Here is a 57,671-nt window from a genome sequence, read left to right as displayed (position 1 = left end):
AGCTCTCCTCATCGGGACGCCCGGTGCGGATCAGCTCCAGATAGTAGCGATCGGGAAAATGTTGCTGCCAGAAAGAGAGACACTGCGCCACCAGCGCCTGGTTGCCGCGCAACAGGCTGCGGCCCACATCGCCGCGGCGTCCACCAGAGAGCAGAATCAGCCCTTCCTGATGCTCAGCCAGCCAGTCGCGATCGATGGTCGGCCCGTTAACGCCGTAGCCACGCTGGTAAGCGCGTGAAATCAGCAGCGTCAGATTCTGGTAACCGGTATTGTTCATCGCCAGCACGGTAAGCTGACTAAGCTCATCGCCCATCAGCTCGCTGGCTACCAGGAAATCAGCGCCGATAATCGGCTTGATGCCCGCGCCATGCGCCGTGCCGTAAAACTTCACCAGCCCACACAGGTTGGTAAAGTCCGTGATCGCCATCGCTGGCATGCCAAGCGACGCCGCTTTTTTCACCAGCGGGCCGGTCTTTGCCAGTCCATCGATCATTGAATAATCGCTGTGGATACGCAGATGAATAAAACGTGGTTCGGCCATCTTTCTTTCCGGTTAACTGCAAAAAGCGCTAACGCGTCTTTTCAGCAGTGAGGTGCTTAACTTCAGCGTCCAGGAGCGCATTGCGCACCGGAGCAAAACTACGTCGATGGTGCGGCGTGGCACCATACTCTGTCAACATCGCCAGATGCTGCGCGGTAGGATAGCCTTTATGCTGGGCAAAACCATACTGCGGAAAAACCGCGTCCAGCTCGGCCATTTCACGATCGCGTGATACCTTCGCCAGAATCGATGCGGCGCTGATTTCAGCCACCAGGCTATCGCCCTTTACCACCGCCATCGCGGGCATCGGCAGGGCCGGACAGCGGTTACCGTCGATCAGCACATAATCGGGCACCAGCGGCAGACCTGCAACCGCACGCTGCATCGCCAGCATGGTGGCATGCAGGATATTAAGCTGGTCGATCTCTTCCGGCTCGGCTCGCCCCAGGCTCCAGGCGAGCGCTTTTTCCTTAATTTCATCAAACAGCGCCAGTCGCCGCTTCTCGCTGAGTTTTTTAGAGTCCGCCAGGCCTACAATGGGACGAGCAGGATCGAGGATCACCGCCGCGGTGACGACAGCGCCTACCAGCGGGCCACGCCCGACTTCATCAACACCTGCGATCAGCCGCGCGTCGGGATAGATAAATTCAGCCATTCGCCAGCTCCAGTACGGCCTGCGCCGCTTGTTCATCGGCATTCCAGCGGATCTGCTGGTGCAACTCGGTAAAGGTTGCCAGCAGGCTATCGCGCGTTTCGCCTGCGCCCAGCAATGGGGCAAGCGCGGCGGCCAGCCGTTCCGGCTGACACTCATCCTGCAACAGTTCCGGCACCAGCTCACGTCCGGCTAACAGATTGGGCAGCGAAACGTAGTCCGTTTTCACCAGCCGCTTCGCCAGCCAGAAGGTTACCGGCTTCATGCGATAGCCCACTACCATCGGGCATTTTGCCAGCATACACTCCAGCGCCGCGGTACCGGAGGCGAGCAGCGCCGCATCGCTGGCAACCATGGCTTCGCGCCCGTGACCATCCAGCAGATGCATCGGCAGATCGGGCGCAACCGCCGCCTTAATGTGTTCAAACTGCTCGCGCCGCTGTGCATTAACCAGCGGCACGACAATTTCCAGCTGCGGCCATTTATTCCGCAGCAGCATTGCCGTTTTCAGGAAGTCGGCGCTGAGCATCTCAACTTCCGCACGGCGCGATCCCGGCAGCAGCGCCAGGCAGAGCGCATCTTCAGCAATGCCAAGCGTGCGCCGTGCCGCCGCCTTATCAGGCTGCAACGGCATCGCATCCGCCATGGTGTGCCCGATAAAACGACAGGGAACATCATAGCGATCGTAAAAAGCTTTTTCGAACGGCAGGAAGGCCAGCACCAGATCGGTAGCGCGTCCAATTTTAAACACCCGCTTCTGCCGCCATGCCCAGACCGAAGGGCTGACATAGTGAATAGTACGAATGCCGCGCTGCTTCAGGCTTCCTTCAAGAGTAATATTGAAATCAGGCGCGTCGATGCCGACAAAAACGTCAGGCTTTAAGGCACTGAAACGGCGGGTCAGATCGCGACGGATTTTTAACAGGCGCGAGAGGCGTCCCAGCACCTCAACAATGCCCATTACCGCCAGCTCTTCCATGTCGTACCAGCTCTCGCAGCCTTCCGCCTGCATACGCGGCCCCGCCACGCCGACAAAGCGGGCGTCAGGGTGCTTTGCTTTCAGCGCACGAATTAAACCGGCACCTAGAATATCGCCGGAGGTTTCTCCGGCGACAAGGGCAATCGTTAGGGGACGAACAGCCATGGGTTAACGAATCAAACCTCGGGTTGAGCGAGCAAAGAAATCATAAAAAGGCTTCACTTCAGCATGCTCTTGCGCCAGCGCTTCAATCTCCGGCTTCACCTCATCCAGCGTTTTACCGCTGCGGTAAAGCAGTTTATAAGCGTTACGGATAGCGTGCAGCCCTTCCTTGCTAAAGCCACGACGTTTCAACCCTTCGATGTTGATGCCGAAAGGCGTGGCATGGTTGCCCTGCGCAATCACGTACGGCGGAACGTCCTGCGCTACGCCGGAACAGCCGCCAACCATGACGTGAGCGCCGATAACACAGAACTGATGCACCGCCGTCATGCCGCCAATAATAGCGAAATCATCCACCGTAACGTGCCCGCCAAGCGTGGCGTTGTTAGCGAAAATGCAGCGGTTGCCGATAATGCAGTCGTGAGCAATATGCGCATTTACCATCAGCAAATTATCATTGCCGATACGGGTAACACCGCCGCCCTGCACTGTACCACGGTGAATGGTAACGCTTTCACGAATGCTGTTACGATCGCCAATTTCAACGCGTGTTGGCTCGCCCGCATATTTCAGGTCCTGGTTAACCTCACCAATAGAGGCAAACTGGGTAATAATATTCTCTTTACCAATGCGGGTATGACCGTTCACCACCACATGGGATTTAAGAACGGTACCCTCACCGATTTCGACATTCGCCCCGATGTAACAAAAAGGACCGATATGCACACGAGCGCCGATAACGGCACCCTCTTCGATAATCGAACTTGGATGAACTACGGCGGTTGCATCAATCACGTATTACGCCTCCCGGCTACGGGCACACATCATGGTCGCTTCACAGACAATCTTGCCGTCTACGGTTGCAACGCCTTTAAAGCGCGTCAGGCCACGACGGGTTTTCTCAAAGGTCACTTCCATTACCATTTGATCGCCTGGCACCACCGGACGCTTAAAGCGCGCTTCATCGATACCGGCGAAGTAGTAAAGTTCGCCCGGTTCCAGCTTGCCAACGCTTTTAAACGCCAGAATGCCGGTTGCCTGCGCCATCGCTTCCAGAATCAACACGCCGGGGAAAATCGGTTTACCAGGGAAATGCCCCTGGAAAAACGGTTCGTTGACGGAGACATTTTTCACCGCACGCAGATACTTGTGCTCTTCGAACTCCAGGACACGATCGACCAGTAAAAACGGATAACGGTGCGGTAGTAGTTCTAAAATCTCTTCAATATTCAGAGTATGAGTTTCAGTAGTCAAAATACTCTTCCTGTCCTAAAAAATTCTGATGGCAACAATAACACGGCCTGCACCGATCCGGACGATCATCGGCAGGCCGCAAATGAGTGTATGTAACGTCTGGCTTCCTTGCTTTGCAGGTTTTATTTATGCAGGCTGCACAGACGCGTGATGTAACGCTTAGTCATCTTTACCGACTTTACGCTCGATGGCTTTTAAGCGTTTGCTTATCTCATCGATATTCATCACCAGCGCTGCGGTTTTACGCCAGGTTTTATTAGGCTGCAGCGGAATGCCTGAAGAGTATACCCCAGGTTCTGTGATGGGGCGCATCACCATTCCCATGCCGGTAACGGTCACTTTGTCACAAATTTCCATGTGACCATTGATCACGCTGGCCCCGCCGATCATACAGTAACGTCCGATTTTCAGGCTGCCGGCCATAATAACACCGCCAGCAACGGCAGTATTGTCGCCAATCACCACGTTATGTGCAATCTGGCACTGATTATCAATGATAACACCATTACCGATCTGAGTGTTATCCAACGCGCCGCGATCGATGGTGGTGCAGGCGCCAATTTCAACGCGATCGCCAATAACTACCGTGCCAAGCTGGGGGATTTTTACCCAGTTGCCGCGATCGTTCGCATAACCGAAACCATCAGCACCGATTACCGTTCCTGACTGGATCAGGCACTGCTGACCGATACGGATTTCATGATAGATCGTCACGTTAGCCCACAGGCGAGTACCTGCACCGATGTGGGTGTTCTTACCCACAAAGCAGCCCGCGCCGATAATCACGTTATCGCCAAGCACAACGCCCGATTCGATAACTGCATTAGCGCCGACAGAGACATTATGACCGAGAGTAGCGCTGGCATCGATAACCGCGCTGGGCGCGATATCCTGTGCTGGCTGCGGCGTGGTATCCAGCAGCTGCGCCATACGTGCATAAGTCAGATAGGGATTTTTAACCACCAGCGCGGCGCTATGGCACCACGGCAGATCCGTTTCTGTCAGAACCACGGCGGAAGCCTGACATTCGGCGAGCTGCTCACGATAGCGGCTGTTGGCAAGAAAAGTGATTTGACCGTTTTGTGCGGAGTGCATAGAAGCAATGCCGGAGATGGCGAGGTCGCCATCTCCGTGCAATTCTGCATCCAACTGCTGGGCTAAATCAGCCAGTCGAATTGAAGACATTGATTATTTAACCTGTTTCAGTACGTCAGCCGTGATGTCTTTCGCATTAGAAGCGTAAGCTACCGCGTTAGCGTCGATAACGACGTCATAACCGTTGCTGTCAGCAACTTTTTTCACAGCATCCTGAATACGGCTCAGCAGTTTGTTACGTTCTTCCATCTGGCGACGGCGGTTATCCTGCTCAAAAGCCTGGGCTTTTGTTGAGAAGGTTTCACGCTGCGACATGATGTCTTTTTCCAGACGGCTGCGTTCGCTGGCCTTCATGGTAGAGCCATCGCGCTGCAGGCGCTGCATTTTTGCCTGAAGATCGCGCTCCTGGCTCTGCAGTTCGGTAGCGCGGCCTTTGAATTCATTTTCCAGCTGTTTCGCAACATTGGCACGCTGCGGTAACTGTTGGAAAATGCTGGACACGTTTACCACAGCAATTTTATCAGCAGCCTGAGCGCCTGCGGAAACCGCTAAAGCGAGACCCAGACCTGCGGCACACAACAACTTTTTCACTATTAACTCCTTACCATCAACGTTTGTGTCAAAGACACACTTTTGCCTGAAACATCGGGCCGCTGACGAACCGGCAGCCCGATGCACAGTGCGATACTTAACCGTTATGCTTCCCTGAAGCGTGCATTACCAGGTTTTACCAATGTTAAACTGGAACTGCTCCGCTTTATCTCCATCATATTTCTTAAACGGCTGGGCATAAGAGAAGACCAGCGGGCCCAGCGGCGACATCCACTGCAGCGCAATACCGGCAGACATACGAATATTACCCGGATCGCTGTAGTCTGGAATACCGGCCAGACGACTCGCAGTGGTGTTTTCCCAGTTGGTATCCCAAACCGTACCTGCATCGACGAACAGCGAGGTACGCACTGAGTTCGCGTATTTTTCGCTGATAAACGGCGTCGGCGTGATCAGCTCAAGACTGGCCACGGCCATGGCGTTACCGCCCACCGCATCATCCGACCGACAAAGCGTATTGCTGCCGGAGCAGGTAGAAGAATTATCGTTGATGTAGGCTGCTTTCGGACCAATGTTATTGGAACGGAAACCGCGCACGGTGCTGGAACCACCGGCGTAGAAGTTTTCATAGAACGGCAGCTCTTTGCTACCAATACCGTCGCCATAGCCGACGCGACCGCGTCCCAGCAGAACCCAGGTATGGTCATCATCGATCGGCATGTACTGCTGTGTATCCAGCGTAACTTTATAGAAGTTGTTATCCGAGCCCGGAATGGTCACTTTACCGTTCAGGTTGGTACGGTTACCGGAGGTGGGGAAGAAGCCACGGTCCAGGTTGTTATACGTCCAGCCATAGTTGAAGGTAAAGTCATCGGCGGAATATTCGGCGTCTCCCGTCAGCGATGGGGTCTGCCCTACCGAGCGCAGATAGCGCCACATAGCGACCTGCGGCTGCATGTTAGAGAGATCGTTATGTACGTAGCCGAGACCAACGCGCAGCGTATTGTTCTCGTTAACCGGGAAGCCCAGCGTGCCATCCAGACCATAGCTTTTGTTGGTATAGTCAGATAGATCGGCATCGTCTGCTTTAAAGTCGTTATAGAAAATACGCCCGCCCAGACTGACGCCATCTACCGTAAAGTAGGGATCGGTCAGGGAGAATTCCGCATAGGTCTGATAATCGTTTTTGGTGCCGCTGATGCCAACGGTATTACCGGTACCCAGCCAGTTATCCTGGGTCACACCCACCTGGAAGCTGACGCCGCTTTCGGTGCCGTAGCCGATACCAAAGTTAAAGGTACCGGTATTACGTTCTTTCACCTTATAGACCACGTCAACCTGGTCAGGCGTGCCCGGTACGCGCTGCGTATCCACATCAACGGTTTCGAAATAACCGGTACGATTCAGACGCTCTTTACCCTGTTCAACCAGGTTGCTGCCCAGCCACGCGCCTTCCATCTGACGCATTTCACGACGCAGTACTGAATCTTTTGAGGTATCGTTGCCTTCAAAGCGGACTTTACGTACGTAGTAACGGTTACCGGAATCAACATTGATATGCAGCTTAACGGTTTTATCCGCGTCGTTGATTTCCGGCTGCGTCACCACGCGCGGGTAGGCGTAACCATAACGGCCCAACAGCTGTTTAATGCCGTCTTCCATTTTGGTGACTTTGGTGCCGTTGTACAGCTCGCCCGGCTCAACCTTCGCAATGCTTTCGATTTCCGCCGAGTGCCCCGCCATACTGCCGTTCACCACTACGCCAGAAAGCTTATATTGATCGCCTTCGTTGATGTTGATGGTGATGTAGATACCTTTTTTATCCGGCGTCAGGCTGACCTGAGTGGAATCGATATTGAAACGGGCATAGCCACGATCGAGGTAGAAGCTGCGCAGCGTTTCCAGATCGCCCGCCAGTTTCTGTTTCTGATATTTACGATCGCCTACCAGGTTCCACCACGGCACTTCATCACGCAGCTGGAACCGGGAGATCAGTTCATCTGAGCTGTAGGTTTTATTACCGACTACGTTGATCTGCTGGATTTTCGCCGAAACGCCTTCAATAAAGACCAGTTTGAGATCGACGCGGTTGCGCGGCAGCGGCGTCACCACGGCTTTTACGCTGGCGCTATATTTACCGACGCTGTAGTAGAAGTCTTCCAGCCCTTTCTCGATACTGGAGATGGTAGTGCGATCCAGCGCCTCGCCGACGCGTACGCCGGAAGCTTCAAGATTCTGTTTGAGCATGTCATCTTTCACCGCCTTGTTACCGGAGAAAGTGATGCTGGCTATGGTGGGACGTTCCTTGACCTGAACGATCAGCGTGGTGCCGTCGCGCAGAACCTGAACATCTTCGAAGTTCCCGGTAGCAAACAGGGCGCGAATGGTATTACTGATATCTTCATCATCTACCGTATCACCAACACGCACCGGCATGCTGAGCAGAGCCGCACCAACAGCGACTCGCTGCAGTCCTTCGAAATGAATGTCCTTCACCACGAACCCGTCTGCACCGTAAACGGTGGCGCTGCTGAACAGCAGCGACGCTATGAGCAACTTTTTCATCGCCATCGTTGTTATGCGTTCTTCCTAACACGTCCCAGCCTGGACCACTTTCCGATCATCACAGGCGAGAGAAATCATTGAATAGTGCAAGCCCCATTAACAACACCAGCAAAATTGAGCCAATGCGATAACTGAAGTCCTGAACTCGCTCGGACACCGGTTTCCCTTTGATTTTTTCAATCGCGAGGAAAAGCAAATGCCCACCATCTAATACCGGTAACGGGAAAAGATTGATAATACCGAGGTTCACGCTGATGAGCGCAAGAAACATCAGGTAATAAATCATCCCATACTCTGCTGACATCCCTGCGCCCTGCGCGATAGAAATCGGCCCGCTCAGATTATTCAGCTTAACATCTCCAGAGATCAATTTGCCAAGCATGTCGACTGTTAGCCTCATCAGCTGCCAGGTCTTTGCCCCGGCTTCGCCAATGGCGGCAAACGGCCCATACTGACGCATCGTCCTGTACTCATCCGGCAACGGCACGACCTTTGGCACGACGCCAGCAAACCCTGAAGCCTGGCCTTTGCCTTTCGCAGCAGGCGTTAGCGTAAGATTAAGGATCTCTCCCTGACGCTCAACGTCCAGCGCGATGGCCTGATCCGGACGTTCGCGCACCAGGTTAACAAAATCTCGCCATTCAGCCAGCGGCTGACCATCGACTTTAACGATCCTGTCGCCTGCTTGCAAACCTGCCGCGCTGGCAGGTGAGTCAGCCAACACTTCTGCCAGTACGGTTTCAATCTCCGGGCCGCGCGGAGCAATACCCAGTGCAACAACCGGGTCCTGCTTATCTGGCTCAAACTGCCAGTTGCGTAAATCGACCCGTTTTTCAACCTGCTGCGCCGAGCCGAACGGTGACATCGTTAGCGTAACGTCGGTGTCACCGATTTTACTCACCAGCGCCATACGCACAGATTCCCAGTCAGGCGTTTCGATGCCATCAACCGCTTTAAGTTCCATGCCGGGCGAAATTTGCGCTTCCGCCGCGACTGAACCGCTTATGATTTGCCCAACCACCGGACGCACGCCCGGTACGCCGTGGATAAATACCAGCCAGTAAGCGAAAACAGCAAAGAGAAAGTTGGCAATGGGGCCAGCGGCAATAACCGCCGCACGTTGCAGTACGGTTTTATTATTGAAGGCGAAATGACGCAGTTCCGGCGCAACGCTTTCCACGCGTTCATCCAGCATTTTGACATAACCGCCCAGCGGGATCAGCGCAATGGCATATTCCGTACCGAGACGATCGCGGTAGCGCCATAGCGCTTTACCGAAGCCAACGGAAAATCGCTCAACTTTAATTCCGCATCGACGCGCCACCCAAAAGTGACCAAACTCGTGCACGGTGATCAATACGCCCAGCGCAATGACGAAAGCGGCAAGACTCCAGATAAAGCTTAGCATAGCGTCTTGTCCTTACAGCGTCCTGAATACCAACAGCAACAGACAGGCAAAGACCGGTACCGCTGCGGTCAGGCTATCGATACGGTCGAGAATCCCGCCATGTCCGGGAATCAGATGCCCGCTGTCCTTTATGCCGGCTTCACGTTTAAACATACTTTCGGTGAGATCGCCCAGCACTGAAGCCAGCGCGGCGATAAGAGAACAGATCAACAGCGTGCCGGGCGCAACGTTCAACGGCGCCCACAGACCGAACAACCAGGCGATAATCGCCGAGGTCAGCAGCCCACCGAAAAAGCCTTCCCAGGTTTTCCCCGGTGAGACTTTGGGGGCCAGCTTATGCTTACCAAACAGGCGTCCAAACATATAGGCACCGGAATCAGCGCCCCATACAAGGAACATCACGTAAAGCAGCCACCAGGCACCGGCGAAATGGTCGATGTCATAATGATACTGACGCAGCGCTATCATGCCGAAGAAAAACGGCACGATAGTCAGCACGCCGAAGATAAGCCGCAGCGCACGCGAGCCACGCCAGAATCCGGCAGAAGCAGGATAAAACAGCACCAGCAACAATGCGGCAATCCACCAGCCAAGCGCGGCCCAGAGCGAGCCGACAATTTGCGGTAGCTGAACGGCATGTTGATAAGGGGGAAGCGTAAACAGCATCAGGGCAAGCAGCAGGCCGCAAAGGACGGCCAGCCAGATGCGTTGAAGGCGAGAGGTAAATCCGGCGAGCTGACCCCATTCCCAGGCGGCCAGCATACACACCACCAGCGTGGCAATAGCAAATCCTGACGGCGGTAACCAGAAAAGCGCAGCGATCACCAATGGAATCAGGATGAACGCTGTAATCAGACGCGATTTCAGCAAAGGTTACCCCCAGGGCGCTCAGGCGCCGCCAGGTGCTGCGCCGCCAAACCGACGCTCACGGTGTGAGAAAGCATTCATTGCACCTTCAAAAACTTGTTCATCAAAATCAGGCCAGAGAACATCGGTGAAGTAAAATTCCGCATAGGCAATCTGCCACAGCAGGAAGTTACTGATACGATGCTCTCCCCCGGTCCTTATAACCAGATCCACCGGTGCCAGGTCGTGCATGCAGAGAAATCTGGACAGCGTAGTTTCTTCGATTTGGTCAGGACGGAGCAAACCTTCCTGCACCTGCTCGGCTATCTGTTTTACGCCGTGAATAATATCCCAACGGCCGCCATAATTCGCGGCTATGTTGAGGGTTAATCCATTATTTTGTTGAGTCAGTTCCTCAGCGCGACGAATGCGCTCCTGTAAGCGTGAATTAAAACGGCTGATATCGCCAATAATTCTTAACCGAACGTTGTGTTTATGCAGGCTTTTCACTTCGCTATCGAGCGCCCAGACAAACAGCTCCATCAGGGCCACCACCTCCTGCGCCGGACGAGACCAGTTTTCGCTACTGAAGGCATAAAGCGTGAGGGCTTCCAGTTTGTTGCTGACGGCAAAGCTTACGGCGCGACGCACCGATTTCACTCCCGCTTTATGACCGGAGACACGAAGTTTACCCTGATTTTTTGCCCAGCGGCCGTTGCCATCCATGATGATGGCCACATGACGCGGGCGTGTCCGCTGCTGGTCATCGGTTGTTATTTGAGTTTCGGACGACATAACGCGTATTCATTTCCTTTAATCATAAATACAACGGCTTCTGAATACATTCCCGTGCGGCTGTAAAAAAGCCGTGACAACCACGGCTCTGTTCACCGCTCTGACTGTGTGTAAATGCGAAACGGGAGCCAGGGACTATACCAGCTTAGCCCCTCGCTCACAAATAGCGCCCATGCAAATAGCGATTTAACCAATCGCGACAAAGCGCGGCAACAACCCCTGCGCAGCCCGACGCGCCTGTGCATCGATCGCCAACACCGCCTCCACGCTTTGCGGCTCGGCAAGCTGTAGCGATGACAAAACGGCGGTATTGAGCGCAGCGATATCGGTAAAGCGAATCTGCGCGTTAAGGAACGCCGCGACCGCAATTTCATTCGCTGCATTCAGTGCGGTTGTCGCTGCCTGTCCCTGTTCACACGCTTCTATCGCCAGTTTCAGACAGGGATAGCGATTGAAATCAGGTTCGGCGAAGGTCAACGCCTTCATACGGGTAAAATCGAGCGGCGTTACGCCCGTTTCTACACGCTGCGGCCAGGCCATGGTATGCGCGATTGGCGTGCGCATATCTGGCGAGCCCAGCTGCGCCAGTACGCTGCCGTCGCGGTAACGCACCATCGAATGAATCACCGACTGCGGATGCAAAATCACTTCCATCTGCGCATCGGTTGCATTAAACAGCCAGCGGGCTTCAATGTATTCCAGGCCTTTATTCATCATGGTGGCGGAATCAACGGAAATTTTACGTCCCATTGACCAGTTCGGATGCGCGCAGGCCTGCTCAGGCGTGACGGTTGTCAGCGCTGAAAGCGGCGTGTCACGAAACGGTCCACCAGATCCCGTAAGGATAATCGACTCAATGCCGTTTTCCTGGAGGTTAGCGTATCCTAACTGTTGCTGGATGGAAGCGGGTAAACTCTGAAAAATCGCATTATGCTCGCTGTCAACCGGCAGCAGACGTGCGCCGCTGGCGCTGACCGCCTCCATAAATAAACGGCCGCACGTGACAAGGGATTCTTTGTTCGCCAGCAATACCGTTTTACCGGCACGGATCGCAGCCAGCGTAGGCAGCAGGCCCGCCGCACCGACAATCGCGGCCATAACCTGATCGACCTCATCCAGCGCCGCCAACTGGCAGGCAGCCTCTTCACCAAACATGACTTCAGTGCGCACGCCCAGCTCGCGCAGACGCTGACGCAACAGACTGGCCGCAGCCTCATCCGCCATCGCGGCGTAGTCGGGACGGAAGCGCAGGCACTGCTCGGTCATCAGATCGACATGATATCCGGCGACCAGCGCCTTAACGGAAAACTGCTGTGGATTGGCTGCTACCACCGCCAGCGTATTAGTGCCAATCGATCCGGTAGAGCCCAGAATGGTTAGTTGCTTCATGAGGCCGCTCTGTGTAGAAATTCGGTCACGGCGCGAAAAAAAGATGCGCCAGTGCGCCGATAATGAAGAGACAAAGCAAAACGCCGTCAAACAGCGTAGGCTGAATGGCGTTACACTGTGGACGGCGTTTTACGAACGTGCGACGGATTTAGAAATCCATCAGCTCCGTTTCTTTTTCGGCCAGCGCGGTATCGATTTTCTTGATATACGCATCGGTCATTTTTTGAATTTCATCCTGCGCGCGGCGTTCTTCATCTTCGCCGATCGCTTTATCTTTCAGCTGCGCTTTAACTTTGTCGTTTGCATCACGACGCACGTTACGTACGGATACACGACCCTGTTCAGCTTCGCCACGCACGACCTTAATCAGATCTTTACGGCGTTCTTCCGTCAGCGGCGGCAGCGGTACGCGAATATCGGTGCCGGCGGAGCTCGGGTTCAGACCGAGATCGGATGCCATGATCGCTTTCTCAACGGCCTGACTCAGCGAGCGGTCAAATACGTTGATTTTCAGCGTGCGTGAGTCTTCGACGGTAACGTTGGCCAGCTGGCGCAGCGGTGTCGGCGTACCGTAATATTCTACTACGATCCCGTCGAGAAGCGCTGGTGATGCGCGGCCAGTGCGTACTTTGCCGATGTTATTTTTGAACGCCTCAACGCATTTTTCCATGCGCGTGTCGGCATCTTTCTTGATGTCGTTAATCACGTTGTAACCCTTGGATTCAGTTTAACCTGACACGACGGCGTGCCAGGAAACGGTAAAATTCGTCGGTAATCCTGAACGGTACGCGGCGCGCTATCACGCCACGCTAACAGAATATACCCTATTTTACGCCGTGACGGATATTAATGCGTAATCAGGGTGCCTTCTTTTTCACCCATCACCACACGACGCAGTGCGCCCGGCTTATTCATATTAAAGACGCGGATCGGCAACTGGTGGTCGCGCGCCAGGGTAAAGGCCGCTAAATCCATCACTTTCAGCTCACGTTCCAGCACTTCCTGATAGGAGAGCTGATCGTACAGCGTGGCATCCGGATTTTTTACCGGATCGGCGGAATAAACGCCGTCAACTTTGGTCGCTTTCAGCACCACGTCAGCTTCAATTTCGATACCGCGCAGGCAGGCAGCGGAGTCGGTAGTGAAGAAAGGATTGCCGGTGCCTGCGGAAAAAATCACCACGCGGTTGTTACGCAGCAGGCTGATCGCCTCCGCCCAGCTGTAGTTATCACACACGCCGTTCAGCGGAATCGCCGACATCAGACGTGCGTTCACATAGGCACGGTGCAGCGCATCACGCATTGCCAGCCCGTTCATTACGGTGGCCAGCATTCCCATATGATCGCCGACAACGCGGTTCATCCCCGCCTGCGCCAGGCCTGCGCCACGGAACAGGTTACCCCCACCAATCACGACGCCAACCTGAATACCCAACTCCACCAGCTCTTTAATTTCCTGAGCCATGCGATCGAGTACGCTCGCGTCGATGCCGAAACCTTCGGCGCCCTGCAACGCTTCGCCACTCAGTTTTAGCAGGATACGTTGATAAACAGGTTTTGCATTGGTAGCCATGGTCATTTTTTCCTGGAAGCTATCATGAAAATGAGGAGTTAAATCCGATCTATCATCCGCTTAGCCGGTTAATAATGCTATTGGGATGAGACTGAAAAATGCTGAAGATCTCAGACAAAAAAGAACCGCCGGTTGGCGGTTCTTTCGGGACCATTAAGACTGTTTGGACATTGCTGCGACTTCGGCAGCGAAGTCGTTTTCTACTTTCTCAATGCCCTCACCCACTTCGAAGCGGATGAAGTTGATTACGTCAGCGCCTTTCTCTTTCAGCAGCTGACCAACAGTTTTGCTCGGGTCCATAACGAAATGCTGACCGGTCAGGGAAACTTCGCCGGTGAACTTGTTCATGCGGCCCTGAACCATTTTCTCTGCGATTTCGCGCGGTTTGCCAGACTGCATTGCGATGTCCAGCTGGATCTGATGCTCACGCGCAACAACGTCAGCCGGTACATCTTCCGGTTTAACGTATTCCGGTTTGCTGGCCGCGATGTGCATCGCGATGTGTTTAACCAGCTCTTCGTCAGCGCCGGTAGCAGAAACCAGAACGCCGATACGTGCGCCGTGCAGGTAAGAACCTACAACATCACCTTCGAGAATAGCAACGCGACGGATATTGATGTTTTCACCAATTTTCGCTACCAGCGCGGTGCGCTGATCTTCGAATTTCGCTTTCAGCGCTTCGATATCAGCGATACGCTCAGCGGTAGCCGCAGCGATAACTTCTTTACCGAATGCCAGGAAGCCAGCATCTTTAGCAACGAAGTCAGTTTCGCAGTTCAGTTCAACGATTACGCCGGTGTTGCCTGCGATTTCAGTCAGGATTACGCCTTCAGCTGCAACGCGACCTGATTTCTTCGCCGCTTTTGCCTGACCAGACTTACGCATGTTGTCAATCGCCAGCTCGATGTCGCCATTCGCTTCAACCAGCGCTTTTTTACATTCCATCATGCCCGCGCCAGTACGTTCACGCAGTTCTTTTACCAGAGCAGCGGTAATATCAGCCATTCTCTCTTCCTCAGTTGTCTGGGTTCATCCACGCCCGTTCATGGAGCGACCGCTGGCATTGCCGTATCGGCCCGCTCCTGTTTACAGGAGTGCTTCGCAGCCAGGCCAGGCGCCGCCCGGACGGGCTGCGGTTAAAAAAATAAAGGGGCCTAAAGCGGCCCCTTACAGATCATATCTGAATGATAAGGGCTCTGTAGCAGAGCAAACCTTATTAAGCCTCTAAAGAAGCTTCTTCTGCCTGCTCAGCCAGATCCTGAGAACGGCCTTCGCGAATGGTAGTCGCAACAGCGGTCAGGTACAGGCTAACAGCACGGATCGCATCGTCGTTACCAGGGATAACGAAATCAACGCCATCCGGATCGGAGTTAGTATCAACGATAGCAAATACCGGGATACCCAGGTTGTTTGCTTCTTTGATTGCGATATGTTCGTGGTCAGCATCGATCACAAACAGTGCGTCCGGCAGACCGCCCATGTCTTTGATACCGCCCAGGCTGTTTTCCAGCTTGGCCAGTTCACGGGCGCGCATCAGCGCTTCTTTTTTGGTCAGCTTGTCGAACGTACCGTCCTGAGACTGAGTTTCCAGATCTTTCAGACGTTTAATGGACTGACGAACAGTTTTCCAGTTAGTCAGCATACCACCCAGCCAGCGGTGGTTGACGAAGAACTGGTCGCAGCTCAGCGCAGATTCTTTGATGGCTTCGCTGGCAGCGCGTTTAGTACCGACAAACAGGATTTTGCCTTTACGGGAAGCGATTTTGTTCAGTTCCGCCAGGGCGTCGTTGAACATCGGTACCGTTTTCTCAAGGTTGATGATGTGAACTTTGTTACGCGCGCCGAAGATGAACGGCTTCATTTTCGGGTTCCAGTAACGGGTCTGGTGACCGAAGTGAACACCAGCCTTGAGCATGTCGCGCATGGAAACAGTTGCCATGATTACCTCTGTAATTAAATTGGGGTTGGGCCTCCACATATCCCATGCAACCGACCCCGAAAGGCACCCCGGCGCATGTGCCGATATGTGTGTGTTGTTTACACATAATGAGATTTATACTCATCATAATGTCAGGCTGTATAGTGAACGGCCTCTGGTGCTCGTTGCTGTCGCTTACCGGAGTAAGTTATCGCAGACGCGCTGAATGCCGCTTTCATACGAACCGAATTATGTAGAGCATGGCGTTTCCAGCGCGAGCTTTTTGCCTTAACTGGAATCGTCGGCGCGCTTTATACCATAAAGCATGTTTTGACGCCAATATTTGTTAGCAGCGGAAGGCAGCGGATAACGATGCCACAGCCGCTTTTTTCCGGCAGCAGGTTCTGTCGTTATCGGTCGGTTAACGGTCAGTGGCAGCACGCTGGCTGACCTGATAACATGGCGCCACTTGCTTAATTATTGTCGAAAATGACGGCAACTGCGGATTAAATTAATGTCAATTTCAATTAAAACCCCAGAAGAGATCGAAAAAATGCGCGTTGCGGGCCGTCTTGCCGCTGACGTGCTGGAAATGATCGAGCCTCACGTAAAACCGGGCGTCTCTACCGGCGAACTCGATCGCATCTGCAACGACTACATCGTTAACACTCAGCAGGCCGTCTCCGCCTGTCTCGGCTATCACGGTTTTCCGAAATCCGTCTGTATCTCGATTAACGATGTGGTGTGTCACGGCATTCCCAGCGAGGACAAGCTGCTGAAGGATGGCGATATCGTCAATATCGACGTCACGGTTATCAAAGATGAGTATCACGGCGATACCTCGAAAATGTTTATCGTCGGCAAACCGACCATTCAGGGCGAGCGTCTGTGCCGTGTGACTCAGGAGAGCCTCTATCTGGCGCTGCGGATGGTGAAGCCTGGCATTCGTCTGCGTTCGCTGGGCCGTGAAATCCAGAAATATGTTGAGGCACAGGATTTTTCCGTGGTGCGTGAATATTGCGGACACGGCATCGGCAAAGGCTTCCATGAAGAGCCACAGGTGCTGCATTATGACGCCGATGATGGCGGCGTAGTGTTACAGGCCGGTATGACCTTTACCGTTGAGCCGATGGTTAACGCCGGTGATTATCGTATCCGCACCATGAAAGATGGCTGGACGGTAAAAACCAAAGATCGCAGCTTGTCCGCGCAGTATGAGCATACTATTGTGGTGACGGAAAACGGCTGTGAAATCCTTACCCTGCGTAAAGACGATACCATTCCGGCAGTACTGGTGAACGAATAACTTCGTCGCCCGCGAAGAATGGATAAAAGCCAGCTGCCCGCTGGCTTTTTTTATGGTGAAAGCGGAGCAAACTCTCAATGAGCAATAGCGTGAACGATGAAATAAAATATGCCCTGACCGATTCTGCTGCGGACTGGGACGATACCCAGCTCACGCGCGAATCGTTAAAACAGCATCTCGATCGTTTTCAGCACGCGCTGGCCGCCGCCTTTGACGCCGGTGAGGATGTGGAAGTGCTGATTGATGCCCGCACGCTGTTTATTGATAGCTTACTACGCCGCCTCTGGCGCTTTTACGGCTTCGACGCCATGACTGACGTCGCGCTGGTAGCGGTAGGCGGCTACGGGCGCGGCGAACTGCACCCGCTTTCCGATATTGATCTGCTGATCCTCAGCCGTGCGCCGCTAAGCGAACAGGCGGCATCGCAGGCCAGCGAACTGCTGACGCTACTGTGGGATCTCAAACTTGAAGTTGGTCACAGCGTGCGCACGCTGGAAGAGTGCCTGCTGGAAGGGCTCTCCGATCTGACGATCGCCACCAATCTGATTGAATCGCGCATGTTAATCGGTGACGTGGCGCTGTTTCTGGAACTGCAAAAGCATATCTTCAGCGATGGCTTCTGGCCCTCTGCACGCTTTTTCGCCGCCAAAATCGACGAACAGCAGCAGCGGCATCAGCGCTATCACGGCACCAGCTACAACCTTGAGCCAGACATCAAAAGCAGCCCCGGCGGACTGCGCGATATCCACACGCTACGGTGGGTAGCTCGTCGTCACTTTGGTGCTACCTCGCTGGATGAGATGGTTGGCTTCGGCTTCCTGACTGAAGCGGAGCGCAACGAGCTGAATGAGTGTCAGGCCTTTCTCTGGCGCATCCGTTTCGCGCTGCATCTTACCCTCCCCCGCTACGATAACCGCCTGCTGTTCGATCGCCAGCTGACTGTGGCACAGCGTCTTAACTATCAGGGTGAAGGCAACGAGCCGGTAGAACGCATGATGAAGGATTTTTTCCGCGTCACGCGGCGCATCGGTGAGCTGAATCAGATGCTGCTACAGCTGTTTGACGATGCGATTCTGGCGCTGGACGCCACTGACAGGCCGGTACCGCTCGATGATGATTTCCAGCTACGCGGCAGCCTGATCGATCTGCGCGATGACGCGCTTTTTATCCGGCAGCCGGAAGCTATTATGCGCATGTTCTGGGTGATGGTGCGCAATGAGAACATTAAAGGCATTTACTCTTCGACCCTGCGCCAGCTGCGCTATGCGCGCCGCAACCTGCAACAGTCGCTCTGCTATCTGCCGGAAGCGCGCCGTCACTTTCTGGCTATTCTCAGGCACCCCGGCGCGGTAAGCCGGGCGCTGGTGCCGATGCATCGCCACAGCGTGCTGTCAGCCTACCTGCCGCAGTGGAGCAAAGTGGTCGGTCAGATGCAGTTTGACCTTTTTCATGCCTATACGGTAGATGAACATACCGTGCGCGTGTTGCAGAAGCTGGAAAGCTTTGCCAGCGAAGCAACGCGCCCGCGCCATCCATTGTGCGTCGAACTGTGGCCGCGCCTGCCGCAACCGGAACTGCTGCTGCTGGCGGCACTGTTTCACGATATCGCCAAAGGGCGCAACGGCGATCATTCGATTCTTGGCGCGCAGGATGCGCTGGCGTTTGCTGAACTCCACGGTCTGAACTCTCGCGAAACACAGCTGGTTGCCTGGCTGGTGCGTCATCATCTGCTGATGTCGGTTACCGCCCAGCGCCGCGATATTCAGGATCCGGCGGTTATCCAGCAGTTCGCCGAGGTGATGCAGAATGAGAGCCGTCTGCGCTATCTGGTCAGCCTGACCGTCGCGGATATTTGCGCCACCAATGAAACGCTGTGGAACAGCTGGAAACAGAGCCTGTTGCGCGAGCTGTTCTTCGCCACCGAAAAACAGCTGCGGCGCGGCATGGAAAATTCGCCTGACCTGCGCGAGCGGGTGCGCCATCATCGTCTGCAGGCGCTGGCGCTGCTGCGCATGGACAATATCAATGAGGAGGCGCTGCATCAGATCTGGAGCCGCTGTCGCGCCGACTATTTCCTGCGCCATACGCCAAACCAGCTCGCCTGGCACGCCCGCCATCTGATGAATCACGATCTCAGCCAGCCGCTGGTACTGGTCAGCCCGCAGGCGACGCGCGGCGGCACCGAAATCTTTATCTGGAGCCCTGATCGTCCCTATCTGTTCGCAGCGGTGGCGGGCGAGCTGGATCGGCGTAACCTCAGCGTGCATGACGCGCAGATCTTCACCAGCCGCGACGGCATGGCGCTGGATACCTTTATCGTGCTGGAGCCGGACGGCAGCCCGCTGGCACCCGATCGCCATCAGATGATTATTCATGCGCTGGAGCAGGCGATTGCCCAAACCAGCTGGACGCCCCCGCGTACTCGCCGCCAGTCGGCCAAACTGAAACACTTTAACGTCGATACCGAAGTGCGTTTTCTGCCATCGTTTAACGATCGTCGTACCTGGCTGGAGCTGGTGGCGCTCGATCGCCCCGGCCTGCTGGCCCAGGTCGGGGAAGTGTTTGCCGATTTAGGCATTTCACTGCACGGCGCGCGCATCAGCACCATCGGCGAGCGGGTAGAGGATCTTTTTATTCTGGCTGACGATGAGCGCCGGGCGCTGAGCGCAAATTTGCGCCATAAGCTGCAACAACGGTTGACACAGGCCCTTAATCCAAACGATAAAGTGTGATCCAGATTGATTTTTTACTACCGTTGTTCATCAGCCATCGGGCCAGCGGCCGCGCCGCGCACGTTCCTGACCGACGATGAATGAAATAACCAGGATGGAAATGCAAATGCAACAGTTACAGAGTGTTATTGAGAGCGCGTTTGAGCGCCGTGCCGACATCACCCCCACCAGCGTGGACGCCGCTACCCGCGATGCGGTTAACCAGACTATCGCCCTACTCGACAGCGGTGCCCTGCGCGTTGCCGAGAAGGTCGACGGACAGTGGATCACCCATCAGTGGCTGAAAAAGGCGGTACTGCTCTCTTTCCGCATCAATGACAATCAGGTAATTGAAGGCGCTGAAAGCCGCTATTACGATAAAGTCCCGATGAAATTCGCCGCCTATGACGAAGCACGCTTCAAAAAAGAAGGCTTCCGCGTGGTGCCGCCCGCGGCAGTGCGTCAGGGTGCCTTTATCGCCCGCAATACCGTGCTTATGCCTTCCTATGTCAATATCGGCGCTTACGTTGATGAAGGCACGATGGTGGATACCTGGGCGACCGTTGGCTCCTGCGCACAGATCGGCAAAAACGTTCACCTTTCCGGCGGCGTTGGTATCGGCGGCGTGCTGGAACCGCTACAGGCCAACCCCACCATCATTGAAGATAACTGCTTTATCGGCGCACGCTCTGAAATTGTGGAAGGCGTTATTGTCGAAGAAGGCTCGGTGATTTCGATGGGCGTTTACATCGGTCAAAGTACCAAAATCTACGATCGTGAAACCGGTGAAGTGCACTACGGTCGCGTACCGGCGGGCTCGGTGGTGGTATCCGGCAACCTGCCGTCAAAAGATGGTTCTTACAGCCTCTACTGCGCCGTCATCGTGAAAAAGGTCGACGCGAAAACACGCGGCAAAGTTGGCATCAATGAGCTGCTGCGCACCATTGACGAGTAATGCCCACTCTTTAGCCCTGCTCTCGCAGCGGGGCTGATACATAACTTACGCTCGCCATTTTTCACCCCGACACCATATTTAACGCTTTCGCTTCGCGCTTGCTTCTCGCCGCCGCCAGCGGCAAATTAGAGGTGCGTTTATTTTTTATGCGGGCGATAATCCATCGCAGCACTTTCTGCGGCGCAATGTGCCGAAGTTCGTCGTTTATGTCTACAGTGTTCACAGGCCCATTTTCCTGCTGAAGCAGAGTGCCGCCCCACCGGGTCAGCGTAAAATGTAGAGCCATCGCGACGCCCCTATTTCACGTTCACAGGAAGCATTGCTATGTATGACAATTTAAAAAGCCTGGGCATTTCTAATCCGGAAGATATCGATCGCTACAGCCTGCGTCAGGAAGCGAACAATGACATTCTGAAAATTTACTTTCGCAAAGACAAAGGGGAATTTTTCGCCAAAAGCGTGAAATTTAAATATCCGCGTCAGCGCAAAACGGTGGTCGCCGATGGCCTCGGTCAGGGTTATAAAGAGGTGCAGGAGATCAGCCCTAACCTGCGTTACGTTATTGATGAGCTGGATCAGATTTGCCAGCGCGATCAGATCGAGATCGATCTGAAACGTAAAATCCTTGACGATCTGCGCCATCTGGAAAGCGTGGTATCGAACAAAATTGCTGAGATCGAATCCGATCTGGATAAGCTGACCCGCAGCAGCCGCTAAAACATGAGCGCCGCGTCACCTCGCGGCGCTTCCTGCCTCAGGGCTGATCGTCCAGCTGCAACGCCACATACAATAATAATCGATCGTCAAAATGGCTGAGATTCAGTCCGGTCAGCTCAGAAATCCGGTTCAGGCGGTATTCCAGCGTATTACGATGAATAAACAGCGCCCGCGCCGTGGCGGAAGGCTGTACGTTATTGCTGAACCAGGCGATCAGGGTGCGCCGCAGCAGGCCGTTATTGTCCATCGCTTTCAGTTTCAGCAGGGGGCGCGCCAGCTCATTGGCCTGCCAGCCGCCGCGCAGGCTGTCGAGCAGCACCGGCAGCACCAGATCCTGATAAAAATAGCTCCGCTGATCCGGCATTCGCTGTTTGCCTACCATCATCGTGGTGCGTGCCGTGCGGTAAGAACGGGCGATGCTGCCCGCGCCGGTAAAATAGTTGCCCAGCGCGATGCGAATACGCAGATGCCCGCTCTCTTTCATCCGCCCTAACAGCAGTTCAACGCGGCGGCGATGTTCATCCTGATCGTAGCGCCCGTGCGCGTTCAGCGCCGGTTTCAGCACCACCATTTCCGTCAGCGACACAATAGCGATCAGGTTATCGCGCTCCGGCGTGATCAGCAGCGTTTGCAGCTGCTGTAGTTCTGCCATTGCGCTATCCACGCCGAGCTGACCGCTGTCTACTTCTACCACCGCCACCACGCGCGGCTGGTTAAGATCGATACCCAGACGTTGCGCCCACTCCATCAGCGCCGGAGAAAGCGTCTCGCTACGGATCAGGTTGAGCACCAGCTCCTCACGCAGACGGCTGTCCTGTGCCAGCATATGCAGCAGCCGCGCCTGCTCCAGCATCATCTCCGCCGTCATGCAGACCAGTTCACCATACTGCCGCAGCGAAAGCGGATCGCCGGTCAGCCCGATAACACCAACAATCTCTCCGGCAATACGCAGCGGCAAATTGACGCCGGGACGGACCCCGTGCAGATGTCGCGCTACCGCATCATCAATATCCACGATACGCGCCTGCGAAAGTGCCAGCAGCGCACCTTCGTGCAGTTCGCCAATGCGCTCCCGATCGCCGCTGCCGATAATCCGACCACGCGCATCCATAACGTTAACGTTGCTGTCGATAATCTTCATCGTACGCGCAACGATATCCTGAGCCAGACGGGCATCCAGGTGATAGTTAGCCATCATTCACTCCTGCAAAGCCGGGGAGCAACAGCATAGAGGGAGAGCCGTCACGAAACATTGTGCAAATGCACAAAACCCCGTTTCGGTTAGAAAAATTGCGGCGAATATCACAAACGCGCCGGACGGAATAGTGCAGCCCCAACGCTGCACATGGAAAGACGAGGGAATTTATCCAACAAAAAAACGGCCCGCTAAGCGGGCCGGAGTACGAAATAACGGACTATTGTGCGAAACGCATTACTGCATCAGCAGATAAATATTGCTGTCACCGCGTTTGATATTCAGCGCCAGCACTGACGGCTTGGTATCAAGGATTTTACGCAGTTCGCCAAGGTTAGTTACCGGCTGCTGGTTCACACCAAGAATCATATCGTCTTTTTTCAGACCGATACGTGCGGCGGCGCTGCCTGGTTTCACGCTATCGACGCGTACGCCTTTCTGACCGCTGACCACCGCATTGCTCAGATCGGCACCTTCAATGCCGGTATAAATGGTGGCGGAATCGACTTTATCCTGCGAGCTTTGTTGCAGCTCTACCGTTACCGTCATCGGCTTGCCTTCACGCAGCAGGCCCAGCACCAGCTTCGTGCCTACCGGCAGCGAACCGACTTCGGCACGCAGCGCGGCGAAGCTGGAGATCTGTTTCTTGTTCAGCGAGATAATAACGTCGCCCGCCTGAATACCTGCTTTCGCTGCGGAGGATTTTGGCATAACCTGGCTGACGAAGGCACCGCGCTGAGCGTCAACTTTCATCGCCTTCGCCAGCTCGGAGTTAAGTTCGGTGCCCATGATGCCCAGTTCGCCACGTTTCACCTGACCAAACTCCACCATCTGCGCGGTCAGGTTTTTTACCATATTGCTGGGGATAGCAAAGCCGATACCGATGTTGCCGCCGTCCGGTGCCAGAATTGCAGTATTAATACCGATCAGCTCGCCGTTAAGGTTAACCAGCGCACCACCGGAGTTACCACGGTTAATCGCCGCATCGGTCTGGATAAAGTTTTCATAGTTTTCCACATTCAGGCCGCTGCGGCCCAGCGCGGAGACGATACCGGAAGTCACCGTTTCGCCCAGCCCGTAAGGGTTACCGATCGCCACGGTGTAATCGCCAACGCGCAGCGTGTCGGAATCAGCAATCTTAATGGCGGTCAGGTTTTTAAACTCCTGTAGCTGGATCAGCGCGATATCGGAACGCGGATCCTTACCGATCACTTTCGCCTCATAGCGGCGTCCATCGCTGAGCTGTACCTGAATTTTGGTGGCGTTATCGACCACGTGGTTATTGGTTACCACATAGCCTTTTTCTGCATTAATCACTACGCCGGAACCCAGCGCACGGAATTTTTGCTGTGGCGCATTACCGCCGGGTACTGCGCCCTGACACATCGGCGAGCCCTGGAACGGCGAACCTTCCTGACAGAAAGGTGAGTTATCGCCAAAGAACTGCTGGAACTGCTGCGGCAGGCGCGGCGTGCGCACCGTGGTGCTGCCTTCAACGTTGATGCTGACCACCGAAGGCATGACCTTTTCCAGCATTGGTGCCAGGCTGGGCAGTTGTTGAGTGGAAGAAGAGGCCGTTTCTGCGGCCATCACATACGCAGGGCTCATTGCCATTCCCAGGCTTAAGGCCAGCGCGCTTAATACAAGAGCTGTTTTTTTCATTCGTCTGTACTCGTATTGAATCCAATGAAGCTAACCATAACGATGGTAGTGTTGATGAGATTAATTTTTTACCGCAAAGTTCATCAATAACTTCTGGGTAAAAGTAAAAAAATATTCGTCATCTTTACAAAACTCCTTTTATTACTTCACTATTCAACCGACATCAAACGCCGGTATTCGTCCCAGGCATAAAGATCGGTCATCCCACTAATGTAATCCTGAATCAAACGCGCGCGGTAATAACGCTCCCACAACAGACGTTGATATTTATGCTCAATCTTCACCGTACGCATATGTTGTTGATAAGCGCGTCGATGCTTGCCGGAAAGCTTGTGGAACAGCCGGGTCTCAATAGGATGTCCGGCAAGGAAATCCTCTGTCATTAATGTGGTAAAAGATTCATAATTCAACCCCAGAAGGGGCTGATAAATATCCAACAACCCTTTAATCACCCGATAACCCTGTAATTCCAGCTGTTCAACTTCGGAATGATTAAATACGTGGCGTCGTGCAACGGTCTTAAATAACGCCAGCAAACGCCCCTCTTCTCCCTCATCCTCCAGCAACGCATGATTAAAGTCGCCGTTAAATATCGCCTCCAGATTATTCACAAAGCGATTAACCGCATGGCTCACCAATACGTTTTGTACGCTGACCCGCAGCGACATAAAAAATTGATCGCTCCTGCCACGAATTTTCTTAGCGTTAGCCTCACGCCAGGCATAGCCCACGGTGCGGCTAAAGGCGTCACCGTTACGAACCGGCCCCCACTGCTGTTCCAGGTAGCCATACAGCGTATCGACGTTGAATATCGCTTTCTCTACCGCATCATCCAGATCGGCAATACAGTAGGAAATGTCATCAGCAGCTTCCATGATCCAGGTTAACGGAAAACGGTGATGCTCTGGCAGCTGTGTCGCGGCGCGCAGGTCGGCAATGTAATGCCGTTCAGAGAGATAAAATCCGGGCTTCTTCATCAGCGTGGCGAACGCAGACGGTTTCTCACCCTGCCACCAGGCGGGCGCGGTATATTTCAGGATACAGGCCACCTGACAATAGGTCAGGTTGAGCTGTAACAGCGTATGCACCAGGCGGATCGCCTGCGCGTTACCTTCAAAATGGCAAAGATCCTGACGAATCATGGCGTTGAGGCGATTGAAATCTGCGCGCTGTGCGGCGTCATTTACCCCGGCAATCAGCGGATCCACCAATTCGGCGGGTAAATTAGCGTCAAACCAGTCGTTAATCGCCGCCTCGCCGAAGTGACCAAACGGCGGATTGCCCACATCATGCAGCAGGCAGGCCATTTCCACCAGGCTTTCAAACGCGCCGCCCAGCTCCTGCAAACCGTACTGTTCCAGCCCACCGCGCGCCTTCAGCGTTTCGAGGATCTCTTTAGCGATGTAACGTCCGGTTTGCTGCACTTCCAGCGAGTGGGTCAGGCGCGATCGCACCGCAGCATTACGCTCCAGCGGAAAGACCTGCGTTTTCTGCTGGAGGCGGCGAATCGCGGCTGAGTTGATAATGCGCCCGCGATCGCTTTCAAAATGGCGGGTAATGGCATACTCGCCCTGCGGCGCTTCCCGGCTGTTCCACGGACGCTGAAAGCTGATGCGCTTTCGGAAATTAATCTTGTCCATCGATTCTCCCTTGTTGCGGCATGAAAACATCTCTCTGCGGGCATGTGATAGACTATGCAACACTTCAAACGCTGAATTCCACTTTAATTACTAGCGAGCAACTCTATGAAAGCAGGCATTATTGGCGCAATGGAGCAGGAAGTTACGCTGCTGCGCGATAAAATCGAAAACCGTCAAACCCTTTCCATCGCCGGATGTGAAATTTATACCGGCACCCTGAATGGCGTAGAAGTTGCGTTGCTGAAATCAGGCATCGGCAAGGTTTCTGCGGCAATGGGCACCGCGCTGCTGCTGGAACGCTGCCGTCCCGATGTGGTGATCAATACCGGTTCAGCGGGCGGGCTTGCGCCTTCGCTGAAGGTAGGCGATATCGTGGTATCAGATGAAGTGCGCTATCACGACGCTGATGTTACCGCCTTTGGCTATGAGCCAGGCCAGATGGCGGGCTGCCCCGCCGCTTTCCCGGCCGACGATAAGCTGATCGCCACAGCGGAAAGCTGCATCAAACAGCTGGACCTGCATGCGGTACGCGGGCTGGTAGTGAGTGGCGACGCCTTTATTAACGGTGCAGAGCCGCTGGCGCGTATTCGCTCCACTTTCCCGCAGGCGATTGCGGTTGAGATGGAAGCCACGGCGATCGGCCACGTCTGCCATCAGTTCGCCACGCCGTTCGTCGTGATCCGCGCTATCTCTGACGTGGCGGATCAGGAATCCCATCTTAGCTTTGAAGAATTCCTCAGCGTGGCGGCAAAACAATCTTCGCTGCTGGTAGAAACACTGCTGAGCCAGCTGGCGCGTGGCTAAAAAGTGGCTGGTACTGCTGGCGCTCTGGATCTGTTCCGGGCTGGCGCTGGCAGCGGGCGCGCCGCGAGTCGTTACGCTGGCACCCCACTTAACTGAACTGGCGTTTGCCGCTGGGATTACGCCCGTTGCGGTAAGCGCCTGGTCCGATTATCCGCCGGAAGCAAAGCAGATTGAGCAGGTCGCTAACTGGCAGGGGATTAAGGTAGAACGGATTCTGACGTTGAAGCCAGATCTGGTGTTGGCCTGGCGCGGCGGATCCCCGCAGCGTCAGATCGACCAACTACAGGCGCTGGGTATCAACATCCTGTGGCTCGATCCCGACTCCGTGGACGCCCTGCCTGATGCGCTGCGCCAGCTGGCCTCCTGGAGCCCGCATCCTACGCTGGCGCAACAGACCGCTGACCGGCTGGCGGCTCGTTTCAACGCCTTACGTGAACGTTATCGCCATGCAGCGCCTCGACGGGTATTTTTGCAGTTTGGCCTACAGCCGCTGTTTACCGCTTCGCGCAACACGCTACAAAACCAGCTGCTGACGCTGTGCGGCGGCGAGAATATTTTTGCTGACAGTACGGCCCCCTGGCCCCAGGTGAGCCGTGAGCAGGTACTGACGCGCCATCCCGATCTGATTATCGTACCGGGCGATGATGATGCCGCCGCGCGTGTTGCGCATTTCTGGCAACCGCAGCTTAAGGCATCAGTAGTCGCTATCCCGGAAGACTGGCTTAGCCGTGCGGGTCCACGCAACGTGCTGGCCGCAGAGAAACTTTGTCAGGCACTGCAATCACCAGCGATCTGAATAAAGTTTGCGCTTGTTTTACCGATAGTCCTTTTACCGAGCGACATATTATAAATCGCCGGGTTTATACCCTTTAACACCAGGAAAATTTATGAAAGCCATTTTCTTAGCCTGCGGGCTGTTAATGGCGGGAGGCGCACAGGCGGCGACCATTTCAGGCACGATAAATGTCCAGCTGACGATTACCAACCAGTGTCAGATAAACGGACAAACTATAACGCCGCAGGGTCAGCTGTCCGTTAACTGCGTGCCGCAGCCTTCCGCACAACCGAAAGTAACGTTAAGTACGCTGAAAAAGGAGGCGAATATCAAACAGGAAACGCGCCTGGTTACCGTTGAATGGTAACGGCGAAAGGAAAACGGCGTGCTTTACCCGACGGTAAAGCACGCCTGCCTGTCAGATGCTGAACGAAGAACCGCAGCCGCAGGTGCTTTTTGCATTAGGGTTAGTAACAATAAAACGCGAGCCTTCCAGCCCTTCGGTATAGTCCACCGCTCCGCCTACCAGATATTGCAGGCTCATCGGATCGACAACCAGCGAAACGCCAGATTTTTCAATGGTCATATCGCCATCGTTGATTTTATCGTCAAAGGTGAAACCGTACTGAAAGCCGCTGCAACCGCCACCGGTAATATAAACACGCAGTTTCAGATCGGGGTTTTCTTCATCAGCGATCAGGGCCTTAACCTTGCTGGCTGCCGCTTCGGTAAACTGCAGCGGCAAAGCTGCTACTTCATCACTCATTGAATTACTCCGCAATTAATCAGGCCGTAACCTGTCAGGCCAGAAATAGCCGTGCTTGTCAATATTATCTAATAGCCTGGTACAGCAATCAAGTATCCACTCTCGCACTCTGTGCCTTTTCCGCCTCCTGCTGCTTCGCCAGCGTACGTGCCAGCAGCGTAGAGTAGATAGGTTTGCCGCCGAGGAACTGCGCCACCAGCGTTGCGCCAAGGCAGGTAATGATCATCGGCAAAATCAGCTGATAGTTATCGGTCATCTCCAGCACCAGCACGATGCCAGTCAGCGGCGCGCGTACCGACGCGGCAAACAGCGCCCCCATACCGGCGATGGCAAAAGTGCCGGGATCGAGCGCCAGCGAGGGCAGCAACGCCGCGCTGGCCATGCCGAATGCGGTGCCCAGCAGCGTACCCAGCGCCAGCATCGGTGCGAAAATACCGCCCGGTGCACCGGAGCCGAAACAGAGCAGCGTGGTCGCCACCCTGGCGATAAAGATAAACAGCAGCACGCCGACGCTGTAGTGCCCTGCCGCTGCCGCCGGAATCAGATTGAAACCGCCGCCCGCCGCCTCCGGTTCGATGAGCGCAAGAATACCGCATAGTCCACCCAACAGCGCACCGATAATCAGCGCTTTTTTCATCACGCCGCCGTGCAGCCGCTGGAAAAAATCCTGCGTGCGGAAAAGCAGCTGGTTAAACAGCACGCCAACGGCACCAAACAGCATCCCCAGCAGCAGATAAAGCCATAGCGTATTCACCGGCGCGCCGGAAAGTTTACCGACGGCGATCACCGCCTGCTCGCCGTTAAAGCAGCGGAAAACGATGCTCGACATAATCACGCCGATAAATACGGCCTTAATCGAGATCAGGCTGTAGCGAAACTGTAAGCGCATCTCTTCGATAATAAACAGGATACCGGCCAGCGGTGCGTTAAACGCCGCAGAAAGCCCGGCAGCCGCCCCGGTCGCCAGCAGCGAATGGCGCGCTTCGGCGCTGCGCATACGGAACAGATCCAGCACCATGCGGCCCACGTTGCCGCCCAGCTGCACGGTCGGCCCTTCCCTGCCCAGCACCATGCCCGCGCCCAGCGTTCCCATACCACCGAGGAATTTTACCGGGATAACGCGCCACCAGCGCACCGGGCGCAGCTCCTCCAGCGCACCTTCGATTTCCGGGATACCGGAACCGCCCGCTTCCGGCGCAAAGCGGCGCACCAGCCAGTAGCCAAATACCGCCAGCACGGCGGAGAGAATAAACGCCAGCGGAAACGCCAGCCACAGGTGATCGCCGGTCGTGGCCACCACGCTCATTCGCCAGACCTGCACCGCGGTCACTGCTTTTTCAAAGGCGACGCCAACCAGCCCGGCCAGCGTACCGACCACGCCTGCGACCACCAGGATCGCCACTGGCGTCTTATCACGACGCAGCAGCATTCGCAGAAAATCAGTACGCCTCAGGGGCACCACATGCAGTTGTTCTGTGGAAGTCGGAGTTTGTTTCATAATACTCGTATCGGAAAAGAGAAGGTAAGCAAGCCCGGTATGATACGCCGCCCCGTGAGCCTGGGCAAAAGTTGCCGTTCTGAGCAACAATCTTAGCGCGTACCTTTCAATGTGCGTATAAGTTCCCGTAGAATGAGCGGGTTTTTACCTAATTCAGGAGCCGATTGATGAGTAAGTCCGAACACCTGTATCACCAGGCGCAGCGTTCTATCCCCGGCGGCGTCAATTCGCCGGTACGCGCCTTTAACGGCGTCGGCGGCGTCCCCTTGTTTATTGAGCGTGCCGACGGTGCCTGGATTTATGATGCCGATGGCAAAGCCTATATCGACTATGTCGGCTCCTGGGGGCCGATGGTGCTGGGCCATAACCATCCGGCTATTCGCAACGCGGTTATCGAGGCGGCGGAACGCGGCTTGAGCTTTGGCGCGCCAACCGAAATGGAAGTGAAAATGGCGGAGCTGGTTTGCGAACTGGTGCCGTCAATGGATATGGTGCGCATGGTTAACTCCGGCACCGAAGCCACCATGAGCGCGATCCGCCTGGCGCGTGGCTTTACCCATCGCGATAAAATCATTAAGTTCGAAGGCTGCTATCACGGCCACGCCGACAGCCTGCTGGTCAAGGCTGGCTCCGGCGCGCTGACGCTCGGTCAGCCCAATTCACCGGGCGTACCGGAAGATTTCGCCAAACATACTCTGACCTGCACCTATAACGATCTCACATCGGTACGCGCCGCTTTTGAGCAATATCCGCATGAAATTGCCTGCATCATCGTCGAACCGGTGGCGGGTAATATGAACTGTATCCCGCCGCTGCCGGAATTCCTGCCGGGTCTGCGCGCGCTGTGTGATGAGTTCGGCGCGCTGTTGATTATCGATGAGGTGATGACCGGTTTCCGCGTCGCGCTGGGCGGTGCCCAGGCGCACTACGGCGTCACGCCGGATCTGACCTGCCTCGGTAAAATTATCGGCGGCGGTATGCCGGTTGGCGCTTTCGGTGGACGTCGCGATGTCATGAGCGCACTGGCCCCGACCGGCCCGGTGTATCAGGCCGGTACGCTCTCCGGCAACCCGATTGCCATGGCAGCGGGCTACGCCTGCCTGAGCGAAATCGCCCAGCCCGGCACGCACGCCACGCTGACCGCGTTAACAACCCAGCTGGCGCAGGGGCTGCGCAAAGCGGCGCAGGCGGAAAATATCCCGCTGGTGGTTAACCATGTCGGCGGCATGTTCGGCCTGTTCTTTACCGATACCGCACAGGTGATCTGCTATGCAGACGTCACGCGCTGCGATACCGAACGCTTCAAACGTTTCTTCCACCTGATGCTGGAAGAAGGCGTCTATCTGGCACCGTCCGCTTTTGAAGCGGGCTTTATGTCGCTGGCACACAGCGGGGAAGATATTCAGCGCACCGTGGAAGCGGCACGACGCAGCTTTGCCCGTCTCGCCTAGCAAAAAGGGCGCCCTGCGGCGCCCTTTTTATATCGCTTTACGCAACAGCCAGACAAAATAAGGCGCACCGATAAAGGTTGCCAGCAGCCCTGCCGGGATCTGGTTCGGAAACGCCGCCATCCTGCCACACCAGTCGGCAATCAGCATCAGTCCCCCACCTAACAGCGCGGCAACGACCAGCTGCGGCAGCGCACGGCGAAAGCCGAGCATCCGCGCCATATGCGGTGCCATCAACCCAACAAAACTCAGTGGCCCGATGGTCAGCGTGGCGGCAGCGGTTAGCGCAGCGGCTAACAGCAGCAGACTCAAACGTACCGGCGTAAGGGCGATACCGATAGCGCGTGCCGTCGCACCGCCGAGCGGCAGAATGGTCAACCAGCGGCTGGCCAGCGGCGCAATACCTACCAGCACCACCGCCACCAGCGCGGTACGCAGCGCCTGCGGCGCATCGACATTGTAAGTTGAACCAGAAACCCAGCTCAGCAGCATCGCCATACGTGGGTCGCCGCTGGCTAATAACATCGCCAGCAGCGTGGTAAAGGCGGTGCCGATCGCGACTCCCGCCAGCAGCATGCGCTCCGGCGAGAAGCCGCCGCGTCCCGATACCAGCATAATCAGCAGCAGCGTTGCCGCCGCGCCGAGGCTACCGGCAGGCAGCAACCAGCCGAACGCATCACCCGGCACCAGAAACAGCATCAACACCACGCCGCAGGCGGCACCGGAGCTGATACCCAGCACTTCCGGGCTGGCCATCGCGTTACCGGTCAGACGCTGAATCAGCGTACCCGCTACGCCGAGCATCACGCCCGCCGCCAGCGCTGCCGTCATGCGCGGCGCACGCCACGGTTGCAGCTGCTGCCAGAGCTCGCCGCTGGCCCACTGCCAGCCCTGGGCATCGCGTCCCAGCGCCAGCGCCGTCACCGCCAGCAGCAACAGTATGCCTAATGCCGCCAGCGCCCAAAGCAGCACATGCTGGCGCTCCAGCGGTGTCCGCTCGGCCTGGTTTAACGGCGGCGGCACAGCGGCGGTGCGCAGACGCGGCAGCAGCCACAGCAGAATCGGCGCGCCGGTCAGCGCGGTTAATGTGCCGGTAGAAACTTCGCGCCAGTTATCGGCCAGCCAGATGACACACTGATCCGCCAGCCAGAGCAGCAGCGCGCCGATCAGCGGAGCCAGCAGCATACGGCTAAGCAGACGCCGTGCGCCCAGCAGCTTCGCCAGCAGCGGCGAGAACAGCGCAATAAAGGCCACAATGCCGACGGCGTTAACCAACATAGCGCTCAGCACAATTGCCAGTCCGAGCGCCGCCAGCCGCACCAGCGAAAGCGCCATACCGAGGTTGCGGGCAACGCCGTCATCCAGCCCCAGCAGCGTCAGTGGACGGCGCAGCAGCAGCGCCAGCAAAAAGCCAGCCAGCAGGCGCGGCAGTAGAAAGGTTACATTGCTCCAGTCCTGCTGACTCAGGGAGCCAGTGCTCCAGAGGAACAGGTTCTGTAACTGATCGTGTTTGAAAATAGCGAAGATCTGGTTAACTGCACCGCAGTAAAGACTCATCACCAGCCCGGCGAGAATCAATGTCACCGGCGACAGCCGTTTTCCCCAGGCAATACCGAATACCAGCAGGCCGATCAGCAGCGCGCCGATCAGCGCCGCCATGTGCTGCGTCAATTGCCCGCCCGGCAGCGCCCAGAGCGTAGCGACCGTAATGCCCAACTGGGCACCGCTCGCAACGCCAAGCGTGGTGGGTTCCGCCAGCGGGTTGCGCAGCACCTGCTGGAACAGCAAGCCCACCAGCCCCAGCCCGGCACCGGCCAGCAGCGCAATCGCCAGCCGCGGCAGCAAACTAAAGTGAAACACCATCTGATCGATATTATCGACGTCCGGCTGCCACAGCGCCTGTAACCACTGCTCCTGCGGCAGATGCCGGGACAGATTGAGACCGGTTAACGCCAGTGCACCAATAAACAGCGCAATCATCGGCGCGACTGAAAAGGTAAAACGTTCGCGCATCATGCCTCCAGCTCCCTGGCAAGGGTGCGACAAAATTCCATCGCCGAGAGCGTGGCGCCGTAAAACCAGATGGTAGGTACGCGTCTGAAACGCTGCTGCCTGACAAAAGGCAGCGACTGCCACAGTTCGGTTGCGCTGACCTGCGCCATCAGCGCGGCATCGCCATGATCGAAGCAGATTGCTTCAGCATCGCGTATGCTGGCCAGCCGTTCGATGCCGATCACCGCGCTGCCCCAAAAGTTGGTTTCGCCCTGCCAGGCGCTCTGAAGGCCCAGTTCCTGTAACGTTTCCAGAAACAGGCTGCCCTTGCCGAATACGATGACATGGCGGCTGTCGATCAGCGACATCAGCAGCAGCGGCTTCGCCCCCCAGGACGCCAGCCGGGTGCGCATCTCGCGGATAAAGCGATCAAACTCCATCAGGTGCGCCTGCGCCTGCGGCACTTTGCCGATGCGTTCCGCCAGCTGCATTAAAGAATGGCGCGCCGAGGTAAGCGGTTTGCCCTCTCCGCTGTTAAAAGCGAAGCCCTGACAGGGCGCAATACGAGCCAGCCTGGTCGGTGAAGGGCCGTAGCCACTGGAATAAAGGATTAACGAGGGACGCAGCTGCGTCAGCAGCTCCATGTTGGGTTCGGTACGCAAACCGACATCGATCACGCTGGCGGGCAGCTCCGGCTTGCCGACCCAGTCGCGATAGTTGAAAAGCTCTGCCGCCGCCATCGGCACCACGCCCAGCGCCATCATCAGCTCTATCGGCAGCCATTCCAGCGCGACAATGCGCTGCGTATCGATCGTTTCCGCCCGTAACCCCTGCTGCCAGAGCAGCGGAGAGAGCGCCATCGCGGTAAGTAATTGTCGACGTGTTATTGCTGGCATCACCACATCCTTGTATCAATAAACGAAGCTGACCGGCGCGCCGCCTTGCGGGTGCGGCAAAATGCCCATAGGAATGTTATAGATGCGCTCCAGCACCTCGCTGTGCATGATATCGCCCGGCGCTCCCTGCGCAATCATTTCACCGGCGCGCAGCGCCACCAGGCAATCGCAGTAGCGGGCCGCCATATTGATATCGTGTAAAACCGCGATGACCGTCAGACCACGCTCCCGACTAAGTTTCTGGATCAACGCCAGTACCTCAACCTGATGTGCAATATCCAGCGCCGAAGTTGGCTCATCCAGCAGCAGGCAGCGGCTGTTTTGTGCCACCAGCATCGCCAGCCAGGCGCGCTGCCGTTCGCCGCCGGAGAGGCTGTCTACCAGCCGAGCGGCAAAAGGCTTCAGCCCCACCAGCGCAATTGCTTCCTCTACCAGCGCGCGATCCTCTTCCCCATAGCGCCCCAGCGCCCCGTGCCACGGATAGCGTCCTACCGCTACCAGTTCACGTACCGTCATCCCTTCTGCCGCAGGCAGCTGCTGCGGGAGATAGGCCACCTCGCGCGCGAAAGCTTTACTGCTCCACTCCGCAACCGGCTTATCGTTCAGCAATACGCGCCCTTCACTGGCGGCCTGATGGCGTCCCAGTATTTTCAGCAGCGTTGATTTGCCGGAACCGTTATGACCTATCAGGCCAGTGACTTTACCGGCGGGGAAAGTTAATGAGAGAGGTTGCAGCAGCGTGCGCCCCGGCACGCGGAAACTGACGCAATCGAGAGAGAAGGTGGTGCCCTGTGGCGATGGATATGACATGGTTATCTTCAGCGGTAACGGGCGCGACAAAGGCCGCGCCCGGTTAAGTGGGTTAAAAACGGAACGTAGCGGTAGCGACAACCTGGCGATCGGCTCCCCAGTAACAGGCGTACTCGCGATAACAGCTGGCAACATATTCTCTGTCGAGCAGGTTATTTACGTTTACCCCAACGCTGGAGCCCGGCAGGCCAAAGCGGCCCAGATCGTATTTGACCGCAGCATCAACCGTGGTATAGCTCGCCACGTTAAAGTTCTGGTTGGCATTGTCGCCGGTACTGTAGAGGCCTTTGCTCTCGCCCACATAGCGTACGCCCGCGCCTACCGTCAGACCAGAAAGTGCCGTTTCGTTAAAGGTGTAATCGCCCCACAGCGACGCCATCTGGCGCGGTGCCTGCACCGGCGTGCGGCCTTTCAGCGTCGTATCGTGCGTATATTCGGCATCATTATAGGTATAAGACGCGGTCATGTTGATGTTAGCGTTAAGCGCCGCTTTCGCTTCCAGCTCGAAGCCGCGGGAACGAATTTCGCCACCCTGTACGCTCCATCCCACATTCTGCGCATCGGCCACCAGGTTTTTGGTTTTGTTAAGCTGGTACACCGCGGCGGTAACCACCAGCGGCCTCTCCTTCGGGACATATTTTACGCCCGCTTCATATTGCTTAGCGCGCGAGGCGTCAAACGGTTCGCCAGCAGCGGTGGTTCCGGTGGTTGGCAGGAAGGATTCGCTATAGCTGAAGTATGGCGCGATACCGTTATCAAACAGATAGTTCAAACCGCCGCGCCAGGTAAAGGCTCGATCGTTTTTTTCTACCGTCGTGTTACTAAAGCGGTTATTGGCAGAGGTTTTGGCAAAATCATAGCGTCCGCCCAACGTCAGCACCCAGCGATTCCACTCCATCTGATCCTGCGCGTAAAGGCCGGTCTGTTCCTGACGGTTCAGGTAGTTATAGGGAGCGTCGTAAGGGGTCCAGCTGTCGTTACCATACTGCGGGTGAACAGCATTAATGGGCGTGGCGAAGCCGAACTGCGCGTCAATATCGTTACGGGTGCGTTGATAATCGACGCCGGTCAGCAGCGTATGGCCCACGTCGCCGGTGCTGAATGTCGCCTGAGCCTGGGTATCAACGGCAAAGGTAGTCAGGTGCTCTTTAGAAAACGCCGCGCCGCGATTGATCTCATTCGTTGCCGGGTTGAAGCTGCTACCGTAGAGGCTGCGATAGTCGGTATGCAGATCGGCATAACGCAGATTCTGACGCATCGTCCAGGTATCGTTAAAAGCGTGTTCGAAGTTGTAGCCCACCATTTTGGTATTGCGCGAAATCTTGTTGCTGTTTTCGCCTTCGTCAAAATTGGTTGGCAGCTTATGTTCTTTACCGTTGGCATCCACAATCGGCACCACCGTACCCTGACGAGGCAACCAGCCGTAATAACCGGTTTCCGGCTCGTTCTGGAACAGCGTAATCAGGTCAAAGCGGGTGTTACTGTCCGGACGCCAGCTAAAGGAAGGCGCAATAGCGTAGCGCTTCTCTTTATTCATCTCCTGCTGCGCGTCCTGGCTGCGCGCCAGACCGGTAAGGCGATAGCTGTATACGCCGTCATCATCAAGCGCATCGGAAAAATCAAAACCGGTTGCGAACAGGTTATCGCTTCCCATTCTGAACTGTACTTCGCGCAGCGGCTCGGTAACGGGACGCTTGCTGACCATTGAGACTACGCCGCCCGGGTTACTTTTACCGTACAGCACGGATACCGGTCCGCGCAGAAGCTCGGCACGTTCCAGGAAATAAGGATCGATGGCAAACTCAGAGTAGTTATCGCCCTGTAGTTTTAGCCCATCAAGATACTGGTTGGTATTAGTTTCGCTGAAACCACGAATTGAGAGCGCGTCGATCACGTCAGAGCTGCCGCGGTTATTGGTCAGCACGCCTGGCGTGTAGTTGAATGCGCCCTTCACTGAAGTAACGCTGTGCATCTCCATCTCTTGCTGCGTCACTACCGATACCGACTGCGGGTTCTTCTCAATCGGGGTATCAGTCTTGGTGCCGGTCGCGCTGTGCTTCGCAGCGATAGTCGGGGCCGGCCCCCATGCGCTCTCCTGCGGCGCGCTGGCTGAAGCATCCACCACGATGGTTTCTTCCGCTGCAAATGCGGTGCCGCTACCCGCCAGGGTCAAGGCTACCAGCACTGCCAGCGGGCGTTTTAACATGCCCGCCGAAGCAGATGCTGCAAGAATATTTTTACGCGCGTTAGTCATCATCTTTTCTCTAGTAAAAGGGGAACTATTAAACGAAATGTAAACGAGAATTATTCTTATGCTTATTATTGTGGTGGATAATATGCGAAACAGCGGAGCAACTGCAAGCGGTAATGGCGGCCTGCGGCCTGTCTGGGCGGGCGTTAAAGCACATTAACGACGCTAAGCGCTGCATCAAAAAGGGTGCCGCTAAGCGGGCACCCGTTCAGAAAAGAAGTAAAGGAAGGTGAGGTGATAACGCCGCGTCAGGCTCCGGTTGCGGCGTTTTCATGAGTACGGAAAACCGCAACCGATTCACGCAGCGCCCTCGCCTGTTCCGCCATGGAAGCGGAGGCGGCGGCAGACTGATCTACCAGCGTCGCGTTCTGTTGCGTGGTAGTATCCATCTGGCTAACGGCAATATTGATTTGCGAGATGCCCGCGCTCTGCTCTTTGGATGAATCGGAAATCTCTTTAACCAACTGCGTCGTTTTCTCGATAGCCGTTACGCTCTGATGCACTTTCTCCCTGGCATCCTGCACCATGCTGATGCCCTGCATTGAATGACCAACGGATTTTTCAATCAGCTGCTTGATCTCTCTGGCTGCCGTGGCCGAACGCTGCGCCAGCGCGCGCACTTCGCCTGCAACTACCGCGAAGCCTTTACCATGTTCACCGGCGCGCGCCGCTTCAACGGCGGCATTCAGCGCCAGGATATTTGTCTGGAAAGAAATGCCGTCAATAACCCCGATAATTTCCTGAATTTGACCTGAGCTGCTATTGATTTGCTCCATCGACTGAAGTACCGATTCCATCGCTTCACCGCCGCACAGTGCCGCCTGAGTCGCCGCCTGGGCAATTTCCGCCGCATGGCGCGTGTTATCGGCATTTTGACTAATAATCGATGCCAGCTGTTCCATACTGGCAGCGGTTTCCGCCAGCGAGGCGGCCTGCTGTTCAGTTCGGGCGGAGAGATCCTGGTTGCCGTCGGCTATCTCTTCTGAAGATGAAGCGATGTTGTCCGCGTTCTCTTTGATGGAGAAAACCAGCGTTGACAATTTGGCGTTCATTTCCTTTAGCGAACGCAACAGCGAAGCGGTTTCATTATTACCTTCGGCCTCTATCCGGCTGGTTAAATCGCCTGCGGCAACGTTTTGCGCAACTTTCATCGCCTCATTAAGCGGTTTGGTAACCGTTTTAACAATATAAACGGCGAAAATAACCGTTATCAGCACCAGGGCCAGCAGAAAGCCTAATAATTTAATCTGCGTGAAACGTTTATCCTTCGCCTGATCGTTTAGCAGATTTAATAATGCGTCAGCGGCCTCATTACTCAGGGATTCAAACTTATCTACAATCTGCGTAAAGCGCGTCATGTATTCATCTAACGTCAGATTAGTTTCTTTGTGCTCGTTAAAAATATCATGCGCTATCTGCAACGTATCAAAGGCTTCCTGCCAGGTCGCTTTCATCGGCCCGCCAATTTGCTCCTTCAAAGCAGGGTTAAGCGCAAAGGCTTTTTTAAAATTTTTATAAAACAACGCCAGCGTGGACTGAGCCTGATCGATTTGGTAAGCAACGCGCATATAGTCCGTTTCTTTCTTACCATACCTGTCTGCAAGTATCTCTGCCCCTTCGCTGCGAACATGTGCCAGTTTATCGATCACGTCCGGTATCTGGGTAAAGGTGCTCAGAATCAGCTGGTAGCTCATCAGGTCGGCATCCAGCGATAGCTGATAAAAATCCAGCGAGTCCGCAATAGCGTCAAGCAGCTCGCTCAGCAGCTGCTCATGCTGAAGATTATTATCTGTAGCCGACAGACTTTTTTCATCAAGCGCACGCTGCAACGTTTCCCAGCGTTTAGTCAGCATCCGTACTTTGTCCAGCGGAAGTTCAGCGCCATCCTGCGCCAGCGATTTAATCAGCTGTGTATGCAGCTGTTCCGCCTCATTTTTCAGCGGCACGCGTGCGGTGGCTGCCGGATTGCCATTAGCGATAACCAGATAGCTTTCATGCCAGTGGCGTTGATAGACCCCCATTAGCTTGATGAATTGCTTTTCTACCGGAACGCCAGTGGCTTCCAGACGTTTCACCGTAATAGAGTGATTTCCCGTATTAATAAGCAAAGCGGTAGGCAGACTAAACAGTATCAGTGCGATAACACCCAGAATCACTAATTTAGCCGAGAAATTCATATTCCTTAATAAGCTTCCCACAGTAAACTCCATTTTTATTCATGAGGTAACGACAGAGAGAGAATCGGAAGGCTTAAGACATATCCCTAATTATTAACCGCCATTAAGCCGTCAATTTTGCCCGCTATTACGCACTCAACTTGCAATTACCTTATCAGGCAGTAATAACGAGCTTTCCTCTAAAATACTTCATTGCAAGTTAATTAAAAAATAACACACAGGAAATCACCAGGGCAAATAAAAGAAAGGGATTAACAGCCGAAACGACGAAATAACGTGACATGAGGGGAAAATATATTAGTAAATATACTAAATAACCAGAAAGGTATAATTAAAAAATAACGGGCGACTGTGCGCCCGTTATTTTTAATGCAGAATGGCGTAATCAGTTGCCGCCAAACATATCTTTAATCCAGCCCGCGACGCCATCACCGCTTTGTTGCTGTTGTGGCGGCTGTTGCGACTGCTGTTGCTGTTGCTGTTGCTGCTCCATCTGCTGCTGCATCTGTTGCTGCTGCCATTGCTGCATCTGCTGCTGACAGAGCGCATTAGCATCGGTAGTCCAGACTGGCAGCGTGCGCCAGCCACTGCTGCCGCTATCGCAAACAAAATTACCGGCAGAATCAACGGTCATAGAGGCGATATCCTCTGGCGGTGTCAGCACCAGCGGCATCGGTGCCTGATTATCCAGATAGCGACGGTAGAGCTGCATCGCCCCGGAAGAACCATACAGCTTGGTCGGCTGGTTGTTATCACGGCCTACCCAGGTAATCGTTACCTCTTTGCCATCCACCCCGGCAAACCAGGTATCGACCTGGTTATTGGTGGTGCCGGTTTTACCCGCCAGGTGTGCGGCAGGATATTTCGCGCCCAGAGATCGTGCAGTACCACGTGCGGCTACCTGCTGCATGGTGTAAAGCGTCAGATAAGCAGCCTGCGCAGGCACAACGCGTTCCGCCTGCGGGAAGCTCTGGTAAAGCACGCTGCCATCTTCCGCAATGACCGAACGCACTGCGGAAAGCGGTGCACGGTTACCGCCGCTGGCGATGGACTGAAACGCCTGCGCCACCTCAATCGGCGTCAGGTTCAGCGCGCCGAGTAGCATCGCCGGAACCGGATGCAGCTGATCTTTCGGCAGCCCCAGCTTCGTCCAGGTATTGACCACGTTATCCAGCCCCAGCGTCATACCAAGATTAACCGTCGGCACGTTCATTGAGTTGGTTAACGCATCAACCAGCATCACCTTGCCGCTAAATCGTCGATCGTCGTTCTGCGGTTTCCAGATCTGACCATTCGACATTTTCAGCGCGATAGGTTCATCGGCGATCCAGGTGTTAAGACGATAGGTGTCAGGCTGCGACAGCGCCGTCAGATAGGTGGCCGGTTTCGCCAGCGAGCCGATAGAGCGCCGCGCCTGCATCGCCCGGTTGTAGCCCGCAAATTGCGGATCGGCTCCGCCTACCATAGCGCGCACTTCACCGCTGAAGCGATCGACAATGACCATCGCAGTTTCCAGATCGTGCAAACCGCGCTGTTTCTTCAGTGCCGGAATGCCCTCTTCCACCGCTTTTTCCGCCGCATCCTGCGAAACCGGATCGAGCGTGGTAAAGATTTTCACACCGGAAAGATCTTTCACCTTATCGCCCAGTTTCGCCTGCAATTCGCCACGCACCATTTGCATAAACGCGGGCTGTGGCGTAATCACACCGCCTTTCGGCTGTACGCCAAGCGGACGGGCGCTGAGCATGTCATACAGCTCCTGATCGATCACTTTTTGCTGCTGTAACAGGCGCAGCACCAGGTTGCGTCGCTCCAGCGCCAGCTTCGGATTACGCCACGGGTTATACAGTGACGCCCCCTTCACCATGCCAACCAGCAGCGCCTGCTGATCGAGGCTCAGCTCATCTACCGGACGCCCAAAGTAATACAGGCTGGCCAGCGGGAAACCACGGATCTGATCGTTACCCGCCTGACCGAGATAAACCTCGTTCAGGTAGAGCTCCAGAATGCGATCTTTGCTGTAGCGCGCATCCATAATCAGCGCCATATAGGCTTCGTTGGCCTTACGCCACAGCGAACGCTTGTTGGTCAGGAACAGGTTTTTTACCAGCTGCTGCGTCAGGGTACTGCCGCCCTGTACCGCTCGCCCGGCGGTGATGTTCGCCAGGAAGGCACGTCCGATAGAGTAGAAGCTGATGCCATCATGCTCGTAGAAATGGCGATCCTCGGTAGCAATCAGCGTATCCACCAGCAGATCGGGGAACCCGGCGCGCGGCACAAACAGCCGCTGCTCGCCATTCGGCGACTGCAACATGGTAATCAATCGCGGATCGAGGCGGAAGAAGCCAAAATCACGACCGTTATCGAGGTTTTTAATCTGGTTAAGTTCACCGTTGCTGAAAGTAAGGCGTGCGCGAATCTGCCCCTCTTTACTGTCGGGGAAATCAAACGGACGACGGATCATCTCGATGCTGTTCGCCTGCACGGTAAACTCGCCCGGACGCGTCATCCGCGTGACCTGACGATACTGTGTGCCCTCCAGCAGCGCGATCACCTCTTTCTTGTTCAGTGGCATACCTGGTTCGAGGTTAACCATCCGTCCATAAACCGCCGCTGGCAGCTGCCAGACTTTGCCATCGATACGGCTACGAATTTCTGAATCGAGCCAGACGCCATAGGCTGCCATCACCACAGCCAGCACGATAAATAATTTAATCAGCCATCCCAGCCATTTTCTTTTTTTGCTGCGCGGCGGCCGCCTTTTTCCTTTACGTGGCACCGGTCTTTCCTCCAGATCGTCATCATTCTGTTCGTCGTTGTACTCTTCCCTGCGGCGCCCCTGGCCACCGGCTTTACGCGGTGGCACCGGCTGTTTTCCTTTGCGCCCGATAGGTTCGCGATCGTTCCCAGACATTGGTTTCGTTTCTCCAGATATGGCCGGTTACTCTGTTCTTACTGCATCGATTCGGAAAGCGGAACCCTCCGAAAGCGGGCCGATGTCTCTACTGCGGCGCGGCGTATTTTTTCGTGCGGCGCGTCGGCTGCGCGCTCGCCGGATCGTCGGGCCATACATGTTTAGGGTAGCGCCCTTTCATCTCTTTCTGTACCTGCGGATAGGCACCCTGCCAGAAGGCAGCCAGATCGCGGGTAATTTGCAGCGGGCGCTGCGCGGGTGATAACAGCTCCAGCACCAGCGGTACGCGCCCTTCAGCAATCGCTGGATTTTGCGCTTCACCAAACATTTCTTGCAGGCGCACCGCCAGCGCAGGCGGCTTTTCGCTGTCGTAGCGAATCGGCAGACGGCTGCCGGTGGGCACAGTGTAATGAGTTGGTAACGCACTATCCAGCCGCTGACGCTGTGACCATGTGAGCAAATGTAATAGCGCACCAACAAGGTTAATCTGGCGCAGCCCCTTGATATCACGCACGCCGTTCATCTCCGGCAGCAGCCAGCGCTCAAGCATGGCAAGCAGCGTCTCATCATCCATTTTCGGCCAGCTTTCTTCCGGTATCCACTGCGCCGCACAATCTAATCGCAGCCGTAGCTGCTGGGCCTCTGGCGTCCAGTTAAGTACCGACAGACCTTTTTCGCGGATCCAGCGCAGCATCGCCGGGTGCAGCACCTCCGCGTCCGGCTTCGCCAGCGGTACGGATTTCAGTGCCAGTACGCCGATTTTATCGCGCTGCCAGGCGCGCAGCGTGCCCTTGTCCTCATCCCATTCAATATCGGTTTCGCTACGCACCAGACCGGGACAGTCGCGTTGAAGCGCAGCAATATCAACCGGCAGCGCCAGCAGAATACGCGCCTCCGCCTGCGCATCGCTCTGCAGGAGCTGCGGTGCGATCAGCCACTCGTGACGGGTTAAAGCATCATCATGATCGAGCATCGCGCCCGGCCCGCCTGCCAGCTGATAGCGCCCGCTGTCACCGCGTCGACGCGCCAGACGATCGGGAAACGCCTGCGCCAGCAGCGCGGGTGCCAGCGTAATATCCAGCTCGCCGCCTGTGGCGTTCAACCTGCGCAGTAGCTGCCGCGCACGCTGTTGCCAGCCGTGATGGGAGATAAACAGATGATCGCTGAGATTACGGCTGCCCTGACGCGGTGGCTCTTCCAGCATCGCAACCAGGCGTGCCGCGGTAGCCTGCGCATCACGATGTTGCGCCGCGGTCAGCAATGCCGCCAGGCGTGGTTCGCTGCCCAGTTTCGCCATCGCTCGCCCCTGCGCCGTGAGCTGTCCTGATTCGTTAACCGCGCCGAGCTGCAACAGAAGCTTCTGCGCCGCCAGTAGCGCAGGCGCAGGCGGCTCGTCGATCCAGCGTAGCTGCCCGACGTCATGGCATCCCCACTGCAACAGATCGAGCCAGAGCGCGCTGAGATCGCTCTGTAAAATATCCGGCTCGCCCTGCGCGGCGGCGCGTTCCGCCTGCTCGCGGCTGATTAAATGCAGACAGATACCCGGCGATAAACGCCCGGCGCGTCCGGCACGCTGTGTCATGGAAGCCTGGCTGATACGCTGGGTTTGCAGACGCGTAATGCCGCTGCGCGCATCGAAACGCGCCGTGCGCTCCAGCGCGCTATCGACCACCAGCCGAATGCCGTCAATGGTTAAACTGGTTTCGGCAATATTGGTCGCCAGCACTACCTTACGCTTACCGGCGGGCGCGGGGAGAATTGCCCGCCGCTGCGCCGCCAGCGGCAGCCCGCCATACAGCGGGCAAAGTTCCGTATCCTTATCCACCCGCGACGTTAGCTGATGTTTAACCCGTTCGATTTCTCCCACGCCGGGCAGGAACAGCAACAGCGAGCCAGGCTCCGCACGCAGCAGCTGGGTAACCTCGCGCGCCACCGCCTCATCAAACGGTAGCTGAGGCGCGAGGCTGGCGTAGCGGCGCTCTACCGGAAAGCTGCGCCCTTCAGACACAATCAACGGCGCGTCAGGCAGACGGGCACGGAGGCGCGCGTTGTCCAGCGTCGCGGACATAATCAACAGGCGTAAATCGTCACGTAAGCCCTGCTGCACATCCAGCAGCAGCGCCAGCGCAAGGTCGGCCTGTAAGCTGCGTTCATGGAATTCATCGAGGATCACCAGCGACACGCCCTCCAGCATGGGATCCTGCTGCAACATGCGCGTCAGAATGCCTTCGGTCACCACCTCCAGCCGGGTATGCGGACCGGTACGGCTTTCAGCACGCATCCGGTAGCCGACGGTAGCGCCGGGCTCTTCACCGAGCTGTTCCGCCAGGCGCTGCGCCACGTTACGCGCCGCGAGACGACGCGGTTCCAGCATAATAATGCGCCCGTCAAAGCCGCCCTGTTGCAGCAGTTGTAGCGGCAGCCAGGTAGATTTCCCTGCGCCCGTCGGGGCCGCCAGCAGCACCTGCGGTGCCTGTTGTAGCGCGGCCAGCACCTCGGGCAGCACGGCGCTTACCGGTAACTCACTCAAACGAAACTCCGTCCAGCATTGGTCTTATGATGGTGCGCATTGTAGCATTCCTCTGTATTGTTTACCGGAGAGTGTTATGAGCGCACGTCGTCTCTTTTTTGGCATCGGATTACCTGAGCCTTTACAACAGCAGCTGGTGCGCTGGCGCGCGGAACAGTTCCCTGAAGAGGCGGGCCGCCCTGTTGCTGCCGCTAATCTGCATATTACGCTGGCTTTCCTTGGTGATGTCAGCGACGAGAAGGCGCAGGGGCTACAGCAACTGGCGGGACGCATCCAGCAACGCGCCTTTAACCTCGATCTGGATGATGCGGGACACTGGCCGCGCCCCGGCGTGGTGTGGCTCGGCTGTCGGCAGGCGCCGCGTGGCCTGCTACAGTTGGCGGAGATGCTGCGGGCGCAGGCCGCACGCAGCGGCTGCCATCAAAGCCCCCAGCCGTTTCATCCCCATATCACGCTGCTGCGCAACGCAACTCGCCCGATTGCCCTGCCGCCGCGCAACTTTCACTGGCAGTTCCGCGTCACCCATTTTTCCCTTTACCAGTCGCTTTTCAGTCAGGGACGCACCCGCTATCGTTGCCTGCAAAGCTGGCCGTTGTCGGAGATCCCATGATTTTTCAACCCGCGCTACGTCCAGCGCGTCTGATTCAGCGCTATAAACGTTTTCTTGCCGATGTGATCACACCCGAAGGCGAAAACTTAACGCTACACTGCGCTAACACTGGTGCGATGACCGGCTGCGCCACGCCCGGCGATACCGTCTGGTTTTCTACCTCGGCAAGCCAAACGCGGAAATATCCTCACAGCTGGGAACTGACCGAGACGCAGCAGGGTCATACGATCTGCGTTAATACTTTGCGAGCGAATCAACTGGTACGCGAGGCGCTGACAGAAGATCGTATTGCAGAATTATCTGGTTACAACCATTTACGTGCCGAGGTGAAATACGGCACGGAACATAGCCGTATCGATTTCCTGCTTCAGGCACATAACAAACCGGAGTGCTATATTGAAGTGAAATCCGTGACGCTGTTGCAGCAGGATAAGGGATATTTCCCGGATGCGGTGACCGTGCGAGGCCAAAAACACCTGCGTGAACTGGCCTCAATCGCCCAACAGGGCAAACGTGCGGTTATGTTATTTACTGTTCTGCACTCGGGGATTGAGGACGTTTCCCCCGCGCGTCACATTGATGCGTGCTATGCAGAACAACTGGCACAGGCGCAACAGAGCGGAGTGGAGATACTTTGCTACAGGGCTGAAGTATCTCCGACAGGCATGTGGCTGAATCAGCGGCTAAAAGTGGCGCTGTAATATTTAATGTGGCTTGCGTGCTATAAAAAGTCGCGCCGCGCTAAATACGCTGTTCCTCACAGGCTTGTCAAGGCGTGTTCAGGAATAATTGCCAACCTTAACCGCTTCTGTTATTTATAGCGGCCTGTTTTTTTCCCCACTGGGGATCGATAGTGCGTGTTATCCAGGAGAAACAACATGCAAGAAGGGCAAAACCGTAAAACATCGTCCCTGAGTATTCTCGCCATCGCTGGGGTGGAGCCGTACCAGGAGAAACCGGGCGAAGAGTATATGAACGAAGCCCAGCTGGCGCACTTCAGGAAGATACTTGAAGCGTGGCGCAATCAACTCAGGGATGAAGTCGATCGTACGGTATCACACATGCAGGACGAAGCTGCTAACTTTCCCGATCCGGTCGATCGCGCCGCTCAGGAAGAAGAGTTCAGCCTCGAACTGCGCAACCGCGACCGCGAACGTAAACTGATCAAAAAGATCGAAAAAACATTGAAAAAAGTGGAGGATGACGATTTCGGCTACTGTGAATCCTGTGGCGTTGAAATCGGTATTCGCCGTCTTGAAGCGCGTCCTACCGCCGATCTTTGTATCGACTGTAAAACGCTGGCAGAAATCCGCGAAAAACAGATGGCCGGTTAACGGCACGTGTATCATGCAGCGTGGGCGGGAGTGCTATCTCTTCCACGCTGCAGTTACGTAAATATCGTAATGTCTACTCCCTGTACAGGTCGCTTTGCTCCCTCTCCTTCCGGTGAACTACATTTTGGCTCGCTGATTGCCGCGCTTGGCAGCTATTTGCACGCCCGCGCTCAGGGCGGTCGCTGGCTGGTACGCATTGAGGATATCGATCCGCCGCGCGAAGTCCCTGGTGCCGCCTCAACCATTCTGCGCCAGCTGGAACATTACGGCCTGCACTGGGATGGCGAGGTGCTCTGGCAATCGCAGCGTCACGACGCTTACCGCGAGGCGCTGGAGTGGCTGCGTCAGCATCGTCAAAGCTATTACTGCACCTGCACGCGCAGCCGGATTCAGCAGATCGGCGGCATTTATGACGGTCACTGCCGCGATCGGCACCTCGGCCCGCAGCAGGCCGCGCTGCGCCTGCGTCAGCATCAGCCGGTTTATCAGTTTCACGATCTGCTGCGCGGCGAGGTGCGGGTTGATGCTGCGCTGGCGGAAGAAGATTTCATTATTCATCGCCGCGATGGACTGTTCGCCTATAACCTGGCGGTAGTCGTGGACGATCATTTCCAGGGCGTCACGGAGATCGTGCGCGGTGCCGATTTAATTGCACCAACGGTACGGCAAATCGCCCTGTGGCGACAGCTTGGCTGGCAGGAACCTGCTTATCTGCATCTGCCGCTGGCGCTTAACCATGACGGCAATAAGCTGTCAAAACAGAATCATGCCCCGACGTTGCCCTCCGGCGATCCGCGTCCGGTGCTGGTTAATGCGCTGCGTTTCCTGGGGCAGGATGTCCCACAGGCGTGGCAGGATATCACTACAGCGCAGCTGCTTACGCAGGCCGTTGCCGGATGGAATTTAGCGAAAATGTCGCGCAATAACGCATTGCCCGCCGCTGAAGCCACAACACCATTCTCAAATGGTGCGCAACAGGCTATCATTAGCCGCTGATTTTACCACCGAATTTTCGTCATTATCGAGGTGTCCTATTTTTACCCGAGTAGCTAATTTTTGCCGTAAGGTCCTGAATCGTGAAGACGCGACGCCGGCAGAGGTTGAGGAAGACGAACCGCAGATGACCGTCGTCCCTCGTGAAAGTCACAACATCTCGCGCAAAGACATTAGTGAAAACGCCCTGAAAGTGCTTTATCGCCTGAACAAAGCGGGTTATGAAGCCTATCTGGTTGGCGGCGGTGTTCGTGACCTACTGCTGGGTAAAGCGCCGAAAGATTTTGATGTGACCACCAACGCCACGCCGGAGCAGATGCGCAAGCTGTTTCGCAACTGCCGCCTGGTAGGTCGCCGTTTCCGCCTCGCTCACGTTATGTTTGGCCCGGAAGTCATTGAAGTAGCAACCTTCCGTGGACATCATCAGGCCGAGGAAGATGGTAACGGTCAGCGCGGTCAGAACGGTATGCTGCTGCGCGATAACATTTTCGGTTCAATCGAAGATGATGCCCAGCGCCGCGATCTCACCATCAACAGCCTTTACTACAGCGTGGCTGATTTTACCGTGCGCGACTATGTGGGTGGTCTACAGGATTTGCAGCGCGGCATTATTCGCCTGATTGGCGATCCGGAAACGCGCTACCGTGAGGATCCGGTCAGGATGCTGCGCGTGGTGCGCTTTGCAGCCAAGCTGGAAATGACCATTGCGGAAACGACCGCCGAGCCGATTCCGCGCCTCGCCACGCTGCTGAACGATATCCCGCCAGCGCGCCTGTTTGAAGAGGCGTTAAAGCTGTTACAGGCGGGCTACGGCTACCGTACCTATCAGCTGCTGCGTGAATATCAGCTGTTCCAGCCGCTGTTTCCGGTTATCAGCCGTGGCTTTACCGAGCGCGGCGACAGCCTGATGGAGCGTATGCTTGAGCAGGTGCTGAAAAATACCGATACGCGTCTGCAAAACCAGATGCGAGTTAACCCGGCCTTCCTGTTTGCCGCCATGTTCTGGTATCCGCAGCTGGAAACCGCGCAGCGCATTGCTCAGGAAAGCGGGCTGGTTTACTACGATGCCTTTGCGCTGGCAATGAATGACGTGCTGGATGAAGCCTGCCGCTCGCTGGCGATTCCGAAACGTATCACGACGCTGGTACGCGATATCTGGCAGCTACAGCTGCGTATGTCTCGTCGTCACGGCAAGCGGGCGCTGAAGTTAATGGAGCATCCTAAATTCCGCGCCGCCTACGATCTGCTGGCGCTGCGTGCAGAGGTGGAGAATAACCCGGAGCTTCAGCGTCTGGCGCACTGGTGGGGCGAGTTCCAGGCCGCCGCGCCGCCGCAGCAGAATCATATGTTAAGAACGCTCGGTGACGATCCGGCCCCGCGCCGCCGTCAGCGTCGTCCGCGCAAGCGCCCTGCCGCACCGCGCCGTGAGAACAACAGCAACGCATGAACGGGCTGACTGACGTCCGAAGTGGGCAAGGCATGAGCCGGGTTTACCTTGCGTTAGGCAGTAACCTGGCCGATCCGCTGTATCAGGTGCGTAACGCGCTTGATGCGCTCGCCGCCATTCCGCAAACGCGGCGGGCGGCGGTTTCCTCTTTTTACCGCACGCCGCCTTACGGCCCGCCCGATCAGCCAGATTATCTGAACGCCGCCGTGGCGCTGGATACCCAACTGTCACCGGAGGCGCTGCTCGATCATACCCAGCGTATCGAACTGGAACAGGGGCGCGTGCGTAAAGCAGAGCGCTGGGGGCCGCGCACGCTCGATCTCGATATTATGCTGTTTGGCGATCGCGTGCTGAACACGTCGCGCCTGACGGTGCCCCACTACGATATGCTCAACCGCGCTTTTATGTTGATACCGCTGCTGGAAATCGCGCCGCTGGCACGTCTGCCTGACGGACGTGCGCTGGCCGATATCGTCCACCAGCTTGACTGTAGCGCCATTCATCCCTGGTAACGCTCACGCCGCTTTTCGGCGGCGCATTCGCGCTTGCGATAAGAGATTTCCTCTCCTCTTGCGATCCATTACACTGCGCCCACCAGAACGTAGATACAGAGGTTGTCATGAAACCCACAACTCTTTCTCACCTGCGCCAGTGGAAACAAACAGGCAAAAAATTTGCCTCCATCACCGCCTATGATTTCAGCTTTGCCAGGCTGTTTGCCGATGAAGGTATTCAGGTGATGCTGGTAGGCGATTCGCTGGGTATGACAGTCCAGGGGCACGACTCCACGCTGCCGGTAACGGTGGAAGATATCGCTTATCACACTGCGGCGGTACGCCGTGGCGCACCGCACTGTTTGCTGCTGGCCGACCTGCCGTTTATGAGCTATGCCACACCGCAGCAAACCTGCGAAAACGCGGGCCGCCTGATGCGTGCCGGTGCCAATATGGTAAAGCTGGAAGGCGGCGCATGGTTGACGGAAAGTGTCCAGATGCTGACGGAGCGCGCGGTGCCGGTATGTGGGCATCTTGGCCTGACGCCGCAGTCGGTTAATATTTTCGGCGGGTATAAAGTCCAGGGACGCAGCGAAGAGGCGGCGGAACGCCTGTTGACGGACGCGCTGGCGCTGGAAGCGGCGGGCGCGCAGCTGATGGTTCTGGAGTGCGTGCCGGTAGCACTGGCGCAGCGCGTCACTGAAGCGCTGGATATTCCGGTGATCGGCATCGGCGCGGGCAACGTGACCGACGGACAGATTCTGGTAATGCATGACGCCTTTGGCATTACCGGCGGACATATTCCCAAATTCGCTAAAAACTTCCTTGCCGAAGCGGGCGACATCCGCGCTGCGGTGCGCCAGTATGTGCAGGAAGTGGAAAACGCCAGCTATCCCGCGGCGGAACACAGTTTTCAATGAACAGGAGAAAATCCGTGTTGATTATCGAAACGTTGCCGATGCTGCGCCGCGAAATACGTCGCTGGCGTCAGGAAGGTAAACGCATCGCGCTGGTGCCGACCATGGGCAACCTGCATGAAGGCCATATGACCCTGGTAGATGAAGCGCGCGAGCGCGCCGATATCGTCGTCGTCAGCATTTTTGTCAATCCGATGCAGTTCGATCGCGCTGACGATCTGGCGCGTTATCCGCGCACGCTACAGGAGGATTGCGAAAAGCTTAACCGGCGCGGCGTCGATCTGGTTTTTGCCCCCGCTCCCGCCGATGTTTATCCCAAAGGGCTTGACAGTCAGACCTTTGTTGAAGTGCCAGGTCTCTCCAGCCTGCTGGAAGGTGCCAGCCGTCCCGGTCATTTTCGCGGCGTCGCTACCATCGTCAGCAAGCTGTTTAACCTGGTACAGCCCGATCTCGCCTGCTTTGGCGAAAAGGATTATCAGCAGCTGGCGCTGATCCGCAAAATGGTGGCGGATATGGGCTACGATATCAATATTGTCGGCGTGCCGACGGTACGAGCAAAGGATGGCCTGGCGCTCAGTTCGCGTAACGGTTATCTCACCGCCGATGAGCGCAAGCTGGCTCCGACGTTAAGTCAGGTGATGCGCGAAATGGCGCAAAAGCTGGCTAACGGCGAGCGCCATGTGGAAGAGATTATCGAAAGCGCTGAACAGGCGCTGCTCGATAAGGGGTTACGTCCTGACGGTCTGGCGATTTGTGATGCGGAGACGCTGCTGCCGCTTAACGTGGAGAGCAAGCGTGCCGTTATCCTGATGGCGGCCTGGCTGGGCAAAGCCCGCCTGATCGATAATCAGACGGTTGATTTAACCCAGTAACAAGCAATGGCGATGGTGATACCGTCGCCTATTTTCGGTTCGTTGCAGAACAAGGTAACAGAAATATGGTACGCACCATGCTACAAGGCAAGCTGCACCGGGTGAAGGTTACTCAGGCTGACTTGCACTACGAAGGTTCCTGCGCCATCGATCAGGACTTTCTCGACGCCTCCGGCATTCTTCAGTACGAGGCGATTGATATCTATAACGTTACTAATGGTCAGCGCTTTTCTACCTACGCTATCGCGGCGGAGCGCGGATCAAAAATTATTTCCGTTAACGGCGCTGCGGCCCGCTGCGCCTGCGAAGGCGATATTTTGATTATCTGCTCTTACGTAAAAATGCCTGACGAAGAGGCGCGTCAGTGGCAGCCAAAAGTCGCCTATTTTGAGGGCGACAACGAAATGAAACGTCTGGCGAAAGCCGTACCGGTTCAGGTTGCCTGATAAAAGAGCCAGCTAGTGCTGGCTCTTTATTATATTAATCTTCCATAAAAGGCATATTATTAAGAGATATTAAATAAGGGAAGGCCATCCGACCATAAGTCCAAATATCCCGACACTCATGATCGGCAAGACCGACATGTTCGGGATAATCAAATCATCAAGCGACGGCATTTCTCCAGGAGGCGTTGTATCCAGCTCGATTTCATTAGAAGAATTATTATCTGAAACGAAAATACCACCTGATACCAGCTTCAGTTCCTTGTCGTTCAAAATTTTCATTATTAACTCCACACGACTAGACAGTCTAATTAGTTGCTTTACCAATATATATTTCAACCAACACATATTTATTATGTCGGAATGGTTAGCTATTCAGTTAATACTGAACAACGAGAGTATAAACGTCGCTTACAGGCAAAAAAAGTAACTACTATTTAATAATAAAATACTAATTAAAAGCATCAAAAAAAATATTTTCCCATGGCTTAAATAGTACAATGCGTTGCCATTTTCCGGCATCAGGATTAATTGTTTTTTTAGAAAATTTTCATAAACGATTATTTTGAAAAAAGAGATTTAAACTCTATATACAGCCCAAAAAACGGCGGCACCCCAACAGCAAAATCCAGATCAACTATATAATTCAGCCCATCGGTAATATAAAAATCTGGATCCAATGCTATAACGGCCTGATTGAAGATGCTGTTTAGAGCAGAAGAACCGCCGGATGCCAGCAACTGCTCTTATCATTAATTAAATATATAGCATCAACCTTAAAAATTTAATCCCCTCCTGAAGCGGAGGTTAACATGCAGGAAACAATAATCCCACAACAATTCAAGACATGATTAACATTAAAATAATCACTATCGTAAAACAGCGATTTTCCTGCGATCGGTCTGCTGCGCCTGCTGTGAAAAAAAAGCCCTGTTTTCTGCTCTCTGGTGCGACAGGCCCGACGCCATGTTCGCTGCGTTGTACAAACACCACAGCGAACATGGCGCCGTAAAGTACGCCGTTGCGAATAAAGCATCACAATAAAAAAACAGCACGGCTGGTGGGCAAGGTGAAATACTGGCTGAACAGTAACGGCAACAGACCAAAGGGGAAAAGAGGGATTAACCATACAAATATCTGGCAACGCAATGGTTGCCAGATAAGAATATATCAAATTTTTATTAACGCACAATAACGGATAATAATTTTACAAAGTAAATTTTGCAGAATTTAATCAAGACGTTAAATTAGACTTACTGCTATACAGGCATGATTACAGAAGGAAAATCCGGGAAGACGAAAATTGGCGGTACAGGCCTACAGCATGGAGGATATGGAAGTATAGCAATTGGCGGTACAGCATTATTGCATGGCGGCCAGGTGAATCCCGGATCAATGTCAGTAACCATTGAAGAATCATCATTGATTATTCCTGGCAGTGTTGTAACAGTATCCCTGCCAAAACTCACATCCCAGATTCCGCCAGATACCAGTTGTTTATGTATATCGTTAATTTCGTACATAATATCATCCTTAAATTATTACGATTTCTCCTGATTCGGAGTCCTGTAAGCAAGCAATAACTCGCCTGCCGCCATTAAAATATATAATTAATTTTAAACTTATCCCTATAGTAAAAATACGAATTTACGGCACTGATATCTTGCCAATTATATTTTCCTCCAGCGCCGCAGGTAATAAAAATACATTCAGTAACTGTCTCTGGGGCTCAGCACACAATAAGCGTCAGCGGCAAGCACAGAAAATAAAGCAGACTTCCTTGTTCCAGCTGATAAAAAAGTAAAGCTGCATATTAAAGAATGCGTTGACTATAAAAACCCGGCCCACCACACGGCATAGGGTAATATATACAGCCATAACATTTCTCCACTTCTGTCTGTAGCCATTCACTAAACGTAATACATGAGGCTATTTTCTGAAAATTACCAAATATATTTCCAACTACAAAAATTAAATCTGAACCGTTCATGTGTGTAGGGTGCTTGCCTTCGTTCCAAAAATAAAATCGTCATTTCCAGAACATACTAATCCTGAAACTTATTTTTACTTAAATAACAAGACATAAACCGCTGTTAATTTATCCTGTTTGTTAATTTTAAAAATTTCATAATAACCGTGAAATTCTTGTCTATTGCCAGCCCTGGCTGTGAACCTGACGTCCTTCACGAAATATCGCTTTTATCCATCAAATGTCGGTATCTTCGACAAGAATTTTATGCGCTTAACGGTTTTATTTTTATGCAAAGAACATCCAGGCGTAATAAGCACGTCCGATAGATTAGCCCTGACGGACCAGGCTTAACTGATATCACGTGCCTTCAACATTTATCAGAAAAAAACACCTGAACCTTCTGGGAATTATAAGAATAACTGAACATTTATTCAGTATTAAAATTTCTATATTCATGTTATTAAATTATTTTATATCAAACATTAACAATGACCTATTTATTTGCCAGGTAATTAATTTCTTTAAAGTTAATAGCCGAAATAAACACACAGGATAGCTCTTTCCGGATATCGGTTATGTCGGTTACTCCCGACGTACCAACTTCATTAATGCTCAAATGACAAAACCGATGCGTTATTTTTAACTCAAATCATGTAGTGCTTTATCGTTAGCAGGCGATAGCGCTATTTCGCTAAAGTTAACCTCAAGTCCGGCCCGCTGCGGCGTACAGCACATCACACCAATCCGACAGCTTTCCGCGCTGGCGATATGGCACAGGCGCAGCAGCGGCCAAAGCTGACCATCAGCGGAATATTGCAGGCGCAGCGCATTACCACGTCGCGTCAGGCGCATCCAGAAATCACGTGCGTTGCCGTTAAACGGCCCGGTAGCCCAGTCTGAAGTCTCCTGCGTCAATACGCTGCCGATAGCAGGCTGACCATCGTTATATTCAATTCCGGCTTTTAGCCAGTGCCGCTCATCGATCATTAGCATAATGCCCGCCTGATCGTAGAGGGTATGAAAATTGGCGCGAATCCGTGCCTGAAAGGTAAAGTCTTCATGGACTTCGCAGGCGTAAAAGTGCCCGCTAAAGCGCGTAAAACCATACCAGGTTTCCCGCCAGAAATCGGTATTTTTATCTGTGATAACCGTTAGCTGCTGCTTTTCTTCACGCCAGACGGCAGGCTCGTTAATCCAGTCAAACTGTGGCATCGCAAACCTCGACAATAATGTTCGATCGGCACGCCCTGCCCGTCCAGCGCAGCGCTGTAACGCTTTGCGAGAAAAGGTGCAAAGGATGCCGGTAGTGGTGCTTTGAAAGGGAGATAGTGAGAGTGTAGACAGCGTATAAAGATTTGCCGCTAAAATCATCCGGCAACAGCTGCTGCCGGATGATGGCTTTTTAACTTATGATTCCTGAGCTGGCGGGAACAGCGAAGAAATCAGGTTACCGATGCTTTCCAGAAATGCACCAAAGATCATACCCGGAAGCGCCAGAATAGGGAAAAACCCTATAATATAGCTTCCGCCCCAGGCCACGGTGACATCCACGCCGCCAAAGGAACCTTCATAGCTACCGGAAAAATCGTTTGAATCCCATTTTATCCAGTCACTCCAGTTCCCTGCGCCCGATACATGGGCCAGTTGTGCTTCAGTAAGTACACGCATAGTATTGACCTTATATTCAGGTTAATTAATTTATATCAGAAATGACAAAGCAGGAGATATCCTTTCCCCTGCGGACTGGAAAATATAAAAAGCCGCTTATTCAGGCCATCGTAAAAATCCTAATAACAGAATACTGTAATACAAATAGTCTTTATCATCGGTGAGATAAACACTACAGATTAATTATTTATTTCCTGTGAGCTTTAATTACTTCACTGAAATGACAACTCAATAATTAACCGTAGCATGGAATGATTAAAGCTTTCGCTTAAAGCGGGATTTATTGAATCACCTACAACCTCCGCTAACTGCTTTTATCGTAATTAAAAATTATTGCAAGCCGGAGGAGCGGTGATTGATTAGATTTTATGAATAAGAAATTTAATTGATATATCGGAAAGCGGTAATCAGGGGCAGAGATTGAAACAAAAATTAACTGACAGTTAATATATTATGCCAATAACGGAAAGTAATTAAATTAACATAGCGGTTAGTGAAAGCAGCCCGGCAAAATGATACTACCGGGCCTGTCACCTCGATTAAGGCTGCGGTTTTACTACCGGCGGCGGAAACAGGGCAGAGAAAATATTTTCCACGTAGTTCCAGAAAGTGTCCCGGATGCCGTTAAAGAAATTCAATACCGGCTGAACGGTATAATCCCAAATAGTACCCAGCAGACCCCGGTTAGCGGCGACTTCAGCAAAAGTGGCAGGTTGTTGACCACCTGATACCTGTGCCTGCTGCTCTTCGTTAAGCACAAACATAATTAAAACCTTTTGGTGAGATAAAAGATAACGTCAAGCGTTTAAATATAGCAGGGTAAACAAGGCGCATTTTCCTGCAATTAAAAGCATACTGGCTTAAGATATTCAGACCATAGCAAAACTTCTAATGTTATTTTGACCACCGGTTTAAGATAACAGCTAAAAGATTAAAGCCGGGAAGATGACAACTTGAAACCAAGATAAATAAAATCGCTTACAAGACAAATCTTAGCGTCATTTCTATTTTAATAATTATTAACGACACTACCCTGACCAGGGAATTTTATTTCCGCAAAAAAAACGGCGCTTTAACGACGCCGTTCGCGATAGAATTCGGTTATCAGGTGCGCAGGCCACGCCCACGTTGAATCAATGTCCAGGCCAGAATGTAAAACACCACGATAAAGGCAACCAGCACCGATAGCGTAAACGCCAGCGGCACATCATTAATACCTAAAAAGCCGTAGCGGAAACCGCTAATCATATAAACCACCGGATTCAGCTTTGATACCGCCTGCCAAACCGGCGGCAGCAGCGTCAGGGAATAGAACACCCCGCCTAAGTAGGTCAGCGGCGTCAGCACAAAAGTAGGAATCAGGCTGATATCATCAAAGGTACGGGCAAATACCGCATTCAGCAGTCCGGCCAGCGAAAACATAATCGCCGTCAGCAGGAGCGTGATCGCTACCATCGGCCAGGAGTGTACGTGAAACGGCACAAAAAACAGCGATACCGTTGTTACCAGAATCCCGACACAGATACCGCGCGCCACGCCGCCACCGACATAGCCAGCGATCACGATATGGGTTGGCACCGGCGCTACCAGCAGCTCTTCGATATTACGCTGAAACTTGGCGCTGAAGAATGAAGAGGCAACGTTCGCATAGGCGTTGGTGATCACCGCCATCATAATCAGCCCCGGTACGATAAACTGCATGTAGCTAAAGCCATGCATATCGCCGATACGCGAACCGATCAGGTTACCGAAAATGATAAAATAGAGCGTCATGGTGATTACCGGCGGTACCAGCGTCTGAACCCAGATGCGGGCAAAGCGGTTAATCTCTTTCGCCCAGATACTTTTCAGCGCGACCCAGTATAAATGCGTCATGCGTGACCTCCCGTTTTTCCCTGCACCAGACCGACAAACAGCTCTTCCAGACGGTTCGCCTTATTACGCATACTCAGTACCTGCACGCCCTGCGCGCTCAGCTGATTAAACACGCCGTTCAGCCCCTGCTCGCGCATGACCTCCACTTCCAGCGTGGTGGTATCCACCAGCCGATACTGGAAACCTTCCAGATGCGGCAGCGGGCTTTTTGCTGCCAGATCGAGGATAAAGGTTTCTGATTTGAGCTTTGCCAGCAGCCCTTTCATCGAGG

The 57,671-nt window shown here is 54.6% G+C and carries 52 protein-coding genes (2 of these 52 running past the window's edge); 17 read left to right on the top strand and 35 right to left on the bottom strand.

Features of this window, described 5'->3' with window-relative positions:
• From dnaE to rpsB, 16 genes are all read right to left on the bottom strand, one after another.
• Positions 1-541, bottom strand: the 5' end (the start) of a protein-coding gene (gene dnaE, locus C7M51_RS00725) for a DNA polymerase III subunit alpha (protein WP_160619708.1). Its footprint begins 2,942 nt before the window's first position; 541 of the gene's 3,483 nt are visible here — the first part of the coding sequence; it begins with the start codon at positions 539-541; the stop codon falls past the left edge of the window.
• Positions 542-569: 28 nt separating this feature from the next.
• Positions 570-1,196: a ribonuclease HII gene (rnhB, locus tag C7M51_RS00720; RefSeq protein WP_160619707.1), complete on the bottom strand. Its 627-nt coding sequence runs from the start codon at positions 1,194-1,196 to the stop codon at positions 570-572.
• On the bottom strand, positions 1,189-2,337 hold the full coding sequence (lpxB, locus tag C7M51_RS00715; RefSeq protein WP_160619706.1) for a lipid-A-disaccharide synthase: 1,149 nt from the start codon (positions 2,335-2,337) through the stop codon (positions 1,189-1,191). Before lpxB ends, rnhB begins: the two co-directional genes overlap by 8 nt.
• Positions 2,338-2,340: 3 nt before the next feature.
• Positions 2,341-3,129: an acyl-ACP--UDP-N-acetylglucosamine O-acyltransferase gene (gene lpxA, locus C7M51_RS00710; protein ID WP_160619705.1), complete on the bottom strand. Its 789-nt coding sequence runs from the start codon at positions 3,127-3,129 to the stop codon at positions 2,341-2,343.
• 3 nt (positions 3,130-3,132) lie between these two features.
• A complete protein-coding gene (gene fabZ, locus C7M51_RS00705) occupies positions 3,133-3,588 on the bottom strand; it encodes a 3-hydroxyacyl-ACP dehydratase FabZ (protein ID WP_141175171.1) in 456 nt (151 codons plus the stop codon).
• A gap of 159 nt (positions 3,589-3,747) precedes the next feature.
• On the bottom strand, positions 3,748-4,773 hold the full coding sequence (lpxD, locus tag C7M51_RS00700) for a UDP-3-O-(3-hydroxymyristoyl)glucosamine N-acyltransferase (RefSeq protein WP_160619704.1): 1,026 nt from the start codon (positions 4,771-4,773) through the stop codon (positions 3,748-3,750).
• A 3-nt stretch (positions 4,774-4,776) separates the two neighbouring features.
• Positions 4,777-5,274 carry a molecular chaperone Skp gene (skp, locus tag C7M51_RS00695; RefSeq protein WP_160619703.1) on the bottom strand — a complete coding sequence of 166 codons (498 nt, stop codon included), beginning with the start codon at positions 5,272-5,274 and terminating at the stop codon, positions 4,777-4,779.
• A 126-nt stretch (positions 5,275-5,400) separates the two neighbouring features.
• Positions 5,401-7,806 carry an outer membrane protein assembly factor BamA gene (gene bamA / locus C7M51_RS00690; protein WP_160619702.1) on the bottom strand — a complete coding sequence of 802 codons (2,406 nt, stop codon included), beginning with the start codon at positions 7,804-7,806 and terminating at the stop codon, positions 5,401-5,403.
• Positions 7,807-7,858: 52 nt separating this feature from the next.
• Complete coding sequence (gene rseP / locus C7M51_RS00685) at positions 7,859-9,208, bottom strand: sigma E protease regulator RseP (RefSeq protein WP_160619701.1); 1,350 nt, start codon at positions 9,206-9,208, stop codon at positions 7,859-7,861.
• A 12-nt stretch (positions 9,209-9,220) separates the two neighbouring features.
• A complete protein-coding gene (gene cdsA / locus C7M51_RS00680) occupies positions 9,221-10,078 on the bottom strand; it encodes a phosphatidate cytidylyltransferase (RefSeq protein ID WP_160619700.1) in 858 nt (285 codons plus the stop codon).
• A gap of 18 nt (positions 10,079-10,096) precedes the next feature.
• Complete coding sequence (gene ispU, locus C7M51_RS00675; protein ID WP_160619699.1) at positions 10,097-10,849, bottom strand: (2E,6E)-farnesyl-diphosphate-specific ditrans,polycis-undecaprenyl-diphosphate synthase; 753 nt, start codon at positions 10,847-10,849, stop codon at positions 10,097-10,099.
• A gap of 186 nt (positions 10,850-11,035) precedes the next feature.
• A complete protein-coding gene (gene ispC / locus C7M51_RS00670; protein ID WP_160619698.1) occupies positions 11,036-12,238 on the bottom strand; it encodes a 1-deoxy-D-xylulose-5-phosphate reductoisomerase in 1,203 nt (400 codons plus the stop codon).
• A 148-nt stretch (positions 12,239-12,386) separates the two neighbouring features.
• Positions 12,387-12,944 carry a ribosome recycling factor gene (gene frr, locus C7M51_RS00665; protein WP_160619697.1) on the bottom strand — a complete coding sequence of 186 codons (558 nt, stop codon included), beginning with the start codon at positions 12,942-12,944 and terminating at the stop codon, positions 12,387-12,389.
• A gap of 140 nt (positions 12,945-13,084) precedes the next feature.
• Entirely contained in the window at positions 13,085-13,810 is a 726-nt protein-coding gene (pyrH, locus tag C7M51_RS00660) for a UMP kinase (protein ID WP_038628061.1), read from the bottom strand.
• A gap of 153 nt (positions 13,811-13,963) precedes the next feature.
• Positions 13,964-14,815, bottom strand: a complete 852-nt coding sequence (gene tsf / locus C7M51_RS00655) for a translation elongation factor Ts (RefSeq protein WP_141175161.1) — start codon at positions 14,813-14,815, stop codon at positions 13,964-13,966.
• Positions 14,816-15,026: 211 nt separating this feature from the next.
• Positions 15,027-15,749, bottom strand: a complete 723-nt coding sequence (gene rpsB / locus C7M51_RS00650; protein WP_160250709.1) for a 30S ribosomal protein S2 — start codon at positions 15,747-15,749, stop codon at positions 15,027-15,029.
• 493 nt (positions 15,750-16,242) lie between these two features.
• Here rpsB and map point away from each other — a divergent pair, with 493 nt between their 5' ends.
• From map to dapD, 3 genes are all read left to right on the top strand, one after another.
• The gene (map, locus tag C7M51_RS00645; RefSeq protein ID WP_160619696.1) at positions 16,243-17,034 is read left to right on the top strand and encodes a type I methionyl aminopeptidase; all 792 of its coding nucleotides are present in this window, start codon (positions 16,243-16,245) and stop codon (positions 17,032-17,034) included.
• 77 nt (positions 17,035-17,111) lie between these two features.
• Complete coding sequence (glnD, locus tag C7M51_RS00640; protein WP_160619695.1) at positions 17,112-19,766, top strand: bifunctional uridylyltransferase/uridylyl-removing protein GlnD; 2,655 nt, start codon at positions 17,112-17,114, stop codon at positions 19,764-19,766.
• 106 nt (positions 19,767-19,872) lie between these two features.
• Complete coding sequence (dapD, locus tag C7M51_RS00635) at positions 19,873-20,700, top strand: 2,3,4,5-tetrahydropyridine-2,6-dicarboxylate N-succinyltransferase (protein ID WP_160619694.1); 828 nt, start codon at positions 19,873-19,875, stop codon at positions 20,698-20,700.
• 61 nt (positions 20,701-20,761) lie between these two features.
• Here the strand turns inward: dapD and C7M51_RS00630 are convergent, their stop codons facing one another.
• On the bottom strand, positions 20,762-20,923 hold the full coding sequence (locus C7M51_RS00630) for a hypothetical protein (protein ID WP_160619693.1): 162 nt from the start codon (positions 20,921-20,923) through the stop codon (positions 20,762-20,764).
• Between the two features lie 101 nt (positions 20,924-21,024).
• On the opposite strand from C7M51_RS00630, the gene C7M51_RS00625 reads away from it, so the two are divergent.
• The gene (locus C7M51_RS00625) at positions 21,025-21,417 is read left to right on the top strand and encodes a DUF3461 family protein (protein ID WP_160619692.1); all 393 of its coding nucleotides are present in this window, start codon (positions 21,025-21,027) and stop codon (positions 21,415-21,417) included.
• Positions 21,418-21,454: 37 nt separating this feature from the next.
• Here C7M51_RS00625 and C7M51_RS00620 read toward each other — a convergent pair whose 3' ends face one another.
• The 3 genes from C7M51_RS00620 to dgt form a co-directional block, all read right to left on the bottom strand.
• Positions 21,455-22,612 (bottom strand): CdaR family transcriptional regulator, encoded by a 1,158-nt coding sequence (locus C7M51_RS00620; protein ID WP_160619691.1) that lies wholly within the window; start codon positions 22,610-22,612, stop codon positions 21,455-21,457.
• Positions 22,613-22,849: 237 nt separating this feature from the next.
• A complete protein-coding gene (degP, locus tag C7M51_RS00615; protein ID WP_160619690.1) occupies positions 22,850-24,274 on the bottom strand; it encodes a serine endoprotease DegP in 1,425 nt (474 codons plus the stop codon).
• A 149-nt stretch (positions 24,275-24,423) separates the two neighbouring features.
• Positions 24,424-25,914, bottom strand: coding sequence for a dGTPase (gene dgt, locus C7M51_RS00610; protein WP_160619689.1), 1,491 nt, complete (start codon positions 25,912-25,914; stop codon positions 24,424-24,426).
• A gap of 105 nt (positions 25,915-26,019) precedes the next feature.
• On the opposite strand from dgt, the gene mtnN reads away from it, so the two are divergent.
• From mtnN to C7M51_RS00595, 3 genes are all read left to right on the top strand, one after another.
• Positions 26,020-26,718 carry a 5'-methylthioadenosine/S-adenosylhomocysteine nucleosidase gene (gene mtnN / locus C7M51_RS00605; protein ID WP_160619688.1) on the top strand — a complete coding sequence of 233 codons (699 nt, stop codon included), beginning with the start codon at positions 26,020-26,022 and terminating at the stop codon, positions 26,716-26,718.
• Positions 26,711-27,514, top strand: coding sequence for a vitamin B12 ABC transporter substrate-binding protein BtuF (gene btuF / locus C7M51_RS00600; RefSeq protein ID WP_160619687.1), 804 nt, complete (start codon positions 26,711-26,713; stop codon positions 27,512-27,514). Before mtnN ends, btuF begins: the two co-directional genes overlap by 8 nt.
• 91 nt (positions 27,515-27,605) lie before the next feature.
• The gene (locus C7M51_RS00595; protein WP_160619686.1) at positions 27,606-27,860 is read left to right on the top strand and encodes a Csu type fimbrial protein; all 255 of its coding nucleotides are present in this window, start codon (positions 27,606-27,608) and stop codon (positions 27,858-27,860) included.
• 51 nt (positions 27,861-27,911) lie between these two features.
• Here C7M51_RS00595 and erpA read toward each other — a convergent pair whose 3' ends face one another.
• Together erpA and clcA are read right to left on the bottom strand one after the other, a co-directional pair.
• Positions 27,912-28,259 carry an iron-sulfur cluster insertion protein ErpA gene (gene erpA / locus C7M51_RS00590; RefSeq protein ID WP_160619685.1) on the bottom strand — a complete coding sequence of 116 codons (348 nt, stop codon included), beginning with the start codon at positions 28,257-28,259 and terminating at the stop codon, positions 27,912-27,914.
• 88 nt (positions 28,260-28,347) lie between these two features.
• Entirely contained in the window at positions 28,348-29,757 is a 1,410-nt protein-coding gene (gene clcA, locus C7M51_RS00585) for a H(+)/Cl(-) exchange transporter ClcA (protein ID WP_160619684.1), read from the bottom strand.
• Between the two features lie 167 nt (positions 29,758-29,924).
• Here clcA and hemL point away from each other — a divergent pair, with 167 nt between their 5' ends.
• Positions 29,925-31,208: a glutamate-1-semialdehyde 2,1-aminomutase gene (gene hemL, locus C7M51_RS00580; protein ID WP_160619683.1), complete on the top strand. Its 1,284-nt coding sequence runs from the start codon at positions 29,925-29,927 to the stop codon at positions 31,206-31,208.
• 27 nt (positions 31,209-31,235) lie between these two features.
• On the opposite strand, the gene fhuB is transcribed toward hemL, so the two are convergent.
• The 7 genes from fhuB to hrpB form a co-directional block, all read right to left on the bottom strand.
• On the bottom strand, positions 31,236-33,218 hold the full coding sequence (gene fhuB / locus C7M51_RS00575; RefSeq protein WP_425281001.1) for a Fe(3+)-hydroxamate ABC transporter permease FhuB: 1,983 nt from the start codon (positions 33,216-33,218) through the stop codon (positions 31,236-31,238).
• Complete coding sequence (fhuD, locus tag C7M51_RS00570; RefSeq protein ID WP_160619681.1) at positions 33,218-34,093, bottom strand: Fe(3+)-hydroxamate ABC transporter substrate-binding protein FhuD; 876 nt, start codon at positions 34,091-34,093, stop codon at positions 33,218-33,220. The genes fhuB and fhuD overlap by 1 nt, the downstream gene beginning before the upstream one ends.
• A gap of 15 nt (positions 34,094-34,108) precedes the next feature.
• The gene (gene fhuC / locus C7M51_RS00565) at positions 34,109-34,903 is read right to left on the bottom strand and encodes a Fe3+-hydroxamate ABC transporter ATP-binding protein FhuC (RefSeq protein ID WP_160619680.1); all 795 of its coding nucleotides are present in this window, start codon (positions 34,901-34,903) and stop codon (positions 34,109-34,111) included.
• Between the two features lie 52 nt (positions 34,904-34,955).
• Positions 34,956-37,160: a ferrichrome porin FhuA gene (fhuA, locus tag C7M51_RS00560; RefSeq protein ID WP_160619679.1), complete on the bottom strand. Its 2,205-nt coding sequence runs from the start codon at positions 37,158-37,160 to the stop codon at positions 34,956-34,958.
• A gap of 242 nt (positions 37,161-37,402) precedes the next feature.
• Positions 37,403-39,352 (bottom strand): methyl-accepting chemotaxis protein, encoded by a 1,950-nt coding sequence (locus C7M51_RS00555; protein ID WP_160619678.1) that lies wholly within the window; start codon positions 39,350-39,352, stop codon positions 37,403-37,405.
• A 364-nt stretch (positions 39,353-39,716) separates the two neighbouring features.
• Positions 39,717-42,245, bottom strand: a complete 2,529-nt coding sequence (gene mrcB / locus C7M51_RS00550) for a bifunctional glycosyl transferase/transpeptidase (protein ID WP_160619677.1) — start codon at positions 42,243-42,245, stop codon at positions 39,717-39,719.
• Positions 42,246-42,333: 88 nt separating this feature from the next.
• Positions 42,334-44,775: an ATP-dependent helicase HrpB gene (gene hrpB / locus C7M51_RS00545; RefSeq protein WP_160619676.1), complete on the bottom strand. Its 2,442-nt coding sequence runs from the start codon at positions 44,773-44,775 to the stop codon at positions 42,334-42,336.
• Positions 44,776-44,851: 76 nt separating this feature from the next.
• Here hrpB and thpR point away from each other — a divergent pair, with 76 nt between their 5' ends.
• From thpR to panD, 9 genes are all read left to right on the top strand, one after another.
• On the top strand, positions 44,852-45,385 hold the full coding sequence (gene thpR / locus C7M51_RS00540; protein ID WP_160619675.1) for an RNA 2',3'-cyclic phosphodiesterase: 534 nt from the start codon (positions 44,852-44,854) through the stop codon (positions 45,383-45,385).
• Positions 45,382-46,086: a DNA/RNA nuclease SfsA gene (gene sfsA, locus C7M51_RS00535; RefSeq protein WP_160619674.1), complete on the top strand. Its 705-nt coding sequence runs from the start codon at positions 45,382-45,384 to the stop codon at positions 46,084-46,086. The genes thpR and sfsA overlap by 4 nt, the downstream gene beginning before the upstream one ends.
• Before the next feature lie 177 nt (positions 46,087-46,263).
• A complete protein-coding gene (gene dksA, locus C7M51_RS00530; protein WP_038628110.1) occupies positions 46,264-46,719 on the top strand; it encodes an RNA polymerase-binding protein DksA in 456 nt (151 codons plus the stop codon).
• A gap of 69 nt (positions 46,720-46,788) precedes the next feature.
• Positions 46,789-47,715, top strand: a complete 927-nt coding sequence (gluQRS, locus tag C7M51_RS00525) for a tRNA glutamyl-Q(34) synthetase GluQRS (protein WP_160619673.1) — start codon at positions 46,789-46,791, stop codon at positions 47,713-47,715.
• A 37-nt stretch (positions 47,716-47,752) separates the two neighbouring features.
• Positions 47,753-49,159, top strand: coding sequence for a polynucleotide adenylyltransferase PcnB (gene pcnB, locus C7M51_RS00520; protein WP_208852132.1), 1,407 nt, complete (start codon positions 47,753-47,755; stop codon positions 49,157-49,159).
• A gap of 32 nt (positions 49,160-49,191) precedes the next feature.
• Complete coding sequence (folK, locus tag C7M51_RS00515) at positions 49,192-49,671, top strand: 2-amino-4-hydroxy-6-hydroxymethyldihydropteridine diphosphokinase (RefSeq protein ID WP_160619671.1); 480 nt, start codon at positions 49,192-49,194, stop codon at positions 49,669-49,671.
• A 107-nt stretch (positions 49,672-49,778) separates the two neighbouring features.
• A complete protein-coding gene (panB, locus tag C7M51_RS00510; RefSeq protein ID WP_160619670.1) occupies positions 49,779-50,573 on the top strand; it encodes a 3-methyl-2-oxobutanoate hydroxymethyltransferase in 795 nt (264 codons plus the stop codon).
• A gap of 14 nt (positions 50,574-50,587) precedes the next feature.
• Positions 50,588-51,442, top strand: coding sequence for a pantoate--beta-alanine ligase (panC, locus tag C7M51_RS00505; protein WP_160619669.1), 855 nt, complete (start codon positions 50,588-50,590; stop codon positions 51,440-51,442).
• Between the two features lie 65 nt (positions 51,443-51,507).
• Complete coding sequence (gene panD, locus C7M51_RS00500) at positions 51,508-51,888, top strand: aspartate 1-decarboxylase (RefSeq protein WP_160619668.1); 381 nt, start codon at positions 51,508-51,510, stop codon at positions 51,886-51,888.
• Positions 51,889-51,957: 69 nt separating this feature from the next.
• On the opposite strand, the gene C7M51_RS00495 is transcribed toward panD, so the two are convergent.
• From C7M51_RS00495 to C7M51_RS00470, 6 genes are all read right to left on the bottom strand, one after another.
• Positions 51,958-52,167: a bacteriocin gene (locus tag C7M51_RS00495; RefSeq protein WP_160619667.1), complete on the bottom strand. Its 210-nt coding sequence runs from the start codon at positions 52,165-52,167 to the stop codon at positions 51,958-51,960.
• 2,329 nt (positions 52,168-54,496) lie between these two features.
• Positions 54,497-55,069: a DUF1349 domain-containing protein gene (locus tag C7M51_RS00490; protein ID WP_160619666.1), complete on the bottom strand. Its 573-nt coding sequence runs from the start codon at positions 55,067-55,069 to the stop codon at positions 54,497-54,499.
• A 195-nt stretch (positions 55,070-55,264) separates the two neighbouring features.
• Positions 55,265-55,525, bottom strand: a complete 261-nt coding sequence (locus C7M51_RS00485; RefSeq protein ID WP_160619665.1) for a hypothetical protein — start codon at positions 55,523-55,525, stop codon at positions 55,265-55,267.
• A 539-nt stretch (positions 55,526-56,064) separates the two neighbouring features.
• On the bottom strand, positions 56,065-56,289 hold the full coding sequence (locus C7M51_RS00480; RefSeq protein ID WP_160619664.1) for a hypothetical protein: 225 nt from the start codon (positions 56,287-56,289) through the stop codon (positions 56,065-56,067).
• Between the two features lie 340 nt (positions 56,290-56,629).
• Complete coding sequence (locus tag C7M51_RS00475) at positions 56,630-57,400, bottom strand: ABC transporter permease (protein ID WP_160619663.1); 771 nt, start codon at positions 57,398-57,400, stop codon at positions 56,630-56,632.
• A protein-coding gene (locus tag C7M51_RS00470; protein ID WP_160619662.1) for an ABC transporter ATP-binding protein crosses the window boundary here: on the bottom strand, positions 57,397-57,671 show its 3' portion. 652 nt of this gene lie beyond the right edge of the window; the window shows 275 of its 927 coding nt (coding positions 653-927); its start codon lies beyond the right edge, outside the window; it ends in the stop codon at positions 57,397-57,399. Before C7M51_RS00470 ends, C7M51_RS00475 begins: the two co-directional genes overlap by 4 nt.

Origin of the sequence: Mixta intestinalis (genome assembly GCF_009914055.1) — a bacterium.
In the GTDB taxonomy this organism is placed as follows: domain Bacteria; phylum Pseudomonadota; class Gammaproteobacteria; order Enterobacterales; family Enterobacteriaceae; genus Mixta; species Mixta intestinalis.
The sequence above is the reverse complement of the archived record's forward strand: the minus strand, read 5'-3'. Positions and strand labels throughout refer to the sequence as shown.

Bases quoted from the DNA above. Each gene is read 5' to 3' on its own strand.
- rnhB (WP_160619707.1), bottom strand. From the start codon at position 1,196: ATGGCTGAATTTATCTATCCCGACGCGCGGCTGATCGCAGGTGTTGAT.
- lpxB (WP_160619706.1), bottom strand. From the start codon at position 2,337: ATGGCTGTTCGTCCCCTAACGATTGCCCTTGTCGCCGGAGAAACCTCC.
- lpxD (WP_160619704.1), bottom strand. From the start codon at position 4,773: ATGTCTTCAATTCGACTGGCTGATTTAGCCCAGCAGTTGGATGCAGAA.
- bamA (WP_160619702.1), bottom strand. From the start codon at position 7,806: ATGGCGATGAAAAAGTTGCTCATAGCGTCGCTGCTGTTCAGCAGCGCC.
- rseP (WP_160619701.1), bottom strand. From the start codon at position 9,208: ATGCTAAGCTTTATCTGGAGTCTTGCCGCTTTCGTCATTGCGCTGGGC.
- ispU (WP_160619699.1), bottom strand. From the start codon at position 10,849: ATGTCGTCCGAAACTCAAATAACAACCGATGACCAGCAGCGGACACGC.
- ispC (WP_160619698.1), bottom strand. From the start codon at position 12,238: ATGAAGCAACTAACCATTCTGGGCTCTACCGGATCGATTGGCACTAAT.
- pyrH (WP_038628061.1), bottom strand. From the start codon at position 13,810: ATGGCTACCAATGCAAAACCTGTTTATCAACGTATCCTGCTAAAACTG.
- tsf (WP_141175161.1), bottom strand. From the start codon at position 14,815: ATGGCTGATATTACCGCTGCTCTGGTAAAAGAACTGCGTGAACGTACT.
- rpsB (WP_160250709.1), bottom strand. From the start codon at position 15,749: ATGGCAACTGTTTCCATGCGCGACATGCTCAAGGCTGGTGTTCACTTC.
- map (WP_160619696.1), top strand. From the start codon at position 16,243: ATGTCAATTTCAATTAAAACCCCAGAAGAGATCGAAAAAATGCGCGTT.
- glnD (WP_160619695.1), top strand. From the start codon at position 17,112: ATGAGCAATAGCGTGAACGATGAAATAAAATATGCCCTGACCGATTCT.
- dapD (WP_160619694.1), top strand. From the start codon at position 19,873: ATGCAACAGTTACAGAGTGTTATTGAGAGCGCGTTTGAGCGCCGTGCC.
- C7M51_RS00625 (WP_160619692.1), top strand. From the start codon at position 21,025: ATGTATGACAATTTAAAAAGCCTGGGCATTTCTAATCCGGAAGATATC.
- C7M51_RS00620 (WP_160619691.1), bottom strand. From the start codon at position 22,612: ATGGCTAACTATCACCTGGATGCCCGTCTGGCTCAGGATATCGTTGCG.
- degP (WP_160619690.1), bottom strand. From the start codon at position 24,274: ATGAAAAAAACAGCTCTTGTATTAAGCGCGCTGGCCTTAAGCCTGGGA.
- dgt (WP_160619689.1), bottom strand. From the start codon at position 25,914: ATGGACAAGATTAATTTCCGAAAGCGCATCAGCTTTCAGCGTCCGTGG.
- mtnN (WP_160619688.1), top strand. From the start codon at position 26,020: ATGAAAGCAGGCATTATTGGCGCAATGGAGCAGGAAGTTACGCTGCTG.
- C7M51_RS00595 (WP_160619686.1), top strand. From the start codon at position 27,606: ATGAAAGCCATTTTCTTAGCCTGCGGGCTGTTAATGGCGGGAGGCGCA.
- erpA (WP_160619685.1), bottom strand. From the start codon at position 28,259: ATGAGTGATGAAGTAGCAGCTTTGCCGCTGCAGTTTACCGAAGCGGCA.
- clcA (WP_160619684.1), bottom strand. From the start codon at position 29,757: ATGAAACAAACTCCGACTTCCACAGAACAACTGCATGTGGTGCCCCTG.
- hemL (WP_160619683.1), top strand. From the start codon at position 29,925: ATGAGTAAGTCCGAACACCTGTATCACCAGGCGCAGCGTTCTATCCCC.
- fhuB (WP_425281001.1), bottom strand. From the start codon at position 33,218: ATGCGCGAACGTTTTACCTTTTCAGTCGCGCCGATGATTGCGCTGTTT.
- fhuD (WP_160619681.1), bottom strand. From the start codon at position 34,093: ATGCCAGCAATAACACGTCGACAATTACTTACCGCGATGGCGCTCTCT.
- fhuC (WP_160619680.1), bottom strand. From the start codon at position 34,903: ATGTCATATCCATCGCCACAGGGCACCACCTTCTCTCTCGATTGCGTC.
- fhuA (WP_160619679.1), bottom strand. From the start codon at position 37,160: ATGATGACTAACGCGCGTAAAAATATTCTTGCAGCATCTGCTTCGGCG.
- mrcB (WP_160619677.1), bottom strand. From the start codon at position 42,245: ATGTCTGGGAACGATCGCGAACCTATCGGGCGCAAAGGAAAACAGCCG.
- thpR (WP_160619675.1), top strand. From the start codon at position 44,852: ATGAGCGCACGTCGTCTCTTTTTTGGCATCGGATTACCTGAGCCTTTA.
- sfsA (WP_160619674.1), top strand. From the start codon at position 45,382: ATGATTTTTCAACCCGCGCTACGTCCAGCGCGTCTGATTCAGCGCTAT.
- dksA (WP_038628110.1), top strand. From the start codon at position 46,264: ATGCAAGAAGGGCAAAACCGTAAAACATCGTCCCTGAGTATTCTCGCC.
- gluQRS (WP_160619673.1), top strand. From the start codon at position 46,789: ATGTCTACTCCCTGTACAGGTCGCTTTGCTCCCTCTCCTTCCGGTGAA.
- folK (WP_160619671.1), top strand. From the start codon at position 49,192: ATGAGCCGGGTTTACCTTGCGTTAGGCAGTAACCTGGCCGATCCGCTG.
- panB (WP_160619670.1), top strand. From the start codon at position 49,779: ATGAAACCCACAACTCTTTCTCACCTGCGCCAGTGGAAACAAACAGGC.
- panD (WP_160619668.1), top strand. From the start codon at position 51,508: ATGGTACGCACCATGCTACAAGGCAAGCTGCACCGGGTGAAGGTTACT.
- C7M51_RS00495 (WP_160619667.1), bottom strand. From the start codon at position 52,167: ATGAAAATTTTGAACGACAAGGAACTGAAGCTGGTATCAGGTGGTATT.
- C7M51_RS00490 (WP_160619666.1), bottom strand. From the start codon at position 55,069: ATGCCACAGTTTGACTGGATTAACGAGCCTGCCGTCTGGCGTGAAGAA.
- C7M51_RS00485 (WP_160619665.1), bottom strand. From the start codon at position 55,525: ATGCGTGTACTTACTGAAGCACAACTGGCCCATGTATCGGGCGCAGGG.
- C7M51_RS00480 (WP_160619664.1), bottom strand. From the start codon at position 56,289: ATGTTTGTGCTTAACGAAGAGCAGCAGGCACAGGTATCAGGTGGTCAA.
- C7M51_RS00475 (WP_160619663.1), bottom strand. From the start codon at position 57,400: ATGACGCATTTATACTGGGTCGCGCTGAAAAGTATCTGGGCGAAAGAG.